Genomic DNA, 56,672 nt, shown 5'->3' on the forward strand with positions numbered 1-56,672 from the left:
ACGGCTCGCGGCGCCGGTTCGGGTGGCGGCGCCGCCGTCCCGCCACCGTGCCGACCGGGTCCACCGCGCCGAACGGGTCGAGTGGGCCGGCCGGCGCCGGAGGTGGGCAGCCGGTCGACGCGACCCGGCAGATGCCGGCCGTCGACGTGGACGAGACGACGCCCCTCGCACCGCCCGGCTACACGTTGTACCGCCCTTCGGGCATGGACTCGACCCGACGCCTGGAGGATGACGAGCGATGAGACCGTTCCTGGGATATGAGCGCGCGCTGATCGTGACCGCGGTCGAGACCGAGCGGGCCACGGTGCTCGCCGGGCTCGGCATCACCGACCCGCACCCCGACGACCTGGAGGCCGGGGCGCCCGTCGTCGTGGTCGCCGCGGGGGTCGGCCCGGCCGCCGCGGCCGCGGTGACCGCGCAGTTCACCACGACCGCGGTCCACGACGGCCGCCCGTTCGGGGTGGTGCTGTCCGCGGGCATCGCGGGCGGCTTCGCCGGCCGGGTCGAGATCGGCGGCCTCGTCGTCGCCACCGAGAGCATCGCCGCCGACCTCGGCGCCGCCGGCGCCGACGGGTTCGAGAGCGTCGACGACCTCGGCTTCGGCACCGCCCGCCACGACGCCGACCCCGCGTTGCTGCGCACCCTGCGCCAGGCGCTTCCGGAGGCCGTCGGCGGTCCCGTCCTCACCGTCTCCACGGTCACGGGCACCGCCGAGACCAAGGAGGCCGTCCAGAAGCGTCACCCCGACGCCGTCGCCGAGGCGATGGAGGGCTTCGGCGTCGCCACGGCCACGCGGCTGTGGCCCGGGACCGCGTTCGGCGAGATCCGCACCGTCTCCAACGCCGTCGGCCCCCGCGACCGGGCCGCCTGGCGCATCCCGCAGGCCCTCGAGACGCTGCGCGAGGCCTTCGCCACGCTGGCCGGCCGCTGATGCCGTGACACCCGCCTGGGTCGGGCGACCGACGTGGGTCGGCTTCACCCCGGGCGGGTGTCCACCTGGGACGGCGTGTCCAAGCGGAAAGGCGTGTCCAGGTGGAAGGGCGTGTCCACCTGGGAGGGCGTGTCCACCTGGGAGGGCGTGTCCACCTGGGAGGGCGTGTCCACCTGGGAGGGCGTGTCCACCTGGGAGGGGGACGGGCGTCCGCCGTAGACCGTGCGCGCCGTGTTCAACCCTTGCCGCTCCAAGCGCGTGGCCGCCGCCGGACGAGGACACTGTCGGTGCCGCGCCATCCAGGCCGCCTCATCCGCGCGCCCGCACCACCTGCGTCGTGGCCCTGCCGGGGTGCCGCGCCCACGCCACCTGCGTCCTCACGCGGCCGGCCCGCCGCGCCGACGCGACCCATGTCGTCACCCTGCCGGCCCGCCATGCCCGCGCATCCACGCCCTCACCCGCGCGGGCCGCCACGACCGCATCAACGGCGGTCGAACGATCAACGGCGGTCGAACGCGTTGCAAGGGTCACAGCGGGCGTTCCGCGACTCGGCCTGCACGGCCGGCGGCCGGGGTTAGATTCGAACCCGTGACGCTCTCGCTGGCCTTCTCGCCGTGCCCCAACGACACCTTCGTGTTCCATGCGCTCGCGCACGGGCTGGTGCCGGGGGCGCCGGCGTTCGACGTGACGTACGCCGACGTCGACGTGACCAACACGGCGGCCGAGCGTGGCGAGTTCGACCTGGTCAAGGTCAGTTACGCGGCGCTGCCGTGGCTGCTGGACAAGTACACGCTGCTGCCGTGCGGCGGGGCGCTCGGCCGGGGGTGCGGGCCGCTGGTGCTCGTCAAGGACCAGACGATCACCAGCCTGGAGGGTAGGACGGTGGCGGTGCCGGGTGACCGGACCACGGCGTACCTGCTGATGCGCCTCTGGTCGGCCGGGGCGCCGCCGAAGCGGGTGGAGATCGTGCCGTTCGCCGAGATCATGCCGGCGGTGGCGGCCGGGCGGTTCGACGCGGGGCTCGTCATCCACGAGGCGCGGTTCACGTACCAGCGGCACGGGCTGCACGCACTCGCCGACCTCGGCGAGTGGTGGGAGGGTGACACGGGGCTGCCGATCCCGCTCGGTGCGATCATCGCGCACCGCGACCGGGTCGACCCGGAGCAGGCGACCGCGTGGATCAAGGAGTCGGTGCGGCAGGCGTGGGCCGACCCGGCCCGCAGCCGCGACTACGTGCTGGCGCACGCCCAGGAGATGGAGCAGCCGGTCGTCGACCAGCACATCGCGCTGTACGTCAACGAGTTCACCTCGTCGCTCGGCCCGGACGGACACGCGGCGGTCGATGCCCTGCTGACCAGGGCGGCCGCCGAGGGGCTGGTCCCAGCCACACCCCTCGTCGGCGCCTGACAACCACGAAGCCGCGCTTCGCACGACTCCGAAACACCCGGGACCGGCGGCCTAGACCTCCAGCTCGCGGGCCACCAGGTGGACCGCCTCCGCGACGGTCTTGGCGGTCTTGCGGTCAGGGAAGCGGCCCCGCTGCAGGTCTGGCTGGATCTTGGCCTCGAGGACCCTGATCATGTCCTCGATCAGCCCGTGCAGCTCGTCGGGCTGGCGACGGCTGGCGACCGCGCGGGCCTCGGTCACCGAGGGCGGCGCGTCGAGGAGCTTGACGTGCATCGCCTGGCTGCCCTTGCGGCTCTCGACCACCCCGAACTCGACCCGCTGGCCGGTCTTCAACTCACCCGCGCCGGCCGGCAGCGCCGCCTTGTGCACGAAGACGTCGCCACCATCGTCGCTGGTGAGGAACCCGAAACCCTTCTCCTGGTCGTACCACTTCACTCGACCCGTCGGCACGCTGTCCTGCTCCCCAGTGTCTTTGACCCGTCCCACCCACAACACCTCAAGGCTAGTCATCGCTTCCCGGACGGCCAACCGAGATCACGCCCTTGAGAAAGGGCGGGAACGCGTGCAGATCGGCGCCCACCGCCGACGCCCCGGCGGCCCGGAGGTCATCGGCGGAGCACGGTCCGGTGGTGACGCCGAGGACGGGCACCCCGGCCAGCACGCCGGCCCGCATGTCCGCCACGTGGTCGCCGACGTACGCGGTCGCGCCGACGGATCGCAGGACCGAAGCCTTCTCCTCCGCGAAGACGTCGCCGTGTACCTCATCGACTGGAATGTCCAGATGTGCGAGATGGAGCGAGGCGAGCCGGCCGAGCTTCGACGTGATCACCACGATCCGGCCGCCGGCCGCGCGCACCGCCGCCAGGGCCGCCAGCGCGCCGGGAAGGGCGACGGCGGGGGCGATCGCGTGCTCGGGGTACAGGAGGCGATACACCCGCACGGCCTCGTCGACCGCTTCGGGCGGGAACCATTCCGACATCTCCGTGCGAAGTGGCGGCCCGAGGCGCGAGACGGCGAGCTCGGCATCGACGTGCACGCCAGTACGCGCAGTGAGCGCGCGGTACGTCGCTGCGATGCCGGGCCGGGTGTCGAGGAGCGTCATGTCAAGGTCAAAGCCAATGACAACCGGTTGTTGAGACACCTTTAAGGATGCCCAGGTCACGATAGGTGTGCCATCGAAATACTCGCCGGTCATGTATTGACGAGGTGAGACTCTGGCCACTAGCGTCACCAACACTTTTAGGAAAGTTTCCTAAAGGATCATCCAGGAGACGCGATGAAACGATCCGTCCGCAACGGCCTCATCGTCGCCGCCGCGCTGGCAGTGGCCGGGGCCGTCGTCCCAATCGTCACCACTACCGCCAACGCCGCCGGCAACCTCAGCGCAACGTTCACGGTCGACCAGGACTGGGGCAGCGGCTGGGGCGCCACGTACAAGATCACCAACGGCACCTCAAGCGCCATCAACGGGTGGACTCTCGAGTTCGACCTGCCCGCGGGCGGTCAGATCACCAGCTTCTGGGACGCCGACGTCGTGCGTACCGGTCAGCACTACGTGGCCAAGAACAAGTCCTGGGCGTCGACGCTCGCCGCGGGCGCCAGCTTCAGCTGGGGCATGAACGGCAGCGGCGCCAAGCCTCCGATCAACTGCAAGATCAACGGCGTGACCTGTAGCGGCGGCACCCCCACCACCAACCCGCCGACCTCGAACCCGCCGACCTCCAACCCGCCCACCTCGAACCCGCCGACCTCGAACCCCCCGACCTCCAACCCGCCCACCTCGAACCCCCCGAGCGGCAAGAAGGTCGTCGGCTACTTCGCGGAGTGGGGCGTCTACGGCCGCAACTACCACGTGAAGAACATCGACACGAGCGGCTCGGCGGCGAAGCTGACGCACATCCTGTACGCGTTCGGCAACACGACCGGTGGCCAGTGCTCCATCGGTGACAGCTACGCCGACTACGACAAGGCGTACACGGCGGCCGACTCGGTCGACGGCGTCGCGGACACCTGGGACCAGCCGCTGCGCGGCAGCTTCAACCAGCTCAAGAAGCTCAAGGCGAAGTACCCGCACCTGAAGGTGATCTGGTCCTTCGGTGGTTGGACCTGGTCGGCCGGCTTCACCCAGGCCGCCGCGAACCCGACCGCCTTCGCGAACTCCTGCTACAACCTGATCAACGACCCGCGGTGGGCCGGCGTCTTCGACGGCATCGACATCGACTGGGAGTACCCGAACGCCTGTGGCCTGCAGTGTGACGCGAGCGGCCCGAACGCGTTCAAGAACGTGATCTCCGCGCTGCGCGCCAAGTTCGGCACCAGCAAGCTGATCACCGCGGCCATCACGGCCGACGGCAGCAACGGCGGCAAGATCGACGCGACGGACTACGCCGGTGCCGCGGGCAACCTCGACTGGCTGATGCCGATGACGTACGACTACTTCGGCGCCTTCAACGCGCAGGGCCCGACCGCCCCGCACTCGCCGCTGAGCTGCTACTCGGGCATCCCGCAGGCCGGCTTCTGCGCCGAGGCCGCGATCAGCAAGCTCAAGGCCAAGGGCGTGCCGTCCAGCAAGCTGCTGCTCGGCGTCGGCTTCTACGGCCGCGGCTGGACCGGCGTCACCCAGTCCGCCCCCGGCGGCACCGCGACCGGTGCGGCGCCCGGCACGTACGAGGCGGGCATCGAGGACTACAAGGTCCTGAAGAACTCCTGCCCGGCCACCGGCACCGTCGGCGGCACCGCGTACGCCAAGTGCGGCAGCAACTGGTGGAGCTACGACACCCCGGCGACGATCACCGGCAAGATGAGCTACGCGAAGACGCAGAGCCTCGGCGGCGCGTTCTTCTGGGAGCTCTCCGGTGACACCACCAACGGTGAACTGATCACCTCGGTGAGCAACGGGCTCAAGTAACAACCCCTTCGAAAGAGGGCGGGGCCGTCGGCCCCGCCCTCTTTTGTCATACGGGCCGGTTAGCGTATGAGGTGAGATGACGACCTCGCTCGCAGACCATTTCCGCGCCCTGCCCGACGACGGGCTGATGGCGCTCATCCGGCTGCGCCCGGACCTGGTCATCCCACCCCCGTCGGACTTCTCGGCGCTGGCGCACCGGGCGCAGTCCCGTGTGGCGGTGGCGCGCGCGCTGGACGGGCTCGACACGTTCACCCTCGAGATCCTCGACGCGCTGCGCTACACGCGGATCGGCCACACGACCTCCACCGAGTCGGTGCTGGCGCTCACCGCCGCGTCCGGGGTCGAGGCGGCCAGGGTGCGGGGCGCCATCGACCTGCTGGTACAGCTCGGGATCGCCTACGGGCACGAGAGCGCGTTGCGCGTCGTGGGCGCCGTCGACGAGGTCTGCTCGCCGTATCCCGCCGGGCTCGGCCGGCCCGCCGCGGAGCTCGACCCGCTCGCCGGGGCCCTGGTCGCCGACGCCGCGAAGCTGCGCCGCACGGTGCTGGCCGCACCACCGGCCGCCCGTGCCGTGCTCGACCGGCTCGCCGCCGGGCCGCCGGTCGGCACCGTCACTCCGGCCAGCCTGCGTTCCGACCCCGACTCACCGGTCCGCTGGCTGGTCGAGCAGCACCTGCTGGTCGCCGTCAGCCGCGACGCGGTCGAGCTGCCCGTCGAGGTGTCCCTGGTGCTGCGCCGCGACGCCGGCCCGCTCGGCCAGCTGCACCCCGACCCGCCGCAGGTGCCGACCCCGACCCGGGACGCCGCCCAGCTCGACCGGGCCGGCGCCGGTCAGGTGCTGGAGCTGGTGCGCAACCTGGAGACGCTGGTCGAGGCGATCAACGCCGAGCCGCCGTCGGTGCTGCGCTCCGGCGGCATGGGCGTGCGGGACCTGCGCCGCTTCGCCAAGCTCGTCGGCGTCGACGAGCCGGCCACCGCGCTGCTGGTCGAGCTCGCCGCCGCCGCGGGCCTGCTCGGTGAGGAGATCATCGACAACAAGCGGGTGGAGAGCGTCTTCCTGCCGACCGTCGCCTATGACGTGTGGCGGGCCCTGGGGATCGCCGCCCGCTGGCACCGCCTCGCCGTGACCTGGCTCACGATGACCCGCGCGCCGTCGCTCATCGGCCAGCGCGACGACCGCGACCGCCCGATCAACGCCCTCGCGCCCGAGCTGTCCCGCCCCGGCGCGCCGGCGCAGCGCCGCGCCGCGCTGCAGGTGCTGGCCGAGCTGCCGCCCGGCGCGACCATCGCCCCGTCCGACGTCGTCGAGCTGCTGTCGTGGCGCACCCCGCGCAGGGTCTCCCGCAGCGCCGCCGCGGTCGTCGAGGCCAACCTCGCCGAGGCCGCGATCATCGGCATGACCGGGTTCGACGGCCTCACCGGCTTCGGGCGGCTGCTGCTGGACGAGGTCGTCTCCGGCAGCGTCGACACCGACGACCCGCTCGGCCTCAACGCACCGGACGGCGCCGCGCTCACCGGCTCGGCGGCCCTGCTCGACACGCTGCTGCCGGCCCCGGTCGACCACGTCCTGCTGCAGGCCGACCTGTCCGTCATCGTGCCCGGCCCGCCCGAGCCGACCCTCGCCGGCGAGCTGGAGCTGCTCACCGTGCAGGAGTCGGCGAGCGCCCACCGCATCACCGCCGAGTCGGTCCGCCGCAGCCTCGACGCCGGCTACACCGCCGCCGACCTGCACGCCCTGCTGGCCCGCCGGTCACGGACCCCGGTGCCGCAGACTTTGACCTACCTGATCGACGACATGGCCCGCCGGCACGGCGGCATGCGCGTCGGCTCGGCCAACTCCTATGTCCGCAGCGACGACGAGTCCCTGATCGCCGAGGTCCTCGCCGACCGCCGCCTGCAGGGCCTGACGCTGCGCCGCCTGGCGCCGACGGTGCTCGCCAGCCGCCACACGCCGGCGCGGCTGCTGGAGGCGCTGCGCGAGGCCGGATATCCGCCGGTGCAGGAGGACGCCACCGGCGCCGCCGTCCTGACCCGGCCGAAGGCCCGGCGCGGCCCACCCCGCCCGAGCTGGGCGCACCGCGGCATCGAGGACCCGGCCGCGGCCGCCCGGTTGTCCACCCCACGCCTCGCCGGCGTCATCGAGCAGATCCGCAGGGGCGACGCGGCCGCCCGGGTCGCCCGTCGTGCTCCAGTGACGGTTCGCGCCAACGGTACGTCCACCTCCTCGCACACCGAAGCGCTCGAGGTGCTCCAGCAGGCGCTACGCGACAAGACCCGGGTCTGGGTCGGCTATGTCGACTCGCACGGCGCGACGGCGTCGCGGCTGGTCAGGCCGGTGTCGATGGGGGGCGGCTACCTGCGCGCCGAGGACGAGCGGACGGAGATGCTGCACACGTTCGCGCTGCACCGCATCACGGCGGCCGCCCCGGAGGAGACGCCGGGATAGGGCGCGGCCCGGTCCGGGTTGCGGCTTCGCTCAGCGGGTGCTGGACCTGGCGGCGCCGATGATCGAGACGATGAGCAGGATCGCGGCCAGGCTGCCGACCGTCTCGCCGATCGCGTCGGTCAGCGGGCTGCCGAGCACCAGCCACGACACCAGGAACCAGGCCAGGCCCAGGATCCCGACCGTGCCGACCCCGACCATCGCCAGCGGCGAGAAGCCGACCGTGGCGTCATCGTCCACAGCCGATGCCGGAGCGCCCTCCAGGTCGGTCACCTTCCACAGCGTACCGACTCATCGCTCGCTGTCACGGTCTTCATCAACCTCGGCGGATGGAGCCGATCACCGAGACGACCAGCATGAGCACGAGGATCGCGCCGAGGGACTCGCTCACGGCGGTCTGCACGTCGGTGTGCGCCACCTGCGAGGACAGCAGGAACCAACCGACGGCCACCGCCACCGCGGCGAACCCGCCGAACGTCAAGGCCGCCCTGTCGCCGAACCGCCGACCCACGCCGACCAGTGTACGGAGGGCACCGGCTCCCGCGGAGGCACCGGCTCCCCGGAGGTGGACCGGCCTCCGGGAGGTGGAACGGCCTCTACGGAGGTGGACCGGCCTCTACGGAGGTGGAACGGCCTCCGGGAGGTGGAACGGCCTCTACGGAGGTGGACCGGCCTCTACGGAGGTGGAACGGCCTCTACGGAGGTGGACCGGACGACGCGCCCACCCCCGTTGCGCCGACCGGTCGAGCGGTAGCCGGCCCCCGCGACCACACCGCCATCTCCCGGTCCGAACGCGAGCGCCCGGCTTCCACCACCGCCGTGCCGCACGAAGTTGCACGGCAGTCACTACGACAGACGTCATCCGACCCCCGAAAGGTTGCACGAACTCCGAACTCTCCCACATTCCGGGAAGTGTCATAGGTGCGTGCGACACTGGCTGCGTGCCCGAAGGTCCATTGATCGTCCAGTCCGACAAGACCCTGCTGCTTGAGGTCGACCATCCCGACGCGCTCGCGTGCCGGATGGCGATCGCGCCGTTCGCCGAGCTGGAGCGCTCGCCGGAGCACGTGCACACCTACCGCCTGACGCCGCTCGGCCTGTGGAACGCGCGCGCCGCCGGGCACGACGCCGAGGGGGTCGTCGACGCACTGCTGCGGTTCTCCCGCTATCCGGTGCCGCACGCGCTGCTCGTCGACATCGCCGAGACGATGGACCGCTACGGGCGGCTGCAGCTGCTCAACGACCCCGTGCACGGGCTGGTCCTGCGCGGGCTGGACCGTGCGGTGCTGATCGAGGTCGCCAAGAGCAAGAAGCTCGCCGGCATGCTCGGCGCCAACATCGACGCCGACACCGTGATCGTGCACGCGTCCGAGCGCGGCCGGCTCAAGCAGGCGCTGCTCAAGCTGGGCTGGCCCGCCGAGGACTTCGCCGGTTACGTGGACGGTGAGGCGCACCAGATCGACCTCGCCGAGGACGGCTGGGTGCTGCGGTCATATCAGCGCGAGGCGGTCGACTCGTTCTGGGCCGGCGGCTCGGGCGTCGTCGTCCTGCCCTGCGGCGCCGGCAAGACCCTCGTCGGCGCGGCCGCGATGGCCGAGGCCAAGGCGACCACGCTGATCCTGGTCACCAACACGGTCGCCGGGCGGCAGTGGAAGCGCGAGCTGATCGCCCGGACCAGCCTGACCGAGGAGGAGATCGGCGAGTATTCCGGCGAGCGCAAGGAGATCCGTCCGGTCACGATCGCGACGTACCAGGTGCTGACCACCCGCCGTGGTGGCGTGTTCCCGCACCTGGACCTGTTCGGCGCCCGTGACTGGGGTCTCATCGTCTACGACGAGGTCCACCTGCTGCCCGCCCCGATCTTCCGGTTCACCGCCGACCTGCAGGCCAGGCGCCGGCTCGGCCTGACCGCGACCCTGGTCCGCGAGGACGGCCGGGAGGGCGACGTGTTCTCCCTGATCGGCCCGAAGCGCTACGACGCGCCGTGGAAGGACATCGAGGCACAGGGCTGGATCGCGCCCGCCGAGTGCGTCGAGGTCCGCGTCACGCTGACCGAGGCCGAGCGGATGACGTATGCGGTCGCCGAGCCCGAGGAGCGCTACAAGGTCGCCGCGACCGCCCGCACCAAGCTGCCCGTGGTCAAGGCCCTGATCGAGCGACACAAGGGCGAGCAGATCCTGGTCATCGGCGGTTACATCGACCAGCTGCACCAGCTCGGCGAGTTCCTGGACGCGCCGATCGTGCAGGGTTCGACCACCAACAAGGAGCGCGAGCGCCTCTTCGACGCCTTCCGCACCGGCGAGCTCAAGACCCTGGTGATCTCCCGCGTCGGCAACTTCTCGATCGACCTGCCCGAGGCGGCGGTGGCCATCCAGGTGTCGGGCAGCTTCGGCTCCCGCCAGGAGGAGGCCCAGCGCCTCGGCCGGGTCCTGCGCCCGAAGTCCGACAAGCGCCAGGCCCACTTCTACACGGTGGTGGCCCGCGACACGATCGACACGGAGTACGCCGCCCACCGGCAGCGGTTCCTGGCCGAGCAGGGCTACGCGTACACCATTACCGACGCCGACGACGTCCTGGCCCCGTAGCCGCCGAGCGCTCGCAGGCGGTGATGGAGGGAGCCGGAAGGGAGCGGTAGACCGAGGCCGGACAGGTGCGCGGAGGACCGAGGCAGGCAGGGCGCCCGAACTCGGTGCTGACTGGGCGCTGGCGGCCGGATGCGCTGGCGGCCGGATGCGCTGGAAGTTGTCAGCCTGGGCACGGTCGTGACTTCAAGCCGCGAGGACTTCCCACCGTCGGGGCTTCCCACCGTCGGGGCTTCCCACCGTCGGGGCTTCCCACCGTCGGGGCTTCCCACCGTCGGGGCTTCCCACCGGACGCCACGGGCCGGCGCCTCGCACGTCGAGACCTGAACCCGCCCTGTCGGTTCGCCGTGATCGTCGTTGCCGCGCCCCGAACACCGATCACAACCAGGCGTACAACGGCACAGGCCACCGATCGTGGCCCGGCGAACGGACGACACGGCCGCCGATCGTCAGCGGCGTACAAGCGACCGGACCGCCGACCGTCAGCCGGCGAACGGACGACCCGGCCGCCGATCGTCAGCCGGCGTACAAGCGACACAACCCGCCGAAACGTCGAAACGCCCGGTGGGAGCAGTGTGGCTCAGGAGCCCTGGAGTTCCTTCGACAGCAGCTCGGCGATCTGCGCCGTGTTCAGTGCCGCGCCTTTGCGCAGGTTGTCGCCCGTGACGAACAGGTCCAGCGCGCGCGGGTCGTCGATCGAGCGGCGGATCCGGCCGACCCACGACGGGTCGGTGCCGACCGCGTCGATCGGCATCGGGAACTCGCCGGCGGCGGGGTCGTCGACGAGGATCACGCCGGGCGCGTGGCGCAGCACCTCGCGGGCGCCCTCGGCGTCGACCTCGACGCCGAAGACCGCGTGGACGGCGACCGAGTGGCCGGTGACGACCGGGACGCGGACGCAGGTGGCGGAGACCTTGAGGTCGGGCAGGCCGAGGATCTTGCGCGACTCGTTGCGCATCTTGAGCTCCTCGGAGGACCAGCCGGCGTCGCGCAGGGAGCCCGCCCACGGGACCACGTTGAGGGCGAGCGGCGCGGGGAACGGGCCGAGGTCGTCGCCGACGGCCTGGCGCACGTTGCCGGAGCGGGAGCCGAGGCTCCGGTCGCCGCTGACCCGTTCGAGCTGGCCGAGCAGGGTGTCGACGCCTTCCTTGCCAGCGCCGGAGACGGCCTGGTACGACGCCAGGACCAGCTCCTTGAGGCCGTACTCGCGGTGCAGCGGGGCCAGCGCGACGATCATCGCCAGGGTGGTGCAGTTGGCGTTGGCGATGATGCCCTTGGGGCGGTTGCGGGACTGCTCGGGGTTGATCTCGGGCACGACCAGCGGGACGTCGGGGTCCATGCGGAAGGCGCCGGAGTTGTCGACGGCGATCGCGCCGTGCGACACCGCGATCGGGGCCCATTCGGCGGAGACCTCGTCCGGGACGTCGAACATCGCCACGTCGATGCCGTCGAACACGTCGGCGGCGAGCTCCTGCACGACGACCTCCTCGCCCCGCACGACCAGGGTGCGGCCGGCGGAGCGTTTGGAGGCGACGAGGCGGATCTCCCCCCACATGTTCTTGCGGGAGGAGAGCAGCTCACACATGACGGTGCCGACGGCGCCGGTCGCACCGACGACGGCCAGCGAAGGTAACGCGCCCATAACGAGCGAACCTACCGTCCGGTCCCCGCATACACCACGGCTTCCTCGGTGCCGCCCAGCTCGAAGGCGTCATGAATGGCACGCACGGCCACGTCGAGGTCGGTGTCGCGGCACACGACGGACACCCGGATCTCCGAGGTGGAGATCATCTCGATGTTGACCCCGGCCTCGGCGAGGGCGGCGAAGAGCTTGGCCGCGACGCCCGGGTTGGAGCGCATGCCGGCGCCGATGAGGGAGACCTTGCCGATGTGGTCGTCGAACAGGATGTCGCGGAAGTCGACGGTCGCTTTGACCCGCTCGAGCGCCGCCTTCGCGGTGGCGCCGTCGGTCTTCGGCAGCGTGAACGAGATGTCCGTGCGGCCGGTGCCCTCGGTCGACACGTTCTGCACGATCATGTCGATGTTGGTCTCCGCGGCGGCGACCGTCTGGAAGATCCGCGCGGCGACACCGGGCTGGTCGGGCACGCCGACGATGGTGATCTTCGCCTCGCTGCGGTCGTGCGCGACGCCGGTGATGAGCGCTTGCTCCACGGAAAGGTCCTCCATCGATCCGGTGACCATGGTGCCGTTTGCGGTTGAGTACGACGATCGGACGTGGATCGGCAGGTTGAACCGCCGCGCGTACTCGACGCTGCGCAGGTGCAGCACCTTCGCGCCGCAGGCGGCCAGCTCGAGCATCTCCTCGTACGTGATCTGCTTGATGTGCCGGGCGTTCTTGGCCACCCGGGGGTCGGCGGTGAAGATCCCGTCGACGTCGGTGTAGATCTCGCACACGTCGGCGTGCAGGGCCGCGGCGAGCGCGACCGCGGTGGTGTCGGAACCGCCCCGGCCGAGGGTGGTGATGTCCTTGGTGTCCTGCGCCACACCCTGGAAGCCGGCGACGATCGCGATCGCGCCCTCGTCCAGCGCGCCGCGCAGGCGGCCCGGGGTCACGTCGATGATGCGGGCGCGACCATGCGTCGACGTGGTGATCACGCCTGCCTGGCTGCCCGTGTACGACCGTGCCTCGTACCCGAGGTTGTTGATCGCCATCGCGAGCAGGGCCATGGAGATCCGCTCGCCGGCGGTGAGCAACATGTCCAGCTCACGGCCCGCCGGGACCGGGCTGACCTGCGACGCGAGGTCGAGGAGCTCGTCGGTCGTGTCGCCCATGGCCGAGACGACCACGACGACCTCGTTGCCGGCCTTCCGCGTGTCGACGATCCGCTCGGCGACGCGCTTGATGCGCTCGGCGTTGGCGACGGACGACCCGCCATACTTCTGCACGATCAGCGCCACGCCGTCGAGCTCCTTTCCACCCGTACGGGCGATGTTGACGCAGCCGAGCGTACCGGCGGCCGGTACCCCTCGGGAGTGGCGTTCCCACGATCCGGCCGTCCGACGGGCGAGAATACGCACGTGCGCTCACGTCGGGCCGGGGTATCCGCGATCACTGTGACCACCGGCACGGCGCTCGCCGTGGTCACCGGGCTGCTGCTGACCGCCTGCGGCGGGGGCGCACCGGTCGATCCGCCATCGGTCCCGGCGACCGGCGCGCCCGCCCAGCCCGACCCCCGCGGCATGCTCGCCGCCCGGGTCGCGGTGGCCAAGGACCAGCGGTACGTCGCCGCGTACACCCTGGTCGTGCAGGGCAAGGCGCCCCGCTCGGTGCTGGTCACCGTGGCCACCGACCGCACGTGGCGGGTGGACGTGCAGGGTGGTGCGCTCGGCGGCACCGCCGACGTGGCGATCGCCAACCGCTCCGAGGGCATCTACCAGTGCCAGATCAACCCCGCGAGCGGCTGCGTGCGGGTGGCCGCGGCCAACAAGAAGCTGCCGGCCGCGATCGACCCGCGGCTGCAGTACGTCTTCACCGCCTGGCTCGACGTCCTGCTGGACCGCCAGGTGCCGCTGGCCGTGGCGCCCGCCGACCCGCTCGCCGGCACGTCGGCGCCGTGCTTCGCGGTCGAGCCGGGCGTCACCGCGGTCCAGCCGCCGATCGACGCCGGGGTGTTCTGCTACAACGACCGCGGCATCCTCGTCGCGGCCAGGATCCCGTTGGGTCTGCTCACCCTCACCGGGGAGCCCGCGCCGGCACCCGAGACGATCTCGCTGCCCGGGCCGGTGGTCGCCGGCGCGCCGCTGGGGACGTCCGCGCCCCCGCCGCCGAAGCCGTCGTCTTCGTCACCGTCGGCCGCACCGTCGATCTCGCGCTCCCGGTGAGTGGTACGCTGGCGCTCGACATGTGGCAGACGGTTCTCCTTCTTCGTCGCCGCGACGAGGCCCGACAGGCCGGCACCTCGTCGCGGGGTTGAGTCGCGTCTGCGCTCCTGCCGGTCGACCCTTCTTGGTCCCGACCACCTTTCCAGGAGCATTGAGCCATGTCCGAGATCGCCAATCAGACCGCCAGCCGGATGCCCGTCGAGCGCTACCGGCCGTTCAGTGAACAGTTCCAGATCCCGCTGACCGACCGCCAATGGCCCTCCCGCGAGATCACCGCGGCGCCCCGCTGGTGCGCGGTCGACCTGCGCGACGGCAACCAGGCCCTGATCGACCCGATGTCCGTGGAGCGCAAGCGCCGCATGTTCGGGCTGCTGGTGCGCATGGGCTACAAGGAGATCGAGGTCGGCTTCCCGGCCGCGTCGCAGACGGACTTCGACTTCGTACGGACGCTGATCGAGCAGGACCTGATCCCGGAAGACGTCACCATCCAGGTGCTGACCCAGTGCCGCGACTCGCTGATCGAGCGCACGTTCGAGTCGCTGCGCGGCGCCAAGCGGGCCATCGTGCACTTCTACAACTCGACCTCCACGCTGCAGCGGCGGGTCGTGTTCGGCCTGGACAAGCCGGGGATCACCGACATCGCGACCAGCGCGGCGCGGCTGTGCCAGAAGTACGCCGAGGCGATCACCCCCGACACGGAGATCTACTACCAGTACTCGCCGGAGTCGTACACGGGCACCGAGCTGGACTACGCGCTGGAGATCTGCAGCGCCGTGATCGACGTGCTGCAGCCGACCCCGGACCGGCCGCTGATCATCAACCTGCCGGCCACGGTGGAGATGGCGACCCCCAACGTCTACGCCGACTCGATCGAGTGGATGTCGCGCAACCTGCCGCGGCGCGAGTCGGTCGTGCTGTCGCTGCACCCGCACAACGACCGCGGCACCGCCGTCGCCGCCGCCGAGCTGGGCATGATGGCCGGCGCCGACCGGGTCGAGGGCTGCCTGTTCGGCAACGGTGAGCGCACCGGCAACGTCGACCTGGTCACGCTGGGGCTGAACCTGTTCTCCCAGGGCGTCGACCCGCAGATCGACTTCTCCGACATCGACGAGGTCAAGCGCACCGTCGAGTACTGCAACCAGCTGCCGGTGCACGAGCGCCACCCGTACGCGGGCGACCTGGTCTACACCGCGTTCTCCGGCTCGCACCAGGACGCGATCAAGAAGGGCTTCGACGCGTTGCGGCGCGACGCCGCGGCCGCCGGGGTCGACGTGGACCGCTACGAGTGGGGCGTGCCCTACCTGCCGATCGACCCGAAGGACGTGGGCCGCTCCTACGAGGCGGTCATCCGGGTCAACTCGCAGTCCGGCAAGGGCGGCGTCGCGTACGTGATGAAGTCCGAGCACCACCTGGACCTGCCCCGCCGCCTGCAGATCGAGTTCTCCGGCGTGGTGCAGCGGCACACCGACGACGAGGGCGGCGAGGTCAGCCCGCAGGCGATGTGGGACTTCTTCGCCACCGAGTACTTCTCGGACCGCAAGTTCACGCTGCAGGGGTACGAGGCCGCCACGGTCGACGGCAAGGTCACGCTGACCGCCGAGGTCGCCGTCGACGGGGTGGTCCGGTCGGTCTCCGCGACCGGTAACGGCCCGATCGACGCGTTCGTCCACGCGCTGGGCGACTTCGGGGTCGACGTGCGGGTGCTGGACTACGCCGAGCACGCGCTCACCGCGGGTGAGAGCGCGCAGGCCGCGGCGTACGTCGAGTGCTCCGTCGACGGCCAGACGTACTGGGGTGTCGGCATCGACGCCAATATCGTGACCGCATCGTTGCGTGCCGTGCTGAGCGCCGCCAACCGGAGTTGATCGTCGTCGAGGGGCCGGTCCGTCCGCGGGCCGGCCTTTCGCTATGTAGGCCCTGCCCAGGTCTTGATCGTCATTCGCATGTGGTCGATCCTGCCGGTCCCGGCGTCCCGGGCGACAGGGACCGCCGTCCCGGTGATCCGGTCACTCCTGCCCCGCTGGTGTCGGGAATCGCACCGTGGCGCTGCGGGCGCGGCGTGCGCTGATGCCGCACAGTGGTGGCGTGCGCCCCTCCAACGGCAAAGCCGTCCTCATCGCTCTCGCACTCGCCACGGTGCTCACCGGCGCCAGCAGTTGTGAGGTCTCCTCTACACCGGGCGCGGCCGCGCCCAGCTCGTCCACGGCGGGCACCGGCGGTGCGACCACCGGCGCGACCAAGCCGCCCGCGGCGGGCAACCCCGCCGCGGCGTCGGCCGCCCTCGAGCAGCTCACCGTCGCGGCGGCCGGGTCGATGGCCGGCTACAGCCGCGAGAAGTTCACCCACTGGATCAGCCAGGGCGACGGCTGCGACACCCGCGACGTCGTGCTCAAGCGCGACGGCAAGGGCGTCCAGGCCGACGCCGAGTGCAAGATCACGGCGGGGAGCTGGTACAGCCCGTACGACGACAAGACCCTCACCGACCCGAAGGCCCTCGACATCGACCACATGGTCCCGCTCGCCGCCGGGTGGCGGTCCGGTGCCAGCAAGTGGACCGATGAGCAGCGCAAGCAGTTCGCCAACGACCTGACCCGGCCGCAGCTCTTCGCGGTCAGCCTCCAGTCGAACCGGTCCAAGGGTGACCAGGACCCGTCGACGTGGAAGCCGCCGAACAAGGCGTACTGGTGCACGTATGCGCAAAACTGGGTAACGGTGAAGAGCTTCTACAAGCTGACCGTCACCGCGGCCGAGAAGTCGGCGCTGACGGACATGCTGGCAACCTGTAAGTAGGTAGTTCCACACTCTGTGTTCAGGCGCGACTGAAGGGCGGCCGAGATGGCAGACGCAGCACCGGTGCCGGGAGCCGCACCGGGTACTACGCAGGCACCGGCCGCCCCGTCGACCCCGGCTCCCGCCGCGGGTGCTCCTGCCTCGGGGGCTCCTGCCTCGGGGGCTCCTGCCTCGGGGGCTCCTGCCGCCGCGGCGGCGCCGCCTGCTGCGGCTCCTGCGGCGGCCGGGGCGTCCGCTCCTGCCGCCGGGCCCCCTGCCGCGGGTGCTTCCGCTGCGGGCGCTCCTGCCGCGGGCGGATCCGGTGCGGCCGCGCCGGATCCGCCCGCGGGCGGGGCAGGCGCCGCGCCGGCCGGACCCGCGCCGCTGACGACCGACATCATGGCGGGGCCCGGCGGCGTGATGACCGACGAGGTCGGCGTCGTCACCGGCGAGCTCACCCTGCGTTCCGAGGTCGACGCCACCGGTGCCGCGCTCGTACGGGTCCAGTACAAGGACGCCGAGGAGTGGTACGTGGTGACCGGCACCCGCACCCACCTCGCGAACCCCGCCGACCTCGCCGCGGTGCACGCGGTGGCCGTCGGCATCCTGAACCGCCCCGAGGGCTAGACCGCCCGGCGCCCCTCGAAGGCGCGGCCGAGCGTGATCTCGTCCGCGTACTCGAGGTCGCCGCCGACGGGGAGCCCGCTGGCGAGCCGGGTCACGTTGAGCCCCATCGGCTTGACCAGCAGCGCCAGGTACGTCGCGGTGGCCTCGCCCTCGGTGTTGGGGTCGGTCGCGAGGATCAGCTCCTTGCAGGTGCCGTCCGCGAGCCGCATCATCAGCTCGCGGACCTTCAGGTTGTCCGGCCCCACGCCCTCGAGCGGGTTGATCGCCCCGCCGAGCACGTGGTACCTGCCCCGGAACTCACCCGTCCGCTCGATCGCGACGACGTCCTTCGGCTCCTCCACGACGCAGAACACCTCGTCGCTGCGGCGCGGGTCGCGGCAGATCCGGCACAGGTCCGACTCCGCCACGTTGAAGCAGCGCGTGCAGAACCGCACCAGCTCCTTCACCCTGGTCAACGCCTGGGCGAGCCGCTTCACGTCCGACGGGTCGGACGACAGCACGTGGAACGCGATCCGCTGCGCGCTCTTCGGACCGACCCCAGGCAGCCTGCCCAGCTCGTCGATCAGGTCCTGGATGGCACCTTCGTACATGTGCGGCGGTTAGAATCCGGGCAGCCCGAGGCCGCCACCCAAGCCGCCGAGCCCCGCCGTCAGCGGACCCATCTTCTCCTCCGTCAGGTCCTTCGCCGCCTGCGCGGCGTTGTGCAGCGCGGCGACCACGAGGTCCTCCAGCGTCTCCACGTCGTCCGGGTCGACCGCCTTCGGGTCGATCTTGATGCTGACGACCTCGCCGGAGCCGCGCACGACGGCCGTGACCAGGCCACCGCCGGCGGTGCCGGTCAGCTCGGCCTCGGCCAGCTCGGCCTGCGCCGCGACCATCTGCTGCTGCATCTTCTGCGCCTGCTTCATCATCTGCTGCAGGTTGGGCTGTCCACCGGGGCGCACGTCTGCTCCTCTTCGATATTCGGGCATTGCTCAGCTGGTCTTACCCTGGCTCGTCTAGCTGGTATACCTCAGCCGCGGTCGATCCTGGACGGTGCGCCGGCGGCCCGTCCCGCATGTTGCCCGCCGCGGTGCGGTGACCGGGTCCTGCGCGGCGCGCCCCTCACCCGGTCGTCGATCTCAGCTCGTGGTCTCGCCGATCTTCTCCGCGCCCAGCGCCTCGCTGAGCAACCGCAGCGCCGCCTCTTCGCTCGACTCCCGCACGGAACTGGCATCGTCGAGCAGCTCATCCCCCGGGTCCAACCCCGGAAACCGCGGATCGGCGACGGGCCGGTCGTAGTCCGGGTCGAACGGCGGCTCGTCCGCGGCCGCCCCGTCCCACACCGACTCCACCGGCGCGGCCGCCGCAGCCGCCCGCCGCGGCGCGTTCGCCGCCCGGCTCGCCGCCTCCCGGGCCTGCTCGATCGCGGTGCGGGGACGGGCACCGTTCTGCGGCCTGGCCCCACCGGCGGTGCGGGCGCCGTTGGACTGGCCGCCGCCATACGCCGGCCCTCCACCGGCGGGAACCCCACCGGCCGGACCGCCACCGCCTGGCCACTGACCACCCTGCGCGCCGCCCGGGCCGAACCCGGGCCCACCGCCCTGCGTGCCGCCGGGCCCACCGCCCTGCGTGCCGCCGGGGCCGAACCCCGGCCCGCCGCCCGGGCCACCGCCCTGCGTGCCACCCGCGCCGAACCCAGGGCCGCCGGCCTGCGCACCGCCCGGCTGCCCGGTCACGACCTGCGCCGGCCGACCGGCATTCAACCCGGCGGCGGACCCGCCCGAAGCAGCGACGCCTGAGGCCAGGGCGCTCGGCGCCGCGCCGCCCGGTGTGGCTGGAACGGGCCAGTCGCTGCCTTGTCCCCCGGCCACGTGGCTCTGGTCGCCGCCCTGAGCTGCACGCCCGCGCGGGTCCGCGAGGGCCCCACCGGACGGCGTGCGCACCACCCCACCGGGCACCGCCGGCGCGGGCCAGCCGTCGGCCGCCGCACCACCCGGCACGGCAGGTGTCGGCCACGCCTCGGCCGGCCTTCCCGCGCCAGACCCGGCAGCGGCGCCGGGGACGGGTCCAGACCCGGCAGCGGCGCCTGGGACGGGTGCCGGCGCCGGCCAGCCGTCCGCCCCCACCGATCCGCCTGAGGGCGCGCCTGCGGCACCGGATCTCGCGGAGGCCATGCTCATGCCGCCCACCCGCGCGTCGACCGGCACGGGGTCACCCGCGGGGCGCGCCGGCACCGGCCACGCCTCGGCGGCCTGCTGCGGCACGGAGGCACCACCGCGGGGGCCGCCGTCGGCCGGCACCGGCGGACCGCCCGGCCCTGACTGCGGCGTCGGCCGGGGCGGGCTCGGACGAGTGCCGCCGCCCCCGCCGCCCGGCTGCCCGCCGACCTCGCACCTGACCTGCCAGCGCCCGCCGAGCAGCTCGCTCAGCGCGGCGATCAGCACGTCCGGCGAGGCGTTGAGCATGTTGGCGTGCGCCGTGTGCTTGAACCCGAGCACCAGCGTGGTGCCCTCGACGTCCTGCACGGTCGCCTCACGGACGATCGCCGCGGCCTTCTTCGACTTCCCGCTCACCAGCGACAACACGTCGGCCCACACCCGCCGGACCGCACCGGCGTCGAGCCCGCCGACCCCCTGACCACCCTGCGCGTCCTGCACCGCCGGAGCCTGCTGGACCGGCGCCGCCTGCACTGGCGCGGCGTGGACGGGCGCGGTGTGAACGGGCGCGGCATGGACGGCATCGACCTGAGCTGGAGTGCCCTGAGCCGGAGCGCCCTGGACATGAGCAGCCGGCGCCGGCGCGGCCGGAGACGCGACAGGCTGAGCCGGTGCACCCTGCGAAGGTGCGACGGCGGACGGAGCCGCCTCGACCGCCGAAGACGCCTGCGATCCGGAAGGCGCGACCCTCGGCTCGGCGGCATGCGAAGCGCCCCCCACCGACGCACCGACCGACCCGCCACCCGCGGACGAAACGCCGTTCGCATACGAGGCGCCGCCCGCCGACGAGGTGCCGGGGCCGGCCGCCGGAGCGGGAACCCCTCCGCCCGCCAGTATCCGCCGCTCCATGCGCTCCAGGCGCTGCAGCAGCGCGCTGCTGGAGTCGTCGGCACCCGGCAGCAGCATGCGGGCGGTGATGAGCTCGAGGAGCAGCCGCGGCGCCGTGGTGCCGCGCATCTCGGTCAGCCCGTTGTGGACGATGTCGGCGAACCGCGACAGCGTCGCCTGCCCGAGCTGGCTCGCCTGGGCGCCCATCCGCTCGAGCTGGTCGTGCGGCGCGTCCAGCAGGCCCTTGTCGACCGCGTCGGGGACCTGCTGCAGGACGATGAGGTCGCGCAGCCGCTCCAGCAGGTCGGAGGCGAACCGCCGCGGGTCGTGCCCGGCCTCGACGACCCGGTCGATGACGCCGTAGGCGCCCCGGCCGTCGTCGGCGGCGAGGGAGTCGCACATCTCGTCGATGAGCGCCACGTCGGTGACGCCGAGCAGCGCCACGGCCCGACGGTAGGTGACGCCGTCGGGGCCGGCGCCGGAGATCAGCTGGTCGAGGACGGAGAGCGTGTCACGGGCGCTGCCCGCGCCGGCGCGGACCACGAGCGGGAACACGGCCGGCTCGACGACGACGCCCTCGGCCGCGGTCAGCTGCTCCAGGTAGGGCCGCAGCACCCCCGGCGGGATCAGCCGGAACGGGTAGTGGTGGGTGCGGGACTTGATCGTGCCGAGCACCTTCTCGGGCTCGGTGGTCGCGAAGACGAACTTGACATACTCCGGCGGCTCCTCGACGAGCTTGAGCAGCGCGTTGAAGCCCGCCGACGAGACCATGTGCGCCTCGTCGATGACATAGACCTTGAACCGGCTCGAGACCGGCGCGAAGAACGCCCGCTCCCGCAGGTCGCGCGCGTCGTCGACACCACCGTGGCTGGCGGCGTCGATCTCGATCACGTCGATCGAGCCGGAGCCGTCGGGCGCCAGCGCGCGGCACGAGTCGCACTCGCCGCACGGGTCGGGCGTCGGCCCCTTCTCGCAGTTGAGCGAGCGGGCGAGGATGCGGGCGCTGCTGGTCTTGCCGCAGCCGCGGGGTCCGGAGAACAGGTAGGCGTGGTTGAGCCGGCCCGAGCGCAACGCCTGCGACAGTGGCTCGGTGACGTGCTCCTGACCGATCACCTCGGCGAACGTGCGAGGCCGGTACTTGCGGTACAGCGCGAGCGCCACCAGCGGTCCTCCGTTCGCGTCATCGGCTCGGTGTGGCGGGCCGGGACCACGGTACCTCCAGGCACCGACAAAACGCGCCCGGCGACCCGACCACGACCCGGACGCGGCCCGGACATGGAAGCGCCACTCGTGCACCCGTCAGAGCTCACTTATCCTTGCTGCCTTCCGGCCCTGGGGAGGTTCGTAAGATGACGCCGCACGAGTGGCTTGAGGAACACAATACCCCGTGGCGCGGGACCCCCGAGGCATGGGTATCCTGGCGCACGGAGGATTCGCCTAGAGGCCTAGGGCGCACGCTTGGAAAGCGTGTTGGGATAAAACCCTCACGAGTTCGAATCTCGTATCCTCCGCCAGCCTGACCAGGCAAAACGCCGGGAAGCCCGCCCAGGGCCGCCCGGCGTTTCGGTCTCTAGGGGGTCAGCCGGCCCAGGTCGGCGAGGGTGAAGCGCAGCCCGGCGGCGTCGACGGGGGTCACCGTGCCCGCCTCGTCGAGCCGGTACTGCCCCTGGGTCGGGTTGAGCAGTGAGGCGGGCGCGTCGTCGTACACCTCGAGGAACACCAGATAGTGACCCTCGGGTCGCAGGCTGACACTGCCGGCTTGGATGTGGTCGGTGCCCTTGTAGCGGCCGCCGCCCTGCTTGATCTCCAGGCGCGCCGGCGCGGTGCCCTTGTAGGTCCGCCCGGCGGTCGCGGCGAACACGGTGTGCACGTTGGGCACGGTCTGCGTCGGCCCGCGGACCTCGGACCCGGCCCCGAGCCGCACCTCCGCGACGAGATCGGCCGCCGCGAACAGCGTCTCCAGGGTTTGGTACTGCGGATAGTCCGCCTGATAGCGAACGGTTCGTGCCCTCATGTCCGGCTTGGCGGCGCAGCCGGCGAGCGCGAGCAGCAGGACGGCGACCAGTGCGACCTTCATGCCACTGGGACTCCCGCGGCGGCCGACCGGGTTCCCGTCGCGCACAATCTGCCATATAGCTAGTTGTTACCTAGCGCATAGTGACAACACATGCGACGATGTGCGCATGGCCAACCGGCTCTGGAGGCGTTGAAACACAACAGCACCCGGCGGCCACCGGGTGCTGTTTGTGATCGCTTCCACCTCTACGACTACGCGGAGGGTCAGCGGTGATACCCACAGCAATCCTTGCGCATCAAGCAGCCCTCCGCAAGACCGAGAGGGGAAAGGAGATGCGCACCTTCTATCGGAGTCCGGACATCATGGTGACCAGCGACCATGTGGCCGTCCTCCGGCCACATCCCGCCCGCTTCCGGATGACCGAACTCCGCGGCGCTTACATCGTCCGGCACGGATCTGCCACGATCCGTCCCCTGCTGGAGATCAGAGCGCGCTACGGCGACAGCGACGTCCAGCTCTTCTGCACCACGGACGCCCGCACCTTCGGTCAGGTCCGGCGCGCCTTGATCAGAGCCCTTGAGCAGTGCAAACCAGCACGTAGTTAGGGCCCGAAAGACCGCGCGCGAGATGCAACTCGCGCGCGGTCATCTTGGGTTCATTAGAATGATGCAAAAATGCAACTTGCAATATCACACCTGGCCGGGTAGCGACTCGTTAGCATCCCGTGGGCGCCTACCCGCGCCGATCCACGTGTGTTCTCCCATGAGGTTGAAGCACGGCTCGACCTGCCTGGTTTGGCTTTGGGCATTGAGCGCTCCTGCCCCGTGGCGGGAGCGTAGGCTCGGTTCGTGGCTCGCCACCTGCAATGTCGCAGGTGGGGACATCTCCCATGGAGGCGCTGGACGTCATGGCAGCGAGTGAGAACACTCCGGCCGTGGCCCGCCGCACCGTCCGCCTGGCCATCAAGGACGCCCGCACCGCCAAAGGCCTCACGCAGACCCAGGTCGCCGAGGCCATGGAATGGTCACTTTCGAAGGTCATGCGCATCGAAAGTGGCGAGGTCACCATTTCGCAGAATGACCTGCGCCCATTGCTCGCTTATCTTGGGGTCCGCGAGAAGTCCCGCGTCGACGACCTGGTCCAGGCCGCGAAGGCCTCGAAGCAGCGTCGCCAGTGGTGGGACCAGCCGAAATTCGCCGGCCTGCTCACCCCGGCCATGAAGCAGTGGTTCAGCTACGAGGTCGAGGCGACCTCGATGCGCATCTTCTGCGCCGTCTACTTCCCCGGGTTCCTGCAGACCCCGGACTTCGCCCGCAGCATGGTCGCCTTCTTCAACGACGAGCTGACCGAGGCCGAGATCGCGGCGCGGATCGAGACCCGCGCGCTGCGCCGGCAGGGCCTGGCCGCACGCAAGGTGAAGCCGAACGCCCAGGTGCTCCTGGACCAGTCGGTGCTGTTACGGACCATGGGCCAGCCCGAGATGCTCGGGCGGCAGCTGTCCGACCTTTTGAGCGCGATCGAAGAGGGATGGGTGACCGCACGGGTCATGCCGTTTACCCACCCCAGCCCGGGTATTGGAAACTGGGAAATCTTCTACCTGGGCGCCGAAGACCTCGAGCACGCCGTGCTCTACCGCGAGAATTCCACGAAGGACGAGATCATCGATGATGAGGCCGGTCTTCTGCGACACCTCTCGCAGTGGGACAAGATGTGGCACGGCTCTTTCGACGAGGTCGCATCAAGAAAGATGATCGAGACGCACATGACTGCGCATCTCGGCAACGGAAACGCCCCGCAGGGGTGAGCGCGCCGTTATCCGACGCCGCGTTTCTTGCATTCTGGAAGGAACGAAACATAGTGCCACAGTTCGGAGCACCGCTGCACTGGCGGAAGAGCACCAAGTGCGCCAGTGCAGCATGCGTGGAGGTCGCGGAGCGACCCAATTCAATGTTCGTGCGCGACTCAAAGAGCCCGCTTGAGTCGGTTCTGGCCTTCACCCGTGCAGACTGGAACACCTTCGTGACGGGCATCAAGGAAGACACTCTGGAAAGCCGCTAGCCCGAACAACGCGATGGCTGAGCGTCGCCACGCCGTTGGCACCACGCTCAGCCACCGCGCCGGATGCTATTCCCGACTCCTGTCCAATGCGCACACCGCGCCGATGAACAGCGACCAGTCCTGGGGCGTGAACGCCAGTCTCGCCCCGTCCGGATCCTTCGAGTCCCGGACCAGGAAACGGGCGTCATCGCGAGCCACCTCGATGCACGCCGCGTTTGCGCAGGACCGGCTCTTCCGCCAGATCAACTCGTCCCGACCGTCGGCCACAGGGTCCTCCTCACCTTGGACCTGGCATCCAGGATACGGACGGTGACGGATCGTGCCAGCGGAATTTTATCGATTCATATGACTTTGGCATGTGTGAATGCCGCATTCATGTGCGAACCGGGTCGAAAAGGCAGCGAACGTGCCGCCTGCGTTTTGCACATCGCAGGCGGCACGATCCTTCAGGTCACTAGAGGACCCGGTTGAGCAGGTGGTACGCCTCGTCGTAACCGGCCAGATCACGCCGGTCCTGACTGCGGGAACGAGCCTCGAACGCCCGCATGAGCGCCCGCTTGACCTGGCCGAACGTGAGCATGTCCGACGACGTGAAGAGGGTGACCCGCACACCCTGGTGGTGGCCCACCAGGTGCAGGGTCCGGGGCGTGAGCGCCCGTGACGTCGAACCGACCATCGGCGGCGCGACGATCGCCGCGAAGGCGAAAAGGTACTCGCCCGCCGAGTCGATCACCGGCCACGCGACAAGCACGCCGAATACGGCCAGCACTCCGATCACCATGAGAACGATCCGCGCCGGGTGGATCGAACCGCGGACGACGTGCACCCCCTGCACCTCGTCCAGCACGAAAACCCGGGGCTCCGGTGACCACAGGGCGAGGATCTCCTCCGTGATCATCAGGTCGGTACTTCGGTAATACACCGTCGCTGACATTGCTCCCCCTCCCGTCTCGGGCAATGCATCGCGGTCGTCCGTGCTGCGAGGTGGCTCAGCGGGTCCCCATCCGCGAGCGAACCACCACACAGTCAGAGTCGGCTGTCGATCCGTGTCCGGCCCCCACCGGACACGTGAGCGGTTGAGACCCTGGCCGTCCATCCGCCACATCAGTATGGATGAGGTGTCTCACAGATCGCTAGACTTCAACCTGCCATATCGCAGATTGACGTACCACGAGTCGCCGCACCACACGCAACGGAGGCAACAGGTCACGGACCGCGCCCGACCCGGTAGAGGTCAGGGCCGGGCGAGCAGCGTGCCGGCGTGCTTGCGGGCGTCGTCGCTCCACGGGGCCGGGCGCAGCGTGCCCGGGTCGAGCTTCACGTTGACCCGGCGGCCCTCGGCGTGCACGGTCGCGCCGTCCGCGGACAGGATGCGGAAGCGGTACACGGCGCTCGTCTCACCGAGGGACTCCAGCCAGAAGTGGACGCCGATCTCGCCGGTGCCGCGGACCGGGGTCCGGTACGAGATCGAGTACTCGGCGACCGCGTGCATCACGTCCGAGGTGGTCGGGCGGCCGCCGGCGTAGGAGTGGCCGCGGTCGCTCCACCACTGGGACAGGGCGCGTTCCAGGAAGACCGCGTAGCGGGCGTTGTGCACGATGCCCATGGCGTCGAGGTCGTCGAAGTGCACGACGAACGGTGCCAGGTGGCCGGGCAGGACTGCGGTGGTCATCTCACGCCTCCGGGAGCAGGTCGGGTGCCGGGGTCAGGCCGCGGAGCCGCTGGAGGGCGGCCACCCGCGCGTATGTGTAGATCGCATCCGCCTGCAGCAGCCGCGACTCGTACACCGCGGCGGTGCCCAGCGCGTTGAGCTCGAACGCGAGCTGTGCGGGGGACACGTCGTGGCGCAGCTCGCCGAGCTCGACGGCCTCGGTGATCAGCCGCTCCAGCAGCGCGTGCCAGTCGGCGAGGGCCGCGCTCAGGGCGTCACGGACGCTGCCGGGGCGCACGGTGAACTCGAACTGCGCGTTGGCGAAGAAGCAGCCGCCGGGCAGCGCGCCGCCGGCCAGGTCCGCCAGGCGGCTCTCCTGCAGCGCCCACAGGCGCCGGATGCCGCGGGGGGCCCGCAGCGCCGGCCGCACGACCACCTGGGTGAAGCGGTGCCCGGCATGCGCGACGGCGGCCAGCTGCAGCTCCTCCTTGGTGGACCAGTGCGCGAACAGGCCGGACTTGCTGACTCCGGCCCGCTCCGCGAGCTGGCTGAACGACAGCCCGTCCAGGCCCGACTCGGTCGCCAGGGCCACCGCCGCGTCGAGGGTCGCGGTGCGGGCGCGTTCGCCGCGCAGGAGGCGGCCGTCGACGGTCGACATGGCGTCGACGGTACCAAACAATAAAACCGATCGGTCGGTTAGTTTTCTGTGGGCAGGCTCACCGTCACGACGAGGCCGCCACCGTCGCGGGGACGCGCGTCCACCCGGCCGCCGTGCGCGACCGCGACCGACCGCACGATCGACAGCCCCAGCCCGGTGCCCTGCCCGGAGCCCTTGCCGGACCCGGTCCGCGACCGCAGCCGGCGGAACGGTTCGAACAGCCCCGGCACCTCGTACGCGGGCACCGCCGGACCGGTGTTCTCCACGACCAGCTCGGCCCGCGCCCCGCTCGTACGGGTCCGCACCCACACCTCGCCGCCGGGCACGTTGTACGCCAAAGCGTTGTCGACCAGGTTCTGCACCACCCGCTCCAGCAGGACCGGGTCGCCGGTGGTCGGCGCGGGTTCGAGGGACACCTCGCCGACCCGGCCGGCCGTGACGTGCCGGGCGATCTCCGCGACGTCCACCTTCTCGTGCACGGTCAGCGCCTGTTCGGAGGCGACCAGCGTCAGCAGGCCGTCGATCAGCCGCTCGTGCCGCGCGTTGACGGCGAGCAGCGTCTCACCGAGGTGGACCAGCTCCGGCGGCGGCGCGGGCCGGCCCAGCGCCACCTCGATCAGCGTCCGGTTGATCGTCAGCGGGGTGCGCAGCTCGTGCGACGCGTTGGCCACGAATCGCCGCTGCCCGTCGAACGCGGCGTCCAGCCGCTCCAGCATCGAGTCGAACGTGTCGGCCAGCTCCTTGATCTCGTCGGCCGGGCCCTGCAGCGCGATCCGCTCGTGCAGGCTGCCGCCGGCGACCCGGCGCGCGGTCTCGGTGATCCGGCCGACCGGGCGCAGCGCCCGCTCGGCCATCAGCCAGCCGAACCCGACGCCGATCACCGTCACCAGCCCGAGCGCGATCGCGCCCTGGGTGAGCAAAGCGTTGAGGGTGTTGCGCTCGATCTGCTCCTGGCGCGCCTGCAGCTGCTCGACGAACGAGTTGACCGCCACGTTGCCGATCTTGATCTCCGCCGGCAGGTCCACGGTCGTGCCCGCGCCCCGCTGGTGGATGTTCTGCTTGACGAGGAAGTACGTGACGCCGAGCAGGATCGTGCCGCCCAGCAGGAACAGCACCCCGTACAAAACGGTCAACCTCGTCCGAATGCCCAGCTTGCTCATGGGATCTGGTACCCGACGCCGGCCACGGTCTCGATCACCGGCGGGTCGCCGAGCTTGCGCCGCAGCGTCATCACCGTCACCCGCAGCACGTTGGTGAACGGGTCGATGTGCTCGTCCCACGCCCGCTCCAGCAGCTGCTCGGCGCTGACCACCGCGCCGCCGGCCCGCAGCAGCTCCTCGAGCACCGCGAACTCCTTGCGGGTCAGCGCCACGTAGTGCCCCGCCCGGAAGACCTCCCGGCGGCTCGGGTCGAGGCGCAGGTCGCCGCGCTCCAGCACCGGCGGGGTCGCCGCCCGGGCCCGCCGGCCCAGCGCACGGACCCGCGCGACCAGCTCCGCGAACGCGAACGGCTTGCCGAGGTAGTCGTCGGCGCCGAGCGACAGCCCGTCGACCCGGTCGAGGACCGCCGAGGCGGCCGTCAGCATCAGGATCCGGGTCTCGGGCAGCTCGGCGCTCACCCACCGGCACACGTCGTCGCCGCCGACCGACGGCAGGTCCCGGTCCAGGACCAGCACGTCGTACTCGTTGACCCCGAGCCGCTGCAGCGCGCCGTCGCCGTCGTAGGCCACGTCGACCGCGAACGACTCCCGCCGCAGCCCTTCGGCGACCGCGTCGGCCAGCAGCTGCTCGTCCTCCACCACCAGTACCCGCACAGGGTCCATGGTGCCGGGACCCGGCGTAAGCCCGGGATAAGCCGCGGCGCTGACGGCCCTCTTATCGCCGGTTTCGTCTCCTGCCCGTATGAGACACATCGTGTTGACGGCGGCGGTGCTGCTGCTGGCCGCCTGCTCCTCCACCACCGGCCCCTCGGTCGCCACCGCCGGCGGCGGCACCGCGGCGTCCTCGTCACCTTCGAACACGGCCCCGGACAAGGCCGAGGCCAACCGGCGCTTCGCCAAGTGCATGCGCGAGCACGGTGTCGAGGTGCCCGACCCCGGGCCGGACGGCAACCTGCAGCTGGGCGGCGACGTCGACCGCGGCAAGGCGGCCGAGGCCATGTCGGCCTGCCAGCAGCTGCTGCCCAACGGCGGGACGCTGCGCAACCTGTCGCCCGAGCAGCTCGACCAGGCGCGCGCGTTCGCGAAGTGCATGCGCGAGCACGGCATCGACATGCCGGACCCCGACCCGGCCAGCGGCATCGCGGACCTGCTCGGCAACGGCGCGATCGACGTGAACAGCCCGGCGTTCCGGGACGCGGCCAACGCCTGCAAGAGCGCGGTGGGCCGGTGAGGCGGTGGCCGGCCGTGGCGCTGCCGGCCGTGCTGCTCGCGGCCGGGGGCGGCTGGCTGCTGCTGGACCGCGACGCCGCGCCCGCCACCGAGCGGACCCCGCCGGCGTCCACGACGATCACCCGCGGGACGCTCACGCAGACGGAGGACGTCGACGGCACCCTCGACTACGGCCCCGCCACGACCGTCGCCGGCCGGTTGCCCGGCATGATCACCGGCCTGCCCGCCGAGGGCGGCACCGTCCAGCGCGGCCAGCCGCTGTATCACGTCGACGGGCTGCCGGTCCTGCTCATGTACGCGACCGCGCCGCTGTTCCGGGCGCTGCGCGCCGGCGACAAGGGGGCCGACGTCACCGCGTTCGAGAGCAACCTCGCGGCGCTGGGGTACGGCGGGTTCACCGTCGACGACACGTACACGGCCGCGACGGCGTCGGCGGTGCGCGACTGGCAGGAGCGGCTCGGCCTGCCCGAGACCGGGGTCGTCGAGCTGGGCCGGGTCGTGACGGCGCCGGCCGCGGTCCGCGTCGGCGCGGTCAAGGCGCACCTCGGCGACAACGCCACCGGCCCGGTCCTGGAGTGGACCGGCCAGACCCGGCAGGTCACCGTGCGGCTCGACGTCACCCGGCAGTCCCTCGCCACGGTCGGCGACCAGGCCACGGTGAAGCTCCCCGACGGCGCCACCGTGCCCGGCACCATCACCGCGATCGGCGCCGTCGCCACCGCCCAGCCGGCCCCGCAGGGACAGTCGCCGGTCGTCACCGTCGACGTGACCGTCTCGCTGCCGCCGGACGCGCAGCCGAGGCTCGGCGCCTACTCCTCCGCGCCCGTCGACGTCACCCTCGTCGCCGAACGCCGCGACGACGTGCTGATCGTGCCGGTGTCGGCGCTCGTGGCGCTCGCCGAGGGCGGGTACGGGCTGCAGCTGCTCGACGGGGGCTCGGTGCGCACCGTCGCCGTCACGACCGGCCTGTTCGCCGACGGCCGGGTCGAGGTCTCCGGTCCCGGCATCAGTGCGGGGCTCACCGTGGGGACGGCCGCATGATCGAGCTGAAGGACGTGCGGAAGTCGTACCCGGGCGGCGTCACGGCACTCGACGGGGTGTCGCTGTCGGTCGCGGCCGGCGAGATGCTCGCGATCGTCGGCCCTTCGGGCTCGGGCAAGTCGACCATGCTCAACCTCATCGGCACCCTCGACCGGGCCAGCGGCGGCACCGTCGAGATCGCCGGCCTGGACGTCGGCACGCTCGACGACGACCGGCTGTCCCGGCTGCGGGCGCGCACGATCGGGTTCGTCTTCCAGCAGTTCCACCTCGCGGCCGGGGTCAGCGCCCTGGACAACGTCGCCGACGGGCTGCTCTACGCGGGGGTGCCGCGGTCCGAGCGGCGGCGGCGGGCGCTGCTCGCGCTCGACCGGGTCGGCCTCGGCCACCGCGTCACGCACCGGCCCCACCAGCTGTCCGGCGGCGAACGCCAGCGCGTCGCGGTCGCCCGTGCCATCGTCGGCGCGCCGGCGCTGCTGCTCGCCGACGAGCCGACCGGCAACCTCGACACCGCCGCCGGCACGGCCGTCCTGTCCCTCCTGCGGGACCTGCACGCCGACGGCACCACTGTGATCATCATCACCCACGACCGGGACATCGCCGCGGCTCTGCCCCGCCGCGTCCAGATGCGCGACGGGAGGATCCAGTGAGGCTGTCCATCCTCGACGTGGTCCGGGTCGGCGGCGCCGGCCTGCGGGCCCGGCCGTTACGGGTCGTGCTGTCGGCCCTCGGCATCGCGATCGGCATCGCCGCCATGGTCGCCGTCGTGGGCATCGCCACGTCCAGCCGGGCGCAGGTCGACCGGCAACTGGACGCCCTCGGCACCAACCTGCTGTCGGTCGGCCCGGGCACCTCGTTCTTCGGCGACGCGGCACACCTGCCGACGACCTCGCCGCAGATGGTGGCCAGGATCGGACCGGTCACGGACGTGTCCTCGACGGGACGGGTCGCCGCCGCCCGGGTGTACCGCACCGACCGCATCTCCGTCACGGAGACCGGCGGCATCGCGGTCCTGGCCGCCTCGCCCGGCCTGCTGCCCACCGTCGGCGGCGCCGTGGCGACCGGCTCGTGGCTCGGCACCGGGTCCGTCCCGGCCGTCGTGCTCGGCGCGCGCGCCGCCACCCTGCTCGGCGTCGGCCCCGGCCTGCTGGTGTGGCTCGGCGACCACTGGTTCACCGTCGTGGGGGTGTTGTCGCCGGTACCGCTCGCGCCGGAGCTCGACTCCGCGGCCCTCGTCGGCTGGACGGTCGCGACGTCGACGCTCGGCTTCGACGGCCACCCGACCACCATCTACACGCGCGCCCGGCCCGACGCGGTCACCGCGGTCGCCGGTGTCCTGGCCGCCACCGCCAACCCTTCGGCCCCCAACGAGGTGCGGGTGTCCCGGCCGTCGGACGCCCTCGCCGCCCGGGCCGCCCTGGACGAGACGTTCACCGGCCTGCTGCTCGGCCTCGGCGCGGTCGCACTGCTGGTCGGCGGCGTCGGCGTGGCCAACACCATGGTCATCTCGGTGCTGGAGCGCCGCGCCGAGATCGGGCTGCGCCGGGCCCTGGGCGCCCGCCGGGCGCAGGTCCGGCTGCAGTTCCTGACCGAGTCGCTGCTGCTGTCCCTGGCCGGCGGGCTGGCCGGGGTGCTGCTGGGCTCAGCGGTGACCGCGGTGTACGCCGCGACCCGATCCTGGCCCTTCGCCGTGCCCTGGTGGATCCTCGGCTGCGGGCTGCTGGCGACGCTGGTGATCGGCGGGCTGGCCGGGCTGTACCCCGCGATGCGGGCCGCCCGGCTCTCCCCGACAGTGGCGTTGGCAGGTGCTTAGCCTCGCAGTTCTCAGCTGACGATCGTCTTGAGCGCGATCTCCACCATCTGGCTGAACGTCTGCTCCCGCTCCTGCGCCGTGGTCCGCTCGCCGGTCTTGATGTGGTCGCTGACCGTCAGCAGCGTCAGCGCCCGCGCCTGGAACCGCGCGGCGATCGTGTACAGCGCCGCCGACTCCATCTCCACGGCGAGCACGCCGTAGTCCGCGAGCCGGTCGTAGAGGTCGGGCCGATCCGTGTAGAACGCGTCAGCGGCCAGGATCGGCCCGACCCGCATGCTGATGCCCCGCGCCTCGGCCACGTCGACCGCCGTGCGCAGCAGCCCGAAGTCCGCCACCGGCGCGTAGTCGATCAGCCCGTCGAACCTGGCCCGGTTCATGTTCGAGTCGGTGCTGGACCCGATCGCCGCCACCACGTCGCGCAGCTTGAGCGACTCGACCAGCGCCCCGCAGCTGCCCACCCGGATGAGCGCCTTCACCCCGTAGTCGTTGATCAGCTCATGCGCGTAGATGCTGGCCGAGGGCATCCCCATCCCCGACCCCTGGACGCTGACCCGCGTCCCCTCGAACGTCCCCGTGAACCCGAACATGTTGCGCACCGTCGAGTAACAGCGGGCATCCTCGAGGAACGTCTCCGCGATCCACTTGGCCCGCAGGGGGTCTCCCGGCATGAGGACAAGTTCCGCGATGTCGCCCGGCTCGGCGCCGATGTGCGTGCTCATGACCCTGATCCTGCCAAACGGCGATCCCCCGCGCGGACGCGGATGGGCATCCGGTAGCCTTCTCGGCGGTGGCGTGTCCGAGTGGCCTAAGGAGCACGCCTCGAAAGCGTGTGAAGGTGCAAGCCTTCCCGGGGTTCGAATCCCCGCGCCACCGCACTCGGCCAGCACGAACGCCCGGGCATCTCCCTTCGGGGATGGCCGGGCGTTCGCCATTCTGGTCTCAGTTCCGCACGCCTCGGTTTGGACCGGAAGCTCAGAATAGGGTGGGGTTGCTGCCTTGCCGGCGACCAGTCACGATCCGCAGGACCTCGTTGCACATGAACAGCCGGTTGACTCGGCGTCCCGTGATCTCGTGGAGGATCCCGTGTTTCACGAGTTTCGCGACGGCCTGATTGGCGGTCTCGAAGGGCTTCCTCAACAGATTGGCGGCCGTGGGTACATCGATCACGGGGAAACCGATCAGCATTTCCGCCAACTCCAACGCGGCACTTCGCACACCGGCATCCCGCAGGGATTTCACCATTGCTTCCTTCAGAGCCACCAAGTCAAGGGTCGCTTGGACCGCGTCGTCGGCCTGCACGCGCACGCCCTCCGAGATGAACGACACCCATGAGTCGAAGTCTCCGGTGAGGCTTACATCGAGCAAACCCTCGATGTACTCGTGTTTGTGCTCATCGAGCCAGGGTGCAAGGCTCAGAACCGGCTGACGAAGAACACCGTCCTGCATCAGTTGAAGGAGCATGATTAGGCGTCCGAGTCTGCCGTTACCGTTGTTGTACGGATGCAATGCCTCGAACTGATAGTGGCCCAGTGCCAGCTTCACAATCGGTGATATATAGTTCTCGGCGTTGATCCACTTCTCCCACTCGCTGAAACCTTCCTCCAGGTGGCTTCCAGGCGGTGCGGGAACAAGTCGGGCGTCGGTGACCGGCCGACCTTTGCTACCGATCGCGACCTGGTGACGCCGAAGATCACCCGCCTCGTAGGAGTCGTCCGGCGTACCGGCGACGATCTCTTTCTGTGTCTGACCTAAAAGGGTGCGACTGATGGGATAGGTCTTCAGCAGACGCAGTGCCGTCTCCGTGGCGCGTACGTAGTTGAAGATCTCGCGCTGCTCGGTCGTTTGCTGGCTTTCGGCAAGGAAGTCCGCCTCAAGAACCTCGTCGAACGCTGCGTAGGTGCCCTCGAGCGCGGAGGTGCTCACCGCTTCACGACGGATGATCGGGCGGACGAGCAGCTGCGGGTTGGGTATCTGAGCGACGGCCTGGTCGAGGCGAGCGACGGCCATCGCAGCCTTCGTAGCCAGATCGAGGGTCCGCAGTTGTAGCGCCGGGCTGGCCGGCAAGGGGTTTGGCACATAGGCGAAGTAGTGAAAGTCAGTTCCAGTTCGTAGGTCTGCGCCGGTGATCGGGACCAACTGGCCGGTTTGGGAGCGTCGGAGCGCGTCGAGGTCCACGTTCATGATTATGGACGAAATCCTGAACGCCTCGCTCCAGCATTCAGGGTTCCCTGAACCCGTCGGCCATCAATTCAGGAGAAGCCCGAAGATCCTGAACGTCGGTCACTGTGACTCAGATCTCCCACGCCGTGCTGCGGATGGACCCTCGCTGCTTCGTCGCGGCGGCCGATCGTCTCAGTCCTCGTCTCATTCGCCTGCGTCCGTCGGCGCTCAGGGGTGTCCGCCACGCTTCCCACGCTTACATCGCGGGCAGTCCAGGCCACCACCGGACGCAGGTGGGCAAACCTCGAGAGCGTGTGGAGGTGCAAGCCTTCCCGGGGTTCGAATCCCGGCGCCACCGCACTCGGCCAGCACGAACGCCCGGCACCTCCCCTCGGAGGGACCGGACGTTCGGCGCTCCAGTCTCATTTCGTCTCAGTTGCGGTCGCCCCGGTGCGCGGCGACTCTCACCCGCCTGAGGTCAGGTGGGGCAGGAGCTTGGTGGCAGCTTCCACGACCGACCGGGCCTCGGCGTGCGCCTCCGTGCCTCGGCCGCAGTGGTGCCGGCCTCCTGGGCGGACGGGTACTCCAATCGTCGGGTTCACCGGAAGGCCGAGGCGATCCTGCGCCGCGTCCGCCGCCGCATGGACGGCGGCGCGCGCGGGGGTGCCGACCACCAGCACATCCACGTCGTTGGGCAGGGCTCCCGGTTGGCCGTCGTGCCGTGCCGCCCAGGAACCGTCGATATACACGCGTCGTACGTCGTGACGCGGTGCTCGGTGGCAGCCCGCAGAAGCCGGGTCCGGCCGACCTTGCGGTCGTGGACCAGGCGCGGGACCGGGCGTTCGTTGTTTCCTGCGTTGCGCCGTGTTCCACCGATCGGGTCGGGTGCGCGGCGGCGCGGTCAGCGGTGGCCGGCGAAGAAGGCGCGCAGCAGGGCCGCGGACTCGGCGGCCAGGACCCCGGCGAGGACCTCGGGGCGGTGGGTGAGCCGGCGGTCGCGCAGGACGTCCCACAGAGAGCCGGCCGCGCCGGTCTTGGGCTCCCACGCGCCGAAGACCACGGTGCCGACGCGGGACAGGACGAGGGCGCCGGCGCACATCGTGCAGGGTTCGACGGTGACGACCAGGGCGCAGTCCTCCAGCCGCCACGCGCCGAGGCGGGTGGCGGCGCGGCGCAGCGCGAGGATCTCGGCGTGGGCGGTCGGGTCGCCGGTGGCCTCCCGCTCGTTGTGGGCGGCGCCGAGCTCGGTGCCGTCGGGGCCGAGGACGACCGCCCCGATCGGCACGTCGGGGCCGGCGGACGCGGCGACCTGCAGGGCGCGCCGCATCGCCGGCTCCCAGCGCTGGAGCACGGGCGTCAGGCCTCGCGCAGCTCTTCGATCTCGTCGCCGGCGCCGATCGCCTGGCAGATCTCCGCGGTGAGGTCGGCCGGGAGCATGCCCTCCTGGGCGCACAGCTCCAGCAGGCGCCCGCCGGGCAGGCCCAGGTCGGCGAGGAGCTCGGGATCGCCGACCGGCTCGATGTCGGGCTCGGCCGACGGCCGCTCGTCCTCGTCCTCGTCCTCGTCGGTGTCGTCGACCTCTTCGTCGGCGATCTCCGGCAGCTGCTCCTCGATGTCGCCGAGGAGGATGGCGCCGAGGCGGGACTCCGCGGCGAAGACCGAGTCGGAGCCGAAGATCCGCAGGTCCTCACCGTCGTCGAGGCGCAGGATCACCAGATACGCGTCGTCGGACTCGACGAACAGCAGCGACACCGTTGCGTCCGGGTCGGTGTCCCGGAGGCGTTCGGTGATCTCCTCGACGTCGGCGACGCCAGTGAGGTCGAGCTCGGCCGCGGCCCAGCTCTTGGAGCCGCGTGTGACAGCGGCAGCGAAGTGCGACACGGTCCCCCCGGTCGGTGTTCGTCGTTACCCGAGAACACTATTCGAGCAGATCGGCGGTTGGCGCAGGGCTAGTCGGCGAGTCGTCGGCGAGTCGCGATCAGCTCGCGGAGACGGTCGGCGCGCAGACGGCGTGGATGGAGCCGCTCGCGAAGCGCTTTCGCGTCCGCGAGCTCGACCAGCAGCGCGAGCCGCCGACGACGCCGCTCGGGATCGAGCCGCTGCAGCCTCAAAGCCATGTTGCTGAGAGTGATGCTCGCCGCAATCCACGTCAAGACCACGCGGGAAAGTCCTTGTGCCAGCTACCCAGTGTGAGCGAACGCGCCTCACAGCGCAGTGAGACCAGCTACCAGAGGAGCCAGTCGCCGCCGGCCAGCCGGTACGCCACGACGATCCCACCGATCGCCACGGCGATGCCGCTGGACACCGCGACCCCGACCGCGACGCCGCGGTCGCCGAACCTCGCAAGGATGAACGACGCGGCCCACGCGACCACCCCGGCGATCAGGGTGAGCCAGATGTAGCCGCGGGCGGAGGTGGCGAGCAGGCCGAAGAGCAGCATCCAGGCGGCCCCGGCGGCGGCGCCGGCGGTGACCTTCGGGCTGCGCACGGGCAGCGGCTCGCGGTACGTGGGCCGCGGCGGCCCCTGGGTGACCACGAACGGCGGCGGCCGCAGCACGCCCTGCCAGGCGCCGTAGGAGGCGGCGGGGGTGAGCGGGCGGGTGGCGCTGAGCCGCGGCGGCGGGCCGATGACCGGCGGCCCGTTCGCGCCCGGCCAGGTGGAGCGAACGGCGGTCACGCCGGACGCGCCGTTGGGCGCCGGCGGCACCGGATGGGCGCTGCTGGGCATGGCGGGCGCCGGGCCCGCTGGGCGCGAGGCGTCCGGCGAGCTCCACGGCGACTCGTTCACTGCCACGAAAAAGAGCTTAGCCCGGCCGCCCCAGGGGGACGACCGGGCCGAGCCACGCGACCTACCGGAGGAAGGGCCTGACGGCACCGGCTAGCTGAACAGCGCGATCCGCTTCTGCGTCACCCCGCCGATGGTGGTGAACTCGCCACCGGCCACGATCTGGCCGATCGCCGGGTTGGCCGCCATGGCCCGCACGCCGGCGACGCCGTTGCCCTGCGGCGCCCAGTCGAGCAGCTTGCCGTGTCCGTCGATCGCGGCGAGCTTCACCCGCGACACGGACCCGTCGGTGCAGGCGCCCTGGCTGCCGTTGTTGTTGGTGGTGCAGGCCTTGTCGTAGTGGCCGCCGACGTACGCGACGCCGTCGAGCACGGCGACGGCCTGGACGTCGCCGTCGAAGACCCGGGTCCACAGCGCCTTGCCGGTGGGACTGTAGGCGACCGCGCGTCCGCCCGTGCCGCCCATGCCGACGTAGATCCCGTCCGGGCCGACCGCCACCGCCAGCACGATCGCCGACGGCCGCGGCAGGAAGGTCTTGTCCAGCCTGCCGTCGACCGCGTCGACGGCGGTGAGCCGCAGCGTGTTGCTGACCCCGTTGGTCTTGTGGAAGGAGCCGCCGAGGTACACCTTGCCGGCCGCCACGGCGAGCGCCTCGACGCGGTCGTCGGTGGTGGGTGTCCACGCCGCGTCGAGCTCGCCGGTGGCGAGGCTGAACGCGGCGAGGTTGGTCCGCTTGGCGGTGTCGACCGCGGTGAACTTGCCGCCGACGTACAGCCGGCCGCCGCCCACCCCCAGGGTGACCGGCGAGCCGGACACCGCGTGGTTGAAGGCGGCGACGGCGCCGGTGGTCGCGTCGAGCCGGGCGAGCGAGTCCCGCTTGGCCCCGCCGACGGTCGAGAAGTCACCGGCCGCATACACAGAGTCACCGTGCACCGCGAGGGCACGGACGGTGCCGTCCGCGGCCGGCGCCCAGTCCAGCAGCGCGCCGGTGTGCGCGTTGATCGCCGCCAGCCGGCTCCGGGCGACGCTCTTGCCATTGACGATCGCCTTGCCGAACGATCCGCCGACGTACACGGTCGAGCCGTCGGTGGAGTAGGCCACGGCCCAGACGGTGCCGTCGAAGGAGGGCGAGAGCAGCGGCGTCTTCTCGACCACCGAGGCGCTGGCCGAGGCCCCGCCGAACAGGCCGCACACCGTCGTGGCGGCCGCCGCCACGAGCACCGTTCTCACCATTTGCCGGAAAAGTCGCATGAGGCACACGCTAACGGGTAGTAACCGCCCAATTTGCACGGAACCGGCACGCTTAAGGCGTTCGGCGGCCGTCCCGAGCCGAACGGGTGATCGGGTGGTGTGCGAGAGTTCCGCAGTGCGTGATGCGACGTTGAACGTGGCGGTGATCGGACTCGGACTGATCGGCGGATCGGTCCTGCGCGCGCTCGCGGCGCGGGGGCATCAGGTCAGCGGTTACGACGCCGACCCGGCCACCAGGGCGACCGCCCGCACCGCCGCCGCCCAGGCGCCGGCCAACGCCCGGTGGCACGTCACCGCGACCGTCGCCGACGCCGTGCGCGACGCCGACCTGGCCGTCGTCGCCGTGCCGCTGCCCGCCGTCGGAGGGGTCTTCGACGAGCTGGCGTCGCTCGCGTACGTGGGGGTCGTCACCGACGTCACCTCCGTGAAGGGTCCCGTGCGGGACCTGGCCCTCGACCGGCTCCGCACCGGCGGGCAGTCCCTCGCCACCTTCATCGGCGGCCACCCGATGGCCGGCCGCGAGACGTCCGGCTTCACCGCCGCCGACCCGCGACTGTTCGACGGCTGCGCCTGGGTGCTGTGCCTGGAGGAGGACGGCGCCGGCCTGCGCGACTGGATCGAGCTGGCCGCGCTCGTCACCGGCCTCGGCGCCCGGGTCGTGCCGGCCACCGCCGAGGAGCACGACCAGGCGGTCGCCACGATCTCGCACGTGCCGCACCTCGTCGCCGCCGCCGTCGCGGCCCGCATCACCACCGACCCGCTCGCCGGCACCCTCGGCGCGGGCTCGTTCCGGGACGGCACCCGGGTCGCCGCCGCCCGCCCCGAGCTCACCGCGGCGATGTGCGGCGGCAACGCCGAGGCGGTCCGCGCGGCCCTCGACGCCGTGCTCGCCGACCTCGCCGCGGCGCGGGCCGCCCTCGACGGCGCCGACCCGATCACCGCGCTGGTGCCGTGGCTGACGCCCGGCCACACCGCGCGGCAGGCCTGGCCGCCGGTGCCCGGCGAGACGGCCGACCTGCCCGCGCGCGCCGACGTCCTGCTGCGCCTGGGTCGCGTCGGCGGCTGGGTCGAGTCGGTCGCCGACGACGGCAGGACCGTCCACGCGGTCCGACCCGCCTGAGAGCACCGCCGGCAAGGCACCGCCGGCAAGGCACCGCCGGCGCCAAGGTGAAACCGTCAGGGGCGCCAGACGCGGGTGTCGGTGACGATGGCGGTGACCAGGGAGGCCGGGGTCACGTCGAAGGCCGGGTTCACCGCCTCGGTGCCCGGAGGGGCCGACGCGCCGGCGACCTCGGCGGCGCCCCGGTCCTCGATCTCGACCTCGGCGCCGGACGGCGTGGACAGGTCGACGGTGGACTCGGGCGCGACGCAGATGAACGGGATGCCCGCCGCCCGGGCGCCCAGGGCATGCGCGTAGCTGCCGACCTTGTTGACCACGTCGCCGTTGGCGCAGATCCGGTCCGCGCCCAGGATGACGGCGTCGACCTCGCCGCGGGCCATGAGGAACGGCCCGGCCGAGTCGACGGCGAGGCGGTGCGGGATGCCGGCGCGGGCCAGCTCCCAGGTGGTGAGCCGGGCGCCCTGCAGCAGGGGGCGGGTCTCGCTGGCGACGACCTCGCCGAGGGCGGCGCGGCGGTGCAGCTCGAAGGCGACGGCGAGCGCGGTCCCGCCCGTCACGGTGCACAGGGCGCCGGTGTTGCAGTGGGTCAGCAGGCGGACGCCGGGACCGCACAGGGAGGTGACGAGGTCGGCGCCGAGGCGGCCCATCTCGCCGGAGGAGTGGATCTCCTCGTCGCGGACGCGCAGCGCCTCGTCGAGCACCGCGGAGAAGGACGGCAGGTGCGCGGCGGCCCGGCGGGCGCCGCGGGCGAGGTTGACCGCGGTCGGCCGGGCGGTCTCGACGCGGCGGACCAGCTCGGCGACGACCGCCGGGTCGCGGGACGCGGCGGCGGCCAGCGCGACGCCCATGGCGCCGGCCACGCCCAGGGCCGGCGCGCCCCGCACGGCCAACCGCTGGATGGCGTCGACCAGCTCATCCACAGTGGACAGCCGCAGCCAGACCGTCTCGCCGGGCAGGCGGGTCTGGTCGACGATGACGACGGCCCCGTCGACCCAGTCGATCGTTCGCATGGCAACTCCCAACGGTCATGATTTACGGAAAACGGCAACGGGTCAGGTTGACGCGCGTACATTCCCGGTTATGAGCACCGGATTGGCGCTCGCGACGGTCCTGGGCCTTCTCGTGGCCGGTCCGATCGCGTTGATGAGGGTCCCGACCCACCTGCAGCTCACGGTCACCGAAACGGCCCTGGTCATCGAGCCGCAGGGACTGGACCGCTGGTGGGCGGGGACGGGCAGGATCGAGGTGCCGCTCGCGGCGATCGCCTCGATCCGGATCGTGCCGCGGTCGGAGGCCCCGGCCGTCGCGCACAGACACCGGCTGCGACCGGGCGCGCTGCACCTGACCGGGAAGATCACCGCGGGAGTGCACGACGGCACGTTCTGGGACGTGCGCGACGGCGACCAGCTGCTGATGATCACCTGCCGGCCGGAGGCCGAGTTCAAGGCGCTGGTGCTGCAGTTCGCCAACCCGTTCGCGACGCTGACCCGCACGCGGACAGTGGTCGCGCACCGTGCGACGCGGAGCACTACCTTCTAGGGCATGAGGGATCCGCTCGCCGATCTGCGACGCATCGCGTTCCTGCTGGAGCGGGCCCGCGAGAAGACCTACCGGGTGCGCGCGTTCCGCGGGGCGGCGGCGACCCTGGGCAAGCTGCCCGAGGGTGAGCTGGCGACCCGGGCCGCGGCCGGCACGCTGACGGAGCTGCCGGGCGTCGGCGAGGTGACCGCGCGGTGCGTGGCCGAGTCGCTCGCCGGGGAGGAGCCGGTCTACCTGCGCCGCCTGGAGGCGACCGCCGGGCAGGATCTCGACGAGGCGACCGCCGCGATGCTGGCGGCGCTGCGCGGCGACTGCCACTCGCACTCGGACTGGTCCGACGGCGGGTCGCCGATCGAGGAGATGGCCCTCGCGGCCGCCGGGCTGGGCCACGAGTACCTGGTGCTGACCGACCACTCGCCGCGGCTGACCGTGGCCAGAGGGCTGTCCGCGGAGCGGCTGACCGAGCAGCTCGACGTGGTCGCCGACCTCAACGCGGGCTTCGAAGGGCTGGGCATGTCCTTCCGGATCCTGACCGGCATCGAGGTGGACATCCTCGCCGACGGCTCGCTCGACCAGACCGACGAGCTGCTGGGGCGGCTCGACGTGGTGGTGGGCTCGGTGCACAGCAACCTGAAGGACGAGCCGGAGGTGATGACCCGGCGGATGGTCACCGCCCTGGCGAATCCCCATCTGGACATTCTCGGCCACTGCACGGGCCGCCTTATCACCGGCGGTCGTGGCACGCGGCCAGAAAGCCGGTTCGACGCGGCGCGGGTGTTCGCCGCAGCGGTCGAGCACGACAAGGCCATCGAGATCAACTCGAGGCCCGAGCGGCTCGACCCGCCGAAGCGGCTGCTGCGGGTGGCGCTGGAGGCGGGCTGCCGGTTCTCGATCGACACCGACGCGCACGCCCCCGGCCAGCTCGACTGGCTGTCAAACGGCTGCGCGCGCGCCGTCGCCTGCGGGGTCCCGCTCGACCGGATCGTCAACACGCTGCCGGCCGCCGGGCTGAGGGAATGGGCCGAATCGCACAAATAGCCCCTGCGAGATGCCGACGCCGCACAGCACGATGATGCCGCCGACGGGCTGGTTCCAGGTCAGGTGCTCGTGCAGGACGACGACCCCGGCGACGGCGCCGACGAAGGGCGGCAGGTAGGTCACCATCGAGCCGGTGGTGATGCCCGCGACCCGCACCACGTGGTTGTTCAGCGCGAACGCGATGCCGGTGCCGAAGACGCCGAGCGCGACGACCGCCAGGTACACCCGCGGCGAGTGCGACAGCGGCGACGGCGGCGCGCCGGCGATCAGCGGCGCCGCGACCAGCAGCTGCACCGTCGACATGGTCAGCTGGCCCACCGACAGCTGCAGCGGTGACAGCTCGAAGTGCTTCATCAGCCAGCGGGTGTAGTTGAAGGCGATGCCGTAGCAGGTGACCGCGCCGAGCAGCATGAGCTGGCCGGTCAGGGAGCTGCCGTCCACGCCGTTCCAGACGCCGAGGACGACCAGCACGCCGGCGAACCCGGCGAGCAGGCCGGCGACCTGCCGGCGGGACGGGCGCTCGGCGCGCATCGCGACCAGGGTGACCACCAGCGTGGTGAGCGGGGCGGTGCCGTTCCAGATGCCGGCGAGGACCGAGGGGACCCGCTGCTCGGCGTAGCCGAACAGGGTGAAGGGCACGGTCGTGGCGAAGATCGCGTAGATGAAGAGGTGCGCCCACAGCCGGACCCCGCGCGGCGGGCGCAGCCGCCGGGCGAACAGGAAGATCAGCAGGGTGAGCGCGCCGAGGACGATCCGGTAGCCGGCCACGTAGACCGGTGCCAGCTCGACCAACGCGTCCTTGATGAACATGAAGCTGGTGCCCCAGATGAGCGCCACGGCGAGGAACGCCGGCAGCCACCGGGACGCGTCAGGAGCGGGAGAGGTCATGGGCCTTACTCTGCGCCCGCGCACCGGCCCGCGTCGCGCGGATTTCGGACCTGTGAGCGCAGGTCAGGCCACCGGTTGTGAATTGGCCTCAACGCGGGCGACAACGCCGAACGCGGTCGCGTAGGGTCGGCCCGTGGGATCTATCGATGACATCGCAGACCGCTATGTCGAGCAGTGGGCGCCCCTCGACCCGACCGGGGCGACCTTCGTCGGAGTGGCCGGGCACGACAACAGGTTGACCGACCTCTCACCCGACGGTTTCGCCGCGCTCGCCGACCTCGACCGGCGCACCCTCGCCGCGCTCGCCGCCGAGACACCCGCCGACGAGATCGAGCGGGTGGCCAAGGAGGCCATGCAGGAGCGGCTGGGGCTGGCCCTGGAGCGGTTCGAGGCCGGTGACATGACCAGCGACGTCAACGTGATCTCCAGCCCGCTGCACGGGGTCCGCAGCTCGTTCGACCTCATGGCGACCGAGGGCGAGGAGGCCGCGACCAACGTGCGGGACCGCCTCGCCGCCGTGCCGGTCGCGCTGGAGCAGTGGCAGCGTTCGCTGCTGCACGCCGCGCGGCAGGGCCACGTGGCGCCGGCCCGGCAGATCCTCGAGGTGGCCAAGCAGTGCGAGGTCTGGGCCGACCCGGAGGGCGACAACTTCTACCCGGACCTCGCCGACAAGGTCGGCAGCGGGGTCAGCGGCACGCTCGCCGCCGAGCTGGCCCGCGGCGCCGAGGCGGCCCGCGCCGCGACGGTCGCGCACGGGGAGTTCCTGCGCCGCGAGCTGGCGCCGCTGGGGCGGGAGAAGGAGGCCGCCGGCCGCGAGCGCTACCAGCTCGCCTCCCGCTACTTCCTCGGCGCCACGGTCGACCTCGACGAGGCCTACGCCTGGGGCTTCGAGGAACTCGCCCGCCTGGAGAGCGAGATGCGCACGGTCGCCGACAAGATCGTGCCCGGCGGCACCGTCGACGACGCGGTCGCCGCGCTGGACGCCGACCCGGCCCGCACGATCCGCGGCAAGGAGGCGTTCCGCGACTGGATGCAGTCCCTCGCCGACGCGACGGTGCAGCAGCTGCACGGGCGGCACTTCGACATCCCCGCCCAGGTGCAGCAGATCGAGTGCATGCTGGCGCCGACGTCCGACGGCGGCATCTACTACACCGGGCCGAGCGAGGACTTCTCCCGCCCGGGCCGGATGTGGTGGGCGGTGCCCCAGGGCGTGGAGGACTTCTCCACCTGGCGCGAGGTCACCACGGTCTACCACGAGGGTGTCCCCGGCCATCACCTGCAGATCGGCCAGACCTACGTGCGGGCCGAGCTGCTCAACCGGTGGCGCCGGATCCTGGCGTGGTCCTCGGGGCACGGCGAGGGCTGGGCGCTCTACGCGGAGCGGCTCATGGACGAGCTGGGCTACCTCGCCGACCCGGGCGACAAGCTCGGCATGCTCGACGGGCAGGCGTTCCGCGCCGTGCGCGTCATCATCGACATCGGCATGCACCTGGAGCTTCCGATCCCCCGGGACAACCCGTTCGGCTTCGCCCCCGGCGAGCGGTGGACGCCGGAGCTGGGCTGGGAGTTCCTGCGCGCGCACTGCCGGGTCGAGGAGAAGAGCCTGCGCTTCGAGCTCAACCGCTACCTCGGCTGGCCCGGCCAGGCCCCGGCCTACAAGCTCGGCGAGCGCGCCTGGCTGGCCGCCCGCGACGACGCCCGGGCCCGCAAGGGCGCGGCCTTCGACCTCAAGGCGTTCCACCGCGACGCGCTCAACCTCGGCTCGCTGGGCCTGGACCCGTTGCGGGCCGCCTTGGCCCGAATCTGAGCCAGAATCTGACGGTGGGCGCGCTCGACGGCATCCTCGTCGCGGACTTCTCCAGGGTCCTCGCCGGGCCGATCGCCACGATGACGCTCGGCGACCTGGGCGCCGACGTCGTCAAGGTGGAGCGGCCCGGCGTGGGCGACGACACCCGCTCGTGGGGGCCGCCGTTCGCGGCCGACGGCCGGTCGACCTACTTCCTGTCGGTCAACCGCAACAAGCGCGGGCTGTCGCTGGACCTGGGCACGCAGGACGGCCGGCGGCAGGCCCTCGAGCTGGCCGCGGCGGCGGACGTGCTGGTGGAGAACTTCGCCCCGGGCACCATGGAGCGCTTCGGCCTGGGCTACGAGCAGATCGGCAACCCGCGGCTGGTGTACGCGAGCGTCACCGGCTTCGGGCGTCACCAGCCCGCGCCCGGCTACGACTTCCTGGTGCAGGCGGTCGGCGGCCTGATGTCGATCACCGGGGATCCCGGCGGCGCCCCGACGAAGGTGGGCGTCGCGCTGGTGGACGTGCTGGCCGGCCAGCAGTTGACGGCCGGGATCCTGGCCGCCCTGTACGCGCGGGAGCGCACCGGCCGCGGCCAGCGGGTCGAGGTCGACCTGCTCAGCAGCCTCCTGGCGGGGCTGGTGAACCAGGCCTCGGGATACCTGAACGCCGGCGTCGTCCCCGGGCGGATGGGCAACCGGCACCCGAGCATCGCGCCGTACGAGACGCTGCGGGCCGCCGACGGCGAGTTCGCGGTGGCGGTGGGCAACGACCGGCAGTTCGCGCGGCTGGCGTCGACCCTCGGGCTGCCCGGGGACGAGCGGTTCGCCACGAACGCGGGGCGGGTCGCGCACCGCGAGGCGCTGACGGCGGCGATCGAGGCGGTGACGGTACACCGGGAGAAGCACCACTGGATCGGGCTGCTGACGGCGGCCGGGGTGCCCTGCGGACCGGTCAACACCGTGGCCGAGGGGATCGCCCTGGCGCAGCGGCTGGGGCTGGCGCCGGTGGTGGAAGTCGACGGTGCACGGTCGGTGGCGTCACCGATCAGGTTGTCGGAGACGCCGGTGACCTATCGACTTCCACCCCCTCAGGAGGCGTAGGCGATGCTCAGGCCGGGCGCCCGCAGCACGTTGGACTGCACGTACACCAGCTCGATGTTGCAGTTGGTGTAGTACCCCGGCAGCGGGATCGGCGGCGGCGGGAACGACGGGGTGAAGGTGAGCGGCAGGATGCCCAGCACGTTCGCCGAGAACTTCGACGTGTAGAACTTCACGTTGCCCTCGACGGTCAGCGAGGTGCTCTTCGTCAGCAGCAGCTTCGGCGCGCCGGGGGTCCGCAGCTCGAACGGCTTGGACACCGAGTTCTTCATGCTGAACGCCAGCACCTTGACCTTGCTGCCGTCCTTCTTCGTCAGCTCCGCCACCCCGTCGTAGACGAGGCTGTCCATCGTCATCTGGTCGGCGATGAGGATGGACGGCGCCGCCGCCACGAACGGCTGGCCGGCGGCGATCTGTGCCTTCTTGTCGTTCGGCGTGGCCGAGGCGCTCGGGCACGCCGCCTTCGACGGGGTCTTCGCCGTGCCCGGCACCGCCGCGGAGGTGGGCGCCGAGGCGGCCACCGCCGGGGGTGCCGTGGTCGGCGACGCCGAGGGCACCGGGTCGGCCTGCTTGCCGCCGCCGAAGAGGCCGCCGAGCCAGTCGAGCAGGCCCGGCTTCTCCTCCTCGGTCTTGGTCGGCGACGGGCTGGGGCTCGGCGCCGCCGAGGTCGCCGCGCCGCCGCTGGGCGCCGGCTGGCTGCCGGTGCTGCCCTTGACGGTGGGGCTGGCGCAGGTGGTGGGGGCCGCGAACGCCGGCGCCGCGCCGTGGGTGGCCCCGAACACCGAGGCGCCGGCGACCGTGCCGGTGAGCAGCAGCGCGAACAGCGGGACGCCGAGGCCGCGCCGCCGGGGCAGGCCGTCGTGGCCGGCCGGCGGGCGCTCGTCGTCGGCGCTGCCCGCCCCGCCGCGGGACGGCGGCGCGTAGTCGTCGTGCAGCGGGCTGCGCTGCGCGCTCGGCAGCGAGTCGGTCAGCACCCCGGAGGTGTGCCGGCCGGCGGGCTCGTCGAACGCCGGCTGCTCCCGGGTCGGCTCGTCGTACGCGACGGTGTCGGTCGCCTTGCGCAGCGACGGCCGCTCGTACCCCGAGTCGTCCTGGTCCTCGGTGAGCAGGTCGTTGAGCGGGGCCCGCTCGTAGGCCGGCTCGTCGTCGCGCTCCTCGGTGTCGTCCGCGGCCGCGTCGGCCCCCGGCGACCAGGCGGCGGCCAGGCCACCGCCGACGACGCCCAGCACCATGCCGAGGAAGAAGCCACCGAGGTTCAGCCCGATGATCGAGTACAGCGCGGTGAGGGTGCCCAGGATGCCGTAGAACAGTCGCTGGCCGGGGGACAGCCAGGTGAGCACGCCGCAGAGGACGAGCATCGCGGGGATCACGTAGGACAGGAACCCGGTCGGTCCGAAGTGGACCTCGAGGGCGAGTTTCAGGTTTGCGCTGAGGAACAGTTCCAGCCCGGACAGGAGCAGGAACAGGCCACCCCAGAACGGCCGCTGTGCGCGCCACCCACCGAAGGTCGCACGGCGCTTGACGTGCGAGGGGTGAGGAGTGGTCACGGGATCCTCCAGCTGGAAGTACTGACAACAAACAACTGGGCCCGCGGGTGTGACACCGCGGGCCCAGGCGGTGGGGCTAGAAGCACTCGAAGGGGGTGCCGCCGGTGGAGAGGCTGAGGTCGAGACCGGTCAGCTTGAACGTGCCGGCGGTGGTCGACCACGCGACCTGCTTCAGGTTGGTGATCGTCACGCTGTCCGCCTGCTGGGCGAAGCTGCCCTGCAGGCCCTTGGCGTTGCCACCCTTGGTCAGGTCGGAGGCGTCGATGCCGATCTGGATGTTCTCGAACGTGGCGTCACCCTTGAGCGACGTCAGGTCGATCAGCAGGTCGGTCGCCTCGGCCGGGGCACCCGCGGCCTGGCCGGCGTGGATCACCATGCTGACGGGCAGCCCGGGGACCTTGACCGACTGGCACAGGTTGTAGAGCTTCGCGGACTTGATGCCGGAGACCGCGACGAAGTGGTTCTTCGGGTCGGCCGGGTTGGCGGGGTTGCCGCCCTTCTCCGTGGCGAGGCCGCCGTACTGGACGAAGCCGGTGCCCTCGAGCTTGTCGGCGGAGACCTTGAACTGCTGGCCGGAGACGCTGAACGACGCGGCGATCGCGCCGGTCGCCTGGCCGAAGACGATGGCGCCGGCGATGAAGGTGGCGGGCACGACGACGGTAGCGAAACGCTTCCATCGCGTGCGGCCCTTCACCGCGCTGCCCTGAGCTACGGACACGTGAAGCTCCTCTTGGGTCGCGGGGGTGCATTCGGTGCGGCGGCTCCCTGACGCTTGCGGGCGCTCGCACCGGCCTTGGTGTCTCGACGCCCCGGCCGGCCCTGCGCCGCAGGGGGTGGATCCGGGGGGTGGGGCGTGCGGACGATGTTGCCGCTTCCCACGGGCCGGGACAAGGCCCGTAGTTACTGACCGGTAACGGCTTACGTCCAGAAATCACACGCTGCGTAACCGGTTACCGAGGTGTTTCCGGGCGATTAACGGCCTTCAAAGCGCGCAAAGCCGGACAAAGAAAGTGTGTGACCGTTACCACATGTGAGCAATCTTGCAGAAGGTCACGGTTCCATAACGACAAACCTCTGAGGTTCTCAATGTGCACATCGACTGCCATCAGTTTTCCGTAGAACGGAAGAAATGCCGCATCTCGAAAAACTCAGCATTGCCGTTTGGTGCCGTCGATGGTTAGTTAGCCCTGATAACTAACACGGTGGCCGCCATCCACCGCGACAGTTGTCATCCGCCCGCGCGCGCGACAGGTCGGCGCCTTGCCGCAAGCGGGTCTCAGGAAGCGCGATCGGCGCGCGTCTTGCCTGGCTGGAACCCCCATCAGCCCAGGAAGGACACCCCGAGATGGCACCATCCCCGCGCCGCTGGCGAAGGCTGCTCACCGCAGCCGCCGTCGCCGCCGGCAGCTCCGTCGTGGCCGCGGTGGCCAATGCGCCGGCCGCCGCCGCGATCCCCCTCCCGGCCACCGACTACCAGCACGTACAGCTCGCCCTCGGCAGCGCCGAGCTCGGCGAGCCGATGTCCCTCGCGGTCATGCCGGACCGCACGGTGATCCACACCGCCCGCGACGGCACAGTCCGCGTCACCGACGCCGCCGGCAACACCAAGGTCGCCGGCAAGCTGTCCGTCTACACCCACGACGAGGAAGGGCTGCAGGGCGTCGCCGTCGACCCCGGCTTCGCCACGAACCGGTGGGTGTGGCTGTACTACTCCCCTACCCTGTCGACCCCGGCGGGCGACTCGCCGGCCACCGGTACCGACGCCGACTTCGCGCCGTGGAAGGGCCACCTCAACCTCTCCCGGTTCACGCTGAAGGCCGACAACACGCTCGACCTCGCCAGCGAGAAGATCGTGCTGACCGTCGCCAACGACCGGGGCAGCTGCTGCCACGTCGGCGGCGACCTCGACTTCGACGCGGCCGGCAACCTGTACCTGACCACCGGCGACGACACCAACCCGTTCGAGTCCAGCTCGTACGCGCCCATCGACGAGCGGACCAACCGCAACCCGCAGTACGACGCGCAACGCTCCTCGGCCAACACCAACGACCTGCGCGGCAAGATCCTGCGGATCAAGCCGAACGCGGACGGCACCTACGCCATCCCGGCCGGCAACATGTTCCCGCAGGGCACCGCGAAGACCCGGCCCGAGATCTACGCGATGGGCTTCCGCAACCCGTTCCGGATGACCGTGGACAAGCCGACCGGCATCGTCTACCTCGGCGACTACGGCCCGGACGCCGGCGCCGCCGACCCGAACCGGGGCCCCGGCGGGCAGGTCGAGTTCGACCGGGTCACCGGTCCGGGCAACTACGGGTGGCCGTACTGCACGGGCACGAACACCACGGCCGAGACCTACAACGAGTGGAACTTCGCGACCAACACCACCGGGCCCAAGTACAACTGCGCCGGCGGTCCGACGAACAACTCGTTCCGCAACACGGGCCTGACCACGCTGCCGGCGGCGAAGCCGAGCTGGATCCGCTACGGCTTCGACTCGACCCCGCCGGAGTTCGGCGGCGGCTCCGAGTCGCCGATGGGTGGTCCCGTGTACCGCTACAACGCCTCCCTCAACTCGGCGGTCAAGTTCCCGCAGAGCCTGGACGGCAACTTCTTCGCCGGTGAGTACGGCCGCCGCTGGATCAAGCCGATCAAGGTCAACGCCGACGGCAGCCCCGGTGAGATCTCCACCTTCCCGTGGGCCGGCACGCAGGTCATGGACATGGCCTTCGGCCCCGACGGCGCGCTGTACGTGCTCGACTACGGCACCGGCAGCAACAACCAGGCGCTGTACCGGGTGGAGTACATCGGCGGCGGCAACCGCGCGCCGACGGCGAAGATCACCCCCTCGGTCACCTCCGGGCCGAACCCGCTGACGGTCAGCTTCTCCTCGGCCGGCAGCGCCGACCCCGAGGGCGGCACGCTCACCTACGCCTGGGACTTCGACGGCAACGGCACCGTCGACTCCACGGCGGCGAACCCCTCCTACACCTACACCACCAACGGCACGAAGACGCCGACGCTGACCGTCAAGGACCCGCAGGGCCTCACCGGTTCGGCGAGCACCGTGGTCACGGTCGGCAACACCGCACCGCAGGTGACGCTGTCCGTGCCGGCGAACGGCCAGCTGTTCAACTTCGGCGACACGGTGCCCTTCACGATCAGCGTCACCGACCCCGAGGACGGCACGATCAACTGCTCCCGGGTGAGCATGACCTACTCGCTGGGGCACGACAGCCACGCCCACCAGATCACCTCGAAGACCGGCTGCACCGGCACGATCGCGGTGCCGGTCGACGGTGAGCACGACGCGGCCGCGAACATCTTCGGCGTCTTCGACGCGGCGTACACGGACAACGGCGGGCTGACCACGCACGTGATCCGTACGCTGCAGCCCAAGCACCGCCAGGGCGAGCACTTCGGTGCCCAGTCGGGCGTCCAGGTGGCCGCGCACGCGGCGGCCGAGGGCGGCAACACCGCCGGGTTCATCGAGAACGGCGACTGGATCTCGTTCACGCCGTACCTGCTGAACACCGCGACCCAGTTCTCCGCCCGGGTCTCCTCGGCGGGCTCCGGCGGCACGATCGAGGTCCGCGCGGGCTCGCCGACCGGCACGCTGCTCGGCACCGCGACCGTGGCGCCGACCGGCGGCTGGGAGACGTTCGCCGACGTCTCGGCGAACCTGGCCGGCGCGCCGGGCACCGCCACCACCCTGTACCTGGTGTTCAAGGGCGGCACCGGCTACCTGTTCGACGTCGACGCGTTCACGTTCACCACCGGCACCACGCCGACCGGGCCGACGGTGAGCCTGCGCTCGCTGACGAACAACCTGTACGTGTCGGCGCCGAACACGACCACCGCGCTGATCGCGAACTCCTCGTCGGTGGGCACCGCGCAGCAGTTCGAACTGGTCGACCTCGGCGGCGGCAAGGTCGCGCTGCGGTCCAAGGCGACCGGCCAGTTCGTCTGCGCGGAGAACGGCGGCGCGAACCCGCTCGTGGCCAACCGGGCCACGGCCGGCTCGTGGGAGACGTTCAACCTGATCCGCAACGCCGACGGCAGCGAGAGCCTGCAGGCGACGGTGAACAGCATGTACGTCGCCGCCGAGAGCAACGGCGCCGGCTCACTCATCGCCAACCGGACGGCGATTGGACCCTGGGAGAAGTTCGAACTCGTCGGCGCATGACCGGCCCGGAGCGCAGCGGAGGTCCGGTCATCATGGGCGCTGCGGCGCAGTCAGGGCGGCGCCGGAGCGCAGCGAAGGTGACGTCATGACGGTGTTGGAAAATGTGCGATCCGGCGCCGCCCTTGTGCGGGATATTGATGAGTGACTCTTGACACTCTTCGTTGGATCGTGAGTGTATGTGTTGGTCCGTGGGGACGTCCGCCGTTCCCACGGACCAGCCTCGGCCGCCACCGGGGCTGACGCATACCTCGAGGAGCCCCTCATATGAAGCTCTCCAGATGGTTCGCGCTCGCCCTCGCGCCGTTGCTGGCCACCGCCGGCACGGTGATCGCCACGTCGACGCCCGCGAGCGCCTGGACCCCCAAGACACCCCCGATGACCACCCCGTGGACCAACTCGGTGTCCACCACGAACCCGCTGCCGGAGTACCCCCGCCCGCAGCTGACCCGCACCGACTGGCTCAACCTCAACGGCATCTGGGACTTCGCGGTCACCGGCAGCGGCCAGACCACCCCGCCCGCCACGTTCGGCGAGCAGATCCGCGTGCCCTACCCCGTCGAGTCCGCCCTGTCGGGCATCCAGCGCAAGGTCACCGAGAACGACCGGCTCTGGTACCGCCGCACCTTCACCGTCCCGTCGGGCTGGGCGGGCCGCCGGGTCCAGCTCAACTTCGGCGCCGTGGACTGGCAGAGCACTGTGTGGGTGAACGGCACCCAGGCCGGCGCCGTCCACAGTGGAGGCTACGACGCCTTCACGTACGACATCACCGCGCTGCTCAACGGCGGCACCAACACCATCGTCGTCGGGGTCTACGACCCCACGGACGCCGGCACCCAGGCGGTCGGCAAGCAGCGCCGCAACGACGTGCTCCCGCACGCGGGCGGCGGCATCTTCTACACCGGCGCCTCCGGCATCTGGCAGACCGTCTGGCTGGAGCCGACCCCGGCGGCCAGGGTCACCCGGGTGGACCTGGTGCCGAACCTGTCCAACAACACGCTGTCGGTCACCGTGCACGGCGCCGGGCTGTCCGGGCACACCGTGACCGCGACCGTGCTCAGCGGCACCACCCAGGTCGGCACCGCCAACGGCGGCACCGGCACCGCGTTCAGCGTCCCGGTGCCCAACGCGCACCGCTGGTCGCCCAGCGACCCGTTCCTGTACACCGTCCGGATCGACCTCAAGAGCGGCTCGACGGTCGTGGACTCCGTCGGCAGCTACGCCGGCATGCGCTCGATCTCGGTCGGCAGCGTCAACGGCAAGCTGCGCATCCTGCTCAACGGCCAGTTCGTCTTCCAGTCCGGCACCCTGGACCAGGGCTACTGGCCCGACGGCATCTACACCGCGCCGACCGACGCCGCCCTGCGCTCCGACCTGCAGGCACACAAGGACCTCGGCTTCAACATGGTCCGCAAGCACATCAAGGTCGAGCCGCAGCGCTGGTTCTACCACGCCGACCAGCTCGGCCTGCTGGTGTGGCAGGACATGCCCGCCATGCCGACCGGCAAGAACCCGACCACCGCCGCGCGCACCCAGTGGGAGGCGGAGTACGACCGCATCATCGACCAGCACCGCAGCTCGCCGTCGCTGGTCATGTGGGTCGACCAGAACGAGGGCTGGGGCCAGTACGACCAGGCCCGCATCGCCAGCGAGGTCAAGGCCTACGACCCGTCCCGCCTGGTGAACAACATGAGCGGGGTCAACTGCTGCGGCTCCGTCGACGGCGGCAACGGCGACGTGATCGACAACCACATCTACGTCGGTCCCGGCTCCACCCTGCCGACCGCGACCCGGGCCGCGGTCCTGGGCGAGTTCGGCGGCCTCGGCCTGCGCGTGGCGGGCCACGAGTGGTCGCCGGGCAACGGCTTCAGCTACGAGGACCAGGCCAGCGCCGCGGCGCTCAACAACCGCCTCGTCGGCCTGTACGACCAGATCCGCACCGGCGGCATGCCGGCCGGGCTGTCCGCGTCGGTCTACACCGAGATCACCGACGTGGAGAACGAGAGCAACGGCCTGCTCACCTACGACCGGCAGGTGGTGAAGGTCGACGCGGCCCGGGTCAGGGCCGCGAACCAGGCACTGATCAGCGCCTCGACCAACCCGCCGCCGCCGGCGACCCTGCCCACCAACGTGTACCGCTCGTTCCGGGTCGTCACGCCGTGCTGCACCACCCGGTACATCCGGCACCAGGACAGCCTCGGCTACACAGAGGTCGTCGACGCGAACAGCAGCACGCTGCTCAAGCAGGACGCGACCTGGCGGATCGTGCCGGGCCTGGCCGACGCGTCGTGCTACTCCTTCGAGTCGCGCAACTACCCCGGCCATTACCTGCGGCACCAGGCGTACCGGGTGCGCAAGGACCCCAACGACAACTCGGCGCTGTTCAAGGCCGACGCCACCTGGTGCGCCCAGCAGGGCACCGGCGGGGTGCGGCTGACCGCCTGGAACTTCCCCGGCCAGTACCTGCGGCACCGCAACGCGGAGCTGTGGCTGGCCACCCCGGGCGGCCCGAACGCGTGGGACGCGCCCGCGTCGTTCACCGAGGACACCACCTGGTCCGTGGAGAGCCCCTGGGCCCCGTAGCGCCTCGCAGGGGGTGCTCCGGTGGAGCACCCCCTGTGGTTCGGCTCAGGCCCTCATGACGGTGGCGATCGGGATGCGGGCCGCCCGGATGGCCGGGATGAGGCCGCCGAGCAGGCCCGCCACCAGGCCGGCGATGACCCCGGCGACGCCCGCCTGCCAGGGGAACGTCATGTCCTGCAGCTGCGGTACCCGCGAGCCGAGCAGCCCGGCGCCGACGTCGAGCGCGACCACCGCCAGACCGATCGCGGCCGCGGCGGTGAGCAGCCCGGTGAGCAGCGTCTCGGCCAGCACGATCCCGGCCAGCAGCGAGCGGGGTGTGCCGACGGCCCGCCGCAGCGCGAACTCCTCGACCCGCTCGCCGACGGTGGCGAGGCCGACGTTGAGGATGCCGGCGGCGCCGATCAGCAGGACCAGGGCCGCCATGCCGAGGAAGATCCAGCGCATGATCGCCAGCTCGCCGGCGATGTTCTTGCGGGCGTTGACGGTCTCGACGTGCAGCATGTCGGCGGGCACCCCGAGCGCGGTGAGCTTGCGCATCACCAGCGCCTCGGTCTCCCCGGCGGACGGCGCGAACATGAGCTGCAGGCCGGGGCCGTACATCTGGTTCGCGGTGGTCCTGGGCATCCAGTTGCGCATCTCGTCGACCCGGACGTACGCGGTCGGCTGGGAGTTGCCGTCGTCGATGACGCCGACGATGCGGGGCGTCGGGTTGGCGGTGGCGCCCTCGACGCGCATCTCGGCCGGGATCCGGTAGCGGCTGAAGCCCTTGGCCGCCTCCTTGTTCAGCACCAGCCGCGGCGAGTAGGACGGCTCGCCGCCGAAGTCGAGCCAGTCGCCGGCGACCGGGCGGAACGGGCGGAACTGCCGCACGTCGCCGGTGAGCCCCTGCAGGACCAGCTCGATCGCCTGGCCCTTCGGCTGCGCCGCCGCCTCGTTCTGCACCGGGCGGCAGCCGCCGGTCACCGGGTCGCAGTACATCTCCATGGCCGGGCCGTAGTAGCCGCCGTCGTTGTTGTCGAACGGCGCCGCGCCCTGGTTGATCGGCAGGACGTTCGGCTCGCCGATGATCGCCTGGTACTGCATCATGCCGACCGCGCCCGGCCTGCCGGCGACGCTGGTGAGCGCGGCGTCCATCGCGTCGGCCATCGGCGGCACGTACATCTGGCGGGTGCCGTCCTTGCCGACGTGCAGCTCGAGGTCGGCCAGGCGCAGCGTGTTGGCCGTCTCCGCGACCGCCTGCACGGTGACGACCGCGAGGACGCCCAGGAACAGGCTGATCATCGACAGGAAGGTGCGCAGCTTGCGCGAGCGGATGCCCTGCCCGCCGATGATGAGCGCCGACCGGAGCCGGCCGGAGAGCCGGAACACCCGCGGCCCGGTCATGCCGCCACCTCCGCTGCGCTCCGGCGCCGCCCTGACCTCGAAACTGCGCCCATGATGACCAGCTCCTCGCTCCGCTGCGGGCCGGTCATGCCGCCACCTCCGCTGCGCTCCGGCGCCGCCCTGACCTCGAAACTGCGCCCATGACGTGCGTGACGAGGATCAGGCCGCAGCCGCGGTCGGTGGCGGCGCGCATCACCTCGATGACGAGGTTGCCGGTCTCGGTGTCCAGCGCGCCGGTGGGCTCGTCGGCCAGCAGCAGGCTCGGGCTGCGCACGAGGGCCCTGGCGACCGCGACCCGCTGCTGCTCGCCGCCGGAGAGCTTCGCGGGGCGGTGCTTGGCCAGGTGCGCGATGCCGACCTGGTCGAGGGCGTCCAGCACGCGGGTGCGGCGGTGCCGGCGCGGCAGCCAGCCCTGCCCGTTGACCAGGGCCATCGCCACGTTCTGCGCGGCGGTGAGGTGCTTGAGCAGGAAGAAGCGCTGGAAGACGAAGCCGAACTCGGCGCTGCGCAGGGCGGCCGCCCGGCGTTCGGGGATGCGGGCCAGGTCGCGGCCGCCCATCAGGTACTGCCCCTCGTCGGGCCGGTCGAACAGCCCGATGAGGCTCAGCAGGGTGCTCTTGCCGGAGCCGGACCGGCCGAGGATCGCCACGCTCTCGCCGCGGCCGACGGTGAGGTCGACGCCGGCGAGGATCACCCGGGGCTCCTGCTGTCCCTTGAGCGTCTTGGTGATGCCCCGCATCTCGATGAGCGGGCTCACTTGCTGAACCCCGGCATCGGCTCGTTGTTCTTGGCGGCGGGCAGGTTCGGCCCCGGGACGGCGATGGTCTCGTCGCCGGTGAGACCGCTCTTGATCTCGATGACCTTGCCGTCGCTGAGGCCGAGCGTGACCTCGCGGGTCTCCCGCGTCTGGTCGGCCTTGACGACGTCGACCTTACCCTTGCCCTGCGACCCGGCGACCGCCTCGACCGGCAGCACGAGGGCGCCGGTGACGCGGGCGGTGATCACCTCGACGGTCGCGGCGGCGCCGTTGATCGCCTTGACGTCGGCCGGCGGGACGCACACCAGCCGCATGCCGGTCGGCTCCGACGGTTGCTGCTGCTGGCCGACGACCTTCGGCGGGGGCGCGGCCGAGGCCGACGGGTTGGG

General features: G+C 71.5%; 54 protein-coding genes, 2 tRNA genes and 1 other RNA gene (1 of these 57 only partly in view). 26 read left to right on the forward strand and 31 right to left on the reverse strand.

From position 1 onward, the window contains the following. Nucleotides 1-238: 238 nt before the first annotated feature. From OP18_RS42245 to OP18_RS42255, 3 genes are all read left to right on the forward strand, one after another. Entirely contained in the window at nucleotides 239-931 is a 693-nt protein-coding gene (locus OP18_RS42245) for a futalosine hydrolase (RefSeq protein ID WP_033364913.1), read from the forward strand. Nucleotides 932-988: 57 nt separating this feature from the next. After that, nucleotides 989-1,150, forward strand: coding sequence for a hypothetical protein (locus OP18_RS58135; protein ID WP_156090164.1), 162 nt, complete (start codon nucleotides 989-991; stop codon nucleotides 1,148-1,150). 369 nt (nucleotides 1,151-1,519) lie between these two features. After that, nucleotides 1,520-2,338, forward strand: coding sequence for a 1,4-dihydroxy-6-naphtoate synthase (locus OP18_RS42255; RefSeq protein WP_033364915.1), 819 nt, complete (start codon nucleotides 1,520-1,522; stop codon nucleotides 2,336-2,338). A gap of 51 nt (nucleotides 2,339-2,389) precedes the next feature. Here the strand turns inward: OP18_RS42255 and OP18_RS62150 are convergent, their stop codons facing one another. After that, on the reverse strand, nucleotides 2,390-2,788 hold the full coding sequence (locus tag OP18_RS62150) for a cold-shock protein (protein ID WP_033364916.1): 399 nt from the start codon (nucleotides 2,786-2,788) through the stop codon (nucleotides 2,390-2,392). A 52-nt stretch (nucleotides 2,789-2,840) separates the two neighbouring features. Then, the gene (locus OP18_RS42265; protein WP_081971579.1) at nucleotides 2,841-3,533 is read right to left on the reverse strand and encodes an HAD family hydrolase; all 693 of its coding nucleotides are present in this window, start codon (nucleotides 3,531-3,533) and stop codon (nucleotides 2,841-2,843) included. A gap of 81 nt (nucleotides 3,534-3,614) precedes the next feature. Here OP18_RS42265 and OP18_RS42270 point away from each other — a divergent pair, with 81 nt between their 5' ends. After that, nucleotides 3,615-5,246, forward strand: a complete 1,632-nt coding sequence (locus OP18_RS42270; protein ID WP_033364917.1) for a glycosyl hydrolase family 18 protein — start codon at nucleotides 3,615-3,617, stop codon at nucleotides 5,244-5,246. A 76-nt stretch (nucleotides 5,247-5,322) separates the two neighbouring features. Then, nucleotides 5,323-7,692: a helicase-associated domain-containing protein gene (locus OP18_RS42275; protein ID WP_033364918.1), complete on the forward strand. Its 2,370-nt coding sequence runs from the start codon at nucleotides 5,323-5,325 to the stop codon at nucleotides 7,690-7,692. 30 nt (nucleotides 7,693-7,722) lie between these two features. Here the strand turns inward: OP18_RS42275 and OP18_RS42280 are convergent, their stop codons facing one another. After that, nucleotides 7,723-7,962 (reverse strand): hypothetical protein, encoded by a 240-nt coding sequence (locus OP18_RS42280; protein ID WP_156090165.1) that lies wholly within the window; start codon nucleotides 7,960-7,962, stop codon nucleotides 7,723-7,725. 43 nt (nucleotides 7,963-8,005) lie between these two features. Then, nucleotides 8,006-8,200: a hypothetical protein gene (locus OP18_RS58140; protein ID WP_156090166.1), complete on the reverse strand. Its 195-nt coding sequence runs from the start codon at nucleotides 8,198-8,200 to the stop codon at nucleotides 8,006-8,008. A 430-nt stretch (nucleotides 8,201-8,630) separates the two neighbouring features. Here OP18_RS58140 and OP18_RS42285 point away from each other — a divergent pair, with 430 nt between their 5' ends. After that, nucleotides 8,631-10,274 (forward strand): DNA repair helicase XPB, encoded by a 1,644-nt coding sequence (locus OP18_RS42285; protein WP_033364920.1) that lies wholly within the window; start codon nucleotides 8,631-8,633, stop codon nucleotides 10,272-10,274. A gap of 577 nt (nucleotides 10,275-10,851) precedes the next feature. Here OP18_RS42285 and OP18_RS42290 read toward each other — a convergent pair. Together OP18_RS42290 and OP18_RS42295 are read right to left on the reverse strand one after the other, a co-directional pair. Continuing rightward, nucleotides 10,852-11,913 carry an aspartate-semialdehyde dehydrogenase gene (locus OP18_RS42290; RefSeq protein ID WP_033364922.1) on the reverse strand — a complete coding sequence of 354 codons (1,062 nt, stop codon included), beginning with the start codon at nucleotides 11,911-11,913 and terminating at the stop codon, nucleotides 10,852-10,854. A gap of 11 nt (nucleotides 11,914-11,924) precedes the next feature. Next, nucleotides 11,925-13,190, reverse strand: a complete 1,266-nt coding sequence (locus OP18_RS42295; RefSeq protein ID WP_033364923.1) for an aspartate kinase — start codon at nucleotides 13,188-13,190, stop codon at nucleotides 11,925-11,927. A gap of 120 nt (nucleotides 13,191-13,310) precedes the next feature. Between OP18_RS42295 and OP18_RS42300 the strand changes: the two genes are divergently transcribed. The 4 genes from OP18_RS42300 (at nucleotide 13,311) to OP18_RS62750 (ending at nucleotide 17,510) form a co-directional block, all read left to right on the forward strand. Continuing rightward, the gene (locus OP18_RS42300) at nucleotides 13,311-14,114 is read left to right on the forward strand and encodes a hypothetical protein (protein WP_156090167.1); all 804 of its coding nucleotides are present in this window, start codon (nucleotides 13,311-13,313) and stop codon (nucleotides 14,112-14,114) included. Nucleotides 14,115-14,272: 158 nt separating this feature from the next. After that, nucleotides 14,273-15,979 carry a 2-isopropylmalate synthase gene (gene leuA, locus OP18_RS42305; RefSeq protein ID WP_033364924.1) on the forward strand — a complete coding sequence of 569 codons (1,707 nt, stop codon included), beginning with the start codon at nucleotides 14,273-14,275 and terminating at the stop codon, nucleotides 15,977-15,979. A gap of 271 nt (nucleotides 15,980-16,250) precedes the next feature. Further along, complete coding sequence (locus OP18_RS42310) at nucleotides 16,251-16,904, forward strand: HNH endonuclease family protein (protein ID WP_389253590.1); 654 nt, start codon at nucleotides 16,251-16,253, stop codon at nucleotides 16,902-16,904. A gap of 45 nt (nucleotides 16,905-16,949) precedes the next feature. Beyond that, nucleotides 16,950-17,510, forward strand: a complete 561-nt coding sequence (locus OP18_RS62750; RefSeq protein WP_389253536.1) for a hypothetical protein — start codon at nucleotides 16,950-16,952, stop codon at nucleotides 17,508-17,510. Here OP18_RS62750 and recR read toward each other — a convergent pair. The 4 genes from recR to ffs form a co-directional block, all read right to left on the reverse strand. Beyond that, nucleotides 17,507-18,100: a recombination mediator RecR gene (recR, locus tag OP18_RS42320; RefSeq protein WP_033364926.1), complete on the reverse strand. Its 594-nt coding sequence runs from the start codon at nucleotides 18,098-18,100 to the stop codon at nucleotides 17,507-17,509. The two genes, OP18_RS62750 and recR, sit on opposite strands and share 4 nt — an antisense overlap. Nucleotides 18,101-18,109: 9 nt before the next feature. Beyond that, a complete protein-coding gene (locus OP18_RS42325; RefSeq protein ID WP_245635724.1) occupies nucleotides 18,110-18,430 on the reverse strand; it encodes a YbaB/EbfC family nucleoid-associated protein in 321 nt (106 codons plus the stop codon). 201 nt (nucleotides 18,431-18,631) lie between these two features. Continuing rightward, on the reverse strand, nucleotides 18,632-21,697 hold the full coding sequence (locus OP18_RS42330) for a DNA polymerase III subunit gamma and tau (RefSeq protein ID WP_033364928.1): 3,066 nt from the start codon (nucleotides 21,695-21,697) through the stop codon (nucleotides 18,632-18,634). Between the two features lie 116 nt (nucleotides 21,698-21,813). Beyond that, nucleotides 21,814-21,907, reverse strand: an RNA gene (gene ffs / locus OP18_RS54580) — signal recognition particle sRNA small type. A 55-nt stretch (nucleotides 21,908-21,962) separates the two neighbouring features. On the opposite strand from ffs, the gene OP18_RS42335 reads away from it, so the two are divergent. Then, a tRNA-Ser gene (locus OP18_RS42335) sits at nucleotides 21,963-22,050 on the forward strand. Nucleotides 22,051-22,106: 56 nt separating this feature from the next. Here the strand turns inward: OP18_RS42335 and OP18_RS42340 are convergent. Continuing rightward, a complete protein-coding gene (locus OP18_RS42340; RefSeq protein WP_033364929.1) occupies nucleotides 22,107-22,613 on the reverse strand; it encodes a hypothetical protein in 507 nt (168 codons plus the stop codon). A gap of 272 nt (nucleotides 22,614-22,885) precedes the next feature. On the opposite strand from OP18_RS42340, the gene OP18_RS42345 reads away from it, so the two are divergent. The 3 genes from OP18_RS42345 (at nucleotide 22,886) to OP18_RS56130 (ending at nucleotide 24,611) form a co-directional block, all read left to right on the forward strand. Beyond that, nucleotides 22,886-23,158, forward strand: a complete 273-nt coding sequence (locus tag OP18_RS42345; protein WP_033364930.1) for a DUF6232 family protein — start codon at nucleotides 22,886-22,888, stop codon at nucleotides 23,156-23,158. 284 nt (nucleotides 23,159-23,442) lie between these two features. Further along, a complete protein-coding gene (locus tag OP18_RS42350) occupies nucleotides 23,443-24,357 on the forward strand; it encodes a helix-turn-helix domain-containing protein (RefSeq protein ID WP_162189904.1) in 915 nt (304 codons plus the stop codon). Between the two features lie 53 nt (nucleotides 24,358-24,410). Further along, a complete protein-coding gene (locus tag OP18_RS56130) occupies nucleotides 24,411-24,611 on the forward strand; it encodes a DUF397 domain-containing protein (RefSeq protein WP_260709937.1) in 201 nt (66 codons plus the stop codon). Nucleotides 24,612-24,677: 66 nt separating this feature from the next. Here the strand turns inward: OP18_RS56130 and OP18_RS42355 are convergent, their stop codons facing one another. From OP18_RS42355 to OP18_RS42380, 6 genes are all read right to left on the reverse strand, one after another. Further along, on the reverse strand, nucleotides 24,678-24,878 hold the full coding sequence (locus OP18_RS42355; protein WP_033364931.1) for a DUF397 domain-containing protein: 201 nt from the start codon (nucleotides 24,876-24,878) through the stop codon (nucleotides 24,678-24,680). 187 nt (nucleotides 24,879-25,065) lie between these two features. Further along, nucleotides 25,066-25,545 carry a DUF6232 family protein gene (locus OP18_RS42360; protein ID WP_156090168.1) on the reverse strand — a complete coding sequence of 160 codons (480 nt, stop codon included), beginning with the start codon at nucleotides 25,543-25,545 and terminating at the stop codon, nucleotides 25,066-25,068. Between the two features lie 300 nt (nucleotides 25,546-25,845). Further along, entirely contained in the window at nucleotides 25,846-26,283 is a 438-nt protein-coding gene (locus OP18_RS42365) for an acyl-CoA thioesterase (RefSeq protein WP_033364933.1), read from the reverse strand. Nucleotide 26,284: 1 nt separating this feature from the next. After that, nucleotides 26,285-26,920, reverse strand: coding sequence for a TetR/AcrR family transcriptional regulator (locus OP18_RS42370; RefSeq protein ID WP_033364934.1), 636 nt, complete (start codon nucleotides 26,918-26,920; stop codon nucleotides 26,285-26,287). A gap of 38 nt (nucleotides 26,921-26,958) precedes the next feature. Continuing rightward, entirely contained in the window at nucleotides 26,959-28,080 is a 1,122-nt protein-coding gene (locus OP18_RS42375) for a sensor histidine kinase (RefSeq protein ID WP_033364935.1), read from the reverse strand. Beyond that, a complete protein-coding gene (locus OP18_RS42380) occupies nucleotides 28,077-28,733 on the reverse strand; it encodes a response regulator transcription factor (RefSeq protein ID WP_033364937.1) in 657 nt (218 codons plus the stop codon). The genes OP18_RS42375 and OP18_RS42380 overlap by 4 nt, the downstream gene beginning before the upstream one ends. Before the next feature lie 88 nt (nucleotides 28,734-28,821). On the opposite strand from OP18_RS42380, the gene OP18_RS42385 reads away from it, so the two are divergent. From OP18_RS42385 to OP18_RS42400, 4 genes are read left to right on the forward strand one after another with little or no spacing between them, the layout of a single operon-like run. Next, nucleotides 28,822-29,310, forward strand: a complete 489-nt coding sequence (locus OP18_RS42385; RefSeq protein ID WP_033364938.1) for a hypothetical protein — start codon at nucleotides 28,822-28,824, stop codon at nucleotides 29,308-29,310. Beyond that, on the forward strand, nucleotides 29,307-30,350 hold the full coding sequence (locus tag OP18_RS42390; protein ID WP_033364939.1) for an efflux RND transporter periplasmic adaptor subunit: 1,044 nt from the start codon (nucleotides 29,307-29,309) through the stop codon (nucleotides 30,348-30,350). Before OP18_RS42385 ends, OP18_RS42390 begins: the two co-directional genes overlap by 4 nt. Continuing rightward, a complete protein-coding gene (locus OP18_RS42395) occupies nucleotides 30,347-30,997 on the forward strand; it encodes an ABC transporter ATP-binding protein (protein WP_033364941.1) in 651 nt (216 codons plus the stop codon). The genes OP18_RS42390 and OP18_RS42395 overlap by 4 nt, the downstream gene beginning before the upstream one ends. Beyond that, nucleotides 30,994-32,160: an ABC transporter permease gene (locus OP18_RS42400; RefSeq protein ID WP_033364942.1), complete on the forward strand. Its 1,167-nt coding sequence runs from the start codon at nucleotides 30,994-30,996 to the stop codon at nucleotides 32,158-32,160. The genes OP18_RS42395 and OP18_RS42400 overlap by 4 nt, the downstream gene beginning before the upstream one ends. 11 nt (nucleotides 32,161-32,171) lie before the next feature. Here the strand turns inward: OP18_RS42400 and deoD are convergent, their stop codons facing one another. After that, nucleotides 32,172-32,879, reverse strand: coding sequence for a purine-nucleoside phosphorylase (gene deoD / locus OP18_RS42405; RefSeq protein WP_033364943.1), 708 nt, complete (start codon nucleotides 32,877-32,879; stop codon nucleotides 32,172-32,174). A 67-nt stretch (nucleotides 32,880-32,946) separates the two neighbouring features. Here deoD and OP18_RS42410 point away from each other — a divergent pair. Next, nucleotides 32,947-33,033 (forward strand) — tRNA-Ser (locus tag OP18_RS42410). 99 nt (nucleotides 33,034-33,132) lie between these two features. Here OP18_RS42410 and OP18_RS42415 read toward each other — a convergent pair. The 6 genes from OP18_RS42415 to OP18_RS42445 form a co-directional block, all read right to left on the reverse strand. Beyond that, nucleotides 33,133-34,335: a Fic family protein gene (locus OP18_RS42415; protein ID WP_033365039.1), complete on the reverse strand. Its 1,203-nt coding sequence runs from the start codon at nucleotides 34,333-34,335 to the stop codon at nucleotides 33,133-33,135. Between the two features lie 886 nt (nucleotides 34,336-35,221). Continuing rightward, complete coding sequence (locus OP18_RS42420; protein ID WP_052388186.1) at nucleotides 35,222-35,647, reverse strand: nucleoside deaminase; 426 nt, start codon at nucleotides 35,645-35,647, stop codon at nucleotides 35,222-35,224. Nucleotides 35,648-35,676: 29 nt separating this feature from the next. Then, nucleotides 35,677-36,201 carry a tRNA adenosine deaminase-associated protein gene (locus tag OP18_RS42425; RefSeq protein ID WP_033364944.1) on the reverse strand — a complete coding sequence of 175 codons (525 nt, stop codon included), beginning with the start codon at nucleotides 36,199-36,201 and terminating at the stop codon, nucleotides 35,677-35,679. A gap of 68 nt (nucleotides 36,202-36,269) precedes the next feature. After that, a complete protein-coding gene (locus OP18_RS42430) occupies nucleotides 36,270-36,479 on the reverse strand; it encodes a hypothetical protein (RefSeq protein ID WP_033364945.1) in 210 nt (69 codons plus the stop codon). Between the two features lie 65 nt (nucleotides 36,480-36,544). Further along, nucleotides 36,545-37,114, reverse strand: a complete 570-nt coding sequence (locus OP18_RS61345; protein ID WP_245635717.1) for a hypothetical protein — start codon at nucleotides 37,112-37,114, stop codon at nucleotides 36,545-36,547. 84 nt (nucleotides 37,115-37,198) lie between these two features. Next, nucleotides 37,199-38,338 carry a PQQ-binding-like beta-propeller repeat protein gene (locus OP18_RS42445; RefSeq protein ID WP_245635718.1) on the reverse strand — a complete coding sequence of 380 codons (1,140 nt, stop codon included), beginning with the start codon at nucleotides 38,336-38,338 and terminating at the stop codon, nucleotides 37,199-37,201. Between the two features lie 16 nt (nucleotides 38,339-38,354). Here OP18_RS42445 and OP18_RS42450 point away from each other — a divergent pair, with 16 nt between their 5' ends. Then, a complete protein-coding gene (locus tag OP18_RS42450) occupies nucleotides 38,355-39,476 on the forward strand; it encodes a prephenate dehydrogenase (RefSeq protein WP_260709938.1) in 1,122 nt (373 codons plus the stop codon). Nucleotides 39,477-39,532: 56 nt separating this feature from the next. Here OP18_RS42450 and mtnA read toward each other — a convergent pair whose 3' ends face one another. Further along, nucleotides 39,533-40,486, reverse strand: a complete 954-nt coding sequence (gene mtnA, locus OP18_RS42455) for an S-methyl-5-thioribose-1-phosphate isomerase (protein ID WP_033364949.1) — start codon at nucleotides 40,484-40,486, stop codon at nucleotides 39,533-39,535. A gap of 70 nt (nucleotides 40,487-40,556) precedes the next feature. Between mtnA and OP18_RS42460 the strand changes: the two genes are divergently transcribed. After that, the gene (locus OP18_RS42460; RefSeq protein ID WP_156090169.1) at nucleotides 40,557-41,015 is read left to right on the forward strand and encodes a hypothetical protein; all 459 of its coding nucleotides are present in this window, start codon (nucleotides 40,557-40,559) and stop codon (nucleotides 41,013-41,015) included. A 3-nt stretch (nucleotides 41,016-41,018) separates the two neighbouring features. Continuing rightward, a complete protein-coding gene (locus tag OP18_RS56135) occupies nucleotides 41,019-42,053 on the forward strand; it encodes a PHP domain-containing protein (RefSeq protein WP_033364951.1) in 1,035 nt (344 codons plus the stop codon). Here the strand turns inward: OP18_RS56135 and OP18_RS42470 are convergent. Continuing rightward, nucleotides 41,949-42,941, reverse strand: coding sequence for a DMT family transporter (locus tag OP18_RS42470; protein ID WP_081971583.1), 993 nt, complete (start codon nucleotides 42,939-42,941; stop codon nucleotides 41,949-41,951). The two genes, OP18_RS56135 and OP18_RS42470, sit on opposite strands and share 105 nt — an antisense overlap. Nucleotides 42,942-43,074: 133 nt before the next feature. Between OP18_RS42470 and OP18_RS42475 the strand changes: the two genes are divergently transcribed. Then, a complete protein-coding gene (locus tag OP18_RS42475) occupies nucleotides 43,075-44,748 on the forward strand; it encodes a DUF885 domain-containing protein (RefSeq protein WP_033364952.1) in 1,674 nt (557 codons plus the stop codon). A gap of 14 nt (nucleotides 44,749-44,762) precedes the next feature. Continuing rightward, entirely contained in the window at nucleotides 44,763-45,833 is a 1,071-nt protein-coding gene (locus tag OP18_RS42480) for a CaiB/BaiF CoA transferase family protein (protein WP_211273847.1), read from the forward strand. Here the strand turns inward: OP18_RS42480 and OP18_RS42485 are convergent. Together OP18_RS42485 and OP18_RS42490 are read right to left on the reverse strand one after the other, a co-directional pair. Then, complete coding sequence (locus OP18_RS42485; RefSeq protein WP_033364953.1) at nucleotides 45,821-47,377, reverse strand: DUF6114 domain-containing protein; 1,557 nt, start codon at nucleotides 47,375-47,377, stop codon at nucleotides 45,821-45,823. The genes OP18_RS42480 and OP18_RS42485 overlap by 13 nt on opposite strands. Before the next feature lie 76 nt (nucleotides 47,378-47,453). Beyond that, nucleotides 47,454-48,095, reverse strand: coding sequence for a DUF6230 family protein (locus tag OP18_RS42490; RefSeq protein ID WP_033364954.1), 642 nt, complete (start codon nucleotides 48,093-48,095; stop codon nucleotides 47,454-47,456). Between the two features lie 627 nt (nucleotides 48,096-48,722). On the opposite strand from OP18_RS42490, the gene OP18_RS42495 reads away from it, so the two are divergent. Next, nucleotides 48,723-51,563 (forward strand): PQQ-dependent sugar dehydrogenase, encoded by a 2,841-nt coding sequence (locus tag OP18_RS42495; protein ID WP_033364955.1) that lies wholly within the window; start codon nucleotides 48,723-48,725, stop codon nucleotides 51,561-51,563. 264 nt (nucleotides 51,564-51,827) lie between these two features. Beyond that, nucleotides 51,828-54,143, forward strand: coding sequence for a glycoside hydrolase family 2 (locus OP18_RS42500; RefSeq protein ID WP_052388167.1), 2,316 nt, complete (start codon nucleotides 51,828-51,830; stop codon nucleotides 54,141-54,143). Between the two features lie 45 nt (nucleotides 54,144-54,188). Here OP18_RS42500 and OP18_RS42505 read toward each other — a convergent pair whose 3' ends face one another. The 3 genes from OP18_RS42505 to OP18_RS42515 all read right to left on the reverse strand — a co-directional run. After that, the gene (locus OP18_RS42505) at nucleotides 54,189-55,526 is read right to left on the reverse strand and encodes an ABC transporter permease (RefSeq protein ID WP_245635720.1); all 1,338 of its coding nucleotides are present in this window, start codon (nucleotides 55,524-55,526) and stop codon (nucleotides 54,189-54,191) included. A gap of 85 nt (nucleotides 55,527-55,611) precedes the next feature. Then, a complete protein-coding gene (locus OP18_RS42510; protein ID WP_033364956.1) occupies nucleotides 55,612-56,283 on the reverse strand; it encodes an ABC transporter ATP-binding protein in 672 nt (223 codons plus the stop codon). Further along, nucleotides 56,280-56,672, reverse strand: the final stretch of a protein-coding gene (locus tag OP18_RS42515) for an efflux RND transporter periplasmic adaptor subunit (RefSeq protein ID WP_245635721.1). It continues 501 nt past the right edge of the window; the window shows 393 of its 894 coding nt (coding positions 502-894); its start codon lies off the right edge, out of view; its stop codon occupies nucleotides 56,280-56,282. The genes OP18_RS42510 and OP18_RS42515 overlap by 4 nt, the downstream gene beginning before the upstream one ends.

It is taken from the genome of Dactylosporangium aurantiacum (assembly GCF_000716715.1).
In the GTDB taxonomy this organism is placed as follows: Bacteria; Actinomycetota; Actinomycetes; order Mycobacteriales; family Micromonosporaceae; genus Dactylosporangium; species Dactylosporangium aurantiacum.

What these genes read in the sequence shown, in the direction of transcription:
- OP18_RS42245 (WP_033364913.1), top strand. Translation starts at nt 239, where the DNA reads ATGAGACCGTTCCTGGGATATGAGCGCGCGCTGATCGTGACCGCGGTC.
- OP18_RS42265 (WP_081971579.1), bottom strand. Translation starts at nt 3,533, where the DNA reads ATGACCGGCGAGTATTTCGATGGCACACCTATCGTGACCTGGGCATCC.
- OP18_RS42270 (WP_033364917.1), top strand. Translation starts at nt 3,615, where the DNA reads ATGAAACGATCCGTCCGCAACGGCCTCATCGTCGCCGCCGCGCTGGCA.
- OP18_RS42275 (WP_033364918.1), top strand. Translation starts at nt 5,323, where the DNA reads ATGACGACCTCGCTCGCAGACCATTTCCGCGCCCTGCCCGACGACGGG.
- OP18_RS42290 (WP_033364922.1), bottom strand. Translation starts at nt 11,913, where the DNA reads ATGGGCGCGTTACCTTCGCTGGCCGTCGTCGGTGCGACCGGCGCCGTC.
- leuA (WP_033364924.1), top strand. Translation starts at nt 14,273, where the DNA reads ATGTCCGAGATCGCCAATCAGACCGCCAGCCGGATGCCCGTCGAGCGC.
- OP18_RS62750 (WP_389253536.1), top strand. Translation starts at nt 16,950, where the DNA reads ATGGCAGACGCAGCACCGGTGCCGGGAGCCGCACCGGGTACTACGCAG.
- recR (WP_033364926.1), bottom strand. Translation starts at nt 18,100, where the DNA reads ATGTACGAAGGTGCCATCCAGGACCTGATCGACGAGCTGGGCAGGCTG.
- OP18_RS42340 (WP_033364929.1), bottom strand. Translation starts at nt 22,613, where the DNA reads ATGAAGGTCGCACTGGTCGCCGTCCTGCTGCTCGCGCTCGCCGGCTGC.
- OP18_RS42345 (WP_033364930.1), top strand. Translation starts at nt 22,886, where the DNA reads ATGCGCACCTTCTATCGGAGTCCGGACATCATGGTGACCAGCGACCAT.
- OP18_RS42350 (WP_162189904.1), top strand. Translation starts at nt 23,443, where the DNA reads ATGGAGGCGCTGGACGTCATGGCAGCGAGTGAGAACACTCCGGCCGTG.
- OP18_RS42360 (WP_156090168.1), bottom strand. Translation starts at nt 25,545, where the DNA reads ATGTCAGCGACGGTGTATTACCGAAGTACCGACCTGATGATCACGGAG.
- OP18_RS42365 (WP_033364933.1), bottom strand. Translation starts at nt 26,283, where the DNA reads ATGACCACCGCAGTCCTGCCCGGCCACCTGGCACCGTTCGTCGTGCAC.
- OP18_RS42370 (WP_033364934.1), bottom strand. Translation starts at nt 26,920, where the DNA reads ATGTCGACCGTCGACGGCCGCCTCCTGCGCGGCGAACGCGCCCGCACC.
- OP18_RS42375 (WP_033364935.1), bottom strand. Translation starts at nt 28,080, where the DNA reads ATGAGCAAGCTGGGCATTCGGACGAGGTTGACCGTTTTGTACGGGGTG.
- OP18_RS42385 (WP_033364938.1), top strand. Translation starts at nt 28,822, where the DNA reads ATGAGACACATCGTGTTGACGGCGGCGGTGCTGCTGCTGGCCGCCTGC.
- OP18_RS42395 (WP_033364941.1), top strand. Translation starts at nt 30,347, where the DNA reads ATGATCGAGCTGAAGGACGTGCGGAAGTCGTACCCGGGCGGCGTCACG.
- deoD (WP_033364943.1), bottom strand. Translation starts at nt 32,879, where the DNA reads ATGAGCACGCACATCGGCGCCGAGCCGGGCGACATCGCGGAACTTGTC.
- OP18_RS42420 (WP_052388186.1), bottom strand. Translation starts at nt 35,647, where the DNA reads ATGCGGCGCGCCCTGCAGGTCGCCGCGTCCGCCGGCCCCGACGTGCCG.
- OP18_RS42445 (WP_245635718.1), bottom strand. Translation starts at nt 38,338, where the DNA reads ATGGTGAGAACGGTGCTCGTGGCGGCGGCCGCCACGACGGTGTGCGGC.
- OP18_RS42450 (WP_260709938.1), top strand. Translation starts at nt 38,355, where the DNA reads ATGAGGCACACGCTAACGGGTAGTAACCGCCCAATTTGCACGGAACCG.
- mtnA (WP_033364949.1), bottom strand. Translation starts at nt 40,486, where the DNA reads ATGCGAACGATCGACTGGGTCGACGGGGCCGTCGTCATCGTCGACCAG.
- OP18_RS42460 (WP_156090169.1), top strand. Translation starts at nt 40,557, where the DNA reads ATGAGCACCGGATTGGCGCTCGCGACGGTCCTGGGCCTTCTCGTGGCC.
- OP18_RS56135 (WP_033364951.1), top strand. Translation starts at nt 41,019, where the DNA reads ATGAGGGATCCGCTCGCCGATCTGCGACGCATCGCGTTCCTGCTGGAG.
- OP18_RS42470 (WP_081971583.1), bottom strand. Translation starts at nt 42,941, where the DNA reads ATGACCTCTCCCGCTCCTGACGCGTCCCGGTGGCTGCCGGCGTTCCTC.
- OP18_RS42495 (WP_033364955.1), top strand. Translation starts at nt 48,723, where the DNA reads ATGGCACCATCCCCGCGCCGCTGGCGAAGGCTGCTCACCGCAGCCGCC.
- OP18_RS42500 (WP_052388167.1), top strand. Translation starts at nt 51,828, where the DNA reads ATGAAGCTCTCCAGATGGTTCGCGCTCGCCCTCGCGCCGTTGCTGGCC.
- OP18_RS42505 (WP_245635720.1), bottom strand. Translation starts at nt 55,526, where the DNA reads ATGACCGGGCCGCGGGTGTTCCGGCTCTCCGGCCGGCTCCGGTCGGCG.